This is a genomic window from Citrobacter cronae (genome assembly GCF_016893685.1).
GTDB lineage: Bacteria > Pseudomonadota > Gammaproteobacteria > Enterobacterales > Enterobacteriaceae > Citrobacter > Citrobacter werkmanii.
Window position 1 is genome coordinate 1,535,785 of the sequence record NZ_CP069763.1, and the last position, 56,782, is coordinate 1,592,566.

The 56,782-nt window shown below is 53.8% G+C and carries 42 protein-coding genes, 4 tRNA genes, 4 rRNA genes and 1 pseudogene; 33 read left to right on the forward strand and 18 right to left on the reverse strand.

Annotated features, from left to right (window positions below):
• Window positions 1-15: 15 nt before the first annotated feature.
• The 3 genes from rrf (JSN25_RS06555) (at window position 16) to birA (ending at window position 2,312) form a co-directional block, all read left to right on the forward strand.
• Window positions 16-131 (forward strand): 5S ribosomal RNA (gene rrf, locus JSN25_RS06555).
• Between the two features lie 193 nt (window positions 132-324).
• The gene (murB, locus tag JSN25_RS06560; RefSeq protein WP_087856916.1) at window positions 325-1,353 is read left to right on the forward strand and encodes a UDP-N-acetylmuramate dehydrogenase; all 1,029 of its coding nucleotides are present in this window, start codon (window positions 325-327) and stop codon (window positions 1,351-1,353) included.
• A complete protein-coding gene (gene birA, locus JSN25_RS06565; protein ID WP_038636096.1) occupies window positions 1,350-2,312 on the forward strand; it encodes a bifunctional biotin--[acetyl-CoA-carboxylase] ligase/biotin operon repressor BirA in 963 nt (320 codons plus the stop codon). The genes murB and birA overlap by 4 nt, the downstream gene beginning before the upstream one ends.
• Window positions 2,313-2,344: 32 nt before the next feature.
• Here the strand turns inward: birA and coaA are convergent, their stop codons facing one another.
• A complete protein-coding gene (coaA, locus tag JSN25_RS06570; RefSeq protein WP_032940924.1) occupies window positions 2,345-3,295 on the reverse strand; it encodes a type I pantothenate kinase in 951 nt (316 codons plus the stop codon).
• A gap of 291 nt (window positions 3,296-3,586) precedes the next feature.
• A pseudogene (locus tag JSN25_RS22015) lies at window positions 3,587-3,667 on the reverse strand (hypothetical protein); the annotation flags it as partial.
• 19 nt (window positions 3,668-3,686) lie between these two features.
• On the opposite strand from JSN25_RS22015, the gene JSN25_RS06575 reads away from it, so the two are divergent.
• From JSN25_RS06575 to rpoC, 13 genes are all read left to right on the forward strand, one after another.
• Window positions 3,687-3,762: transfer RNA gene (locus JSN25_RS06575), tRNA-Thr, on the forward strand.
• An 8-nt stretch (window positions 3,763-3,770) separates the two neighbouring features.
• A tRNA-Tyr gene (locus JSN25_RS06580) sits at window positions 3,771-3,855 on the forward strand.
• A 114-nt stretch (window positions 3,856-3,969) separates the two neighbouring features.
• Window positions 3,970-4,044, forward strand: a tRNA-Gly gene (locus JSN25_RS06585).
• Between the two features lie 5 nt (window positions 4,045-4,049).
• Window positions 4,050-4,125, forward strand: a tRNA-Thr gene (locus JSN25_RS06590).
• Between the two features lie 118 nt (window positions 4,126-4,243).
• Window positions 4,244-5,428: an elongation factor Tu gene (gene tuf / locus JSN25_RS06595; RefSeq protein WP_016157942.1), complete on the forward strand. Its 1,185-nt coding sequence runs from the start codon at window positions 4,244-4,246 to the stop codon at window positions 5,426-5,428.
• 230 nt (window positions 5,429-5,658) lie between these two features.
• Window positions 5,659-6,042 (forward strand): preprotein translocase subunit SecE, encoded by a 384-nt coding sequence (gene secE, locus JSN25_RS06600; RefSeq protein ID WP_003033128.1) that lies wholly within the window; start codon window positions 5,659-5,661, stop codon window positions 6,040-6,042.
• A 1-nt stretch (window position 6,043) separates the two neighbouring features.
• Window positions 6,044-6,589, forward strand: coding sequence for a transcription termination/antitermination protein NusG (nusG, locus tag JSN25_RS06605; RefSeq protein ID WP_003033125.1), 546 nt, complete (start codon window positions 6,044-6,046; stop codon window positions 6,587-6,589).
• A 157-nt stretch (window positions 6,590-6,746) separates the two neighbouring features.
• The gene (gene rplK / locus JSN25_RS06610) at window positions 6,747-7,175 is read left to right on the forward strand and encodes a 50S ribosomal protein L11 (protein ID WP_038636105.1); all 429 of its coding nucleotides are present in this window, start codon (window positions 6,747-6,749) and stop codon (window positions 7,173-7,175) included.
• Between the two features lie 3 nt (window positions 7,176-7,178).
• Window positions 7,179-7,886, forward strand: coding sequence for a 50S ribosomal protein L1 (gene rplA, locus JSN25_RS06615; RefSeq protein WP_006688358.1), 708 nt, complete (start codon window positions 7,179-7,181; stop codon window positions 7,884-7,886).
• A 293-nt stretch (window positions 7,887-8,179) separates the two neighbouring features.
• The gene (gene rplJ / locus JSN25_RS06620; protein ID WP_005132895.1) at window positions 8,180-8,677 is read left to right on the forward strand and encodes a 50S ribosomal protein L10; all 498 of its coding nucleotides are present in this window, start codon (window positions 8,180-8,182) and stop codon (window positions 8,675-8,677) included.
• 66 nt (window positions 8,678-8,743) lie between these two features.
• Window positions 8,744-9,109, forward strand: coding sequence for a 50S ribosomal protein L7/L12 (gene rplL / locus JSN25_RS06625; protein WP_000028882.1), 366 nt, complete (start codon window positions 8,744-8,746; stop codon window positions 9,107-9,109).
• Between the two features lie 320 nt (window positions 9,110-9,429).
• A complete protein-coding gene (rpoB, locus tag JSN25_RS06630) occupies window positions 9,430-13,458 on the forward strand; it encodes a DNA-directed RNA polymerase subunit beta (RefSeq protein WP_003033111.1) in 4,029 nt (1,342 codons plus the stop codon).
• A 76-nt stretch (window positions 13,459-13,534) separates the two neighbouring features.
• The gene (rpoC, locus tag JSN25_RS06635; protein WP_038636118.1) at window positions 13,535-17,758 is read left to right on the forward strand and encodes a DNA-directed RNA polymerase subunit beta'; all 4,224 of its coding nucleotides are present in this window, start codon (window positions 13,535-13,537) and stop codon (window positions 17,756-17,758) included.
• A 118-nt stretch (window positions 17,759-17,876) separates the two neighbouring features.
• Here rpoC and JSN25_RS06640 read toward each other — a convergent pair whose 3' ends face one another.
• From JSN25_RS06640 to JSN25_RS06680, 9 genes are all read right to left on the reverse strand, one after another.
• Window positions 17,877-18,194: a PTS lactose/cellobiose transporter subunit IIA gene (locus JSN25_RS06640; RefSeq protein ID WP_038636121.1), complete on the reverse strand. Its 318-nt coding sequence runs from the start codon at window positions 18,192-18,194 to the stop codon at window positions 17,877-17,879.
• A gap of 4 nt (window positions 18,195-18,198) precedes the next feature.
• Window positions 18,199-18,504: a PTS sugar transporter subunit IIB gene (locus tag JSN25_RS06645; RefSeq protein ID WP_085049794.1), complete on the reverse strand. Its 306-nt coding sequence runs from the start codon at window positions 18,502-18,504 to the stop codon at window positions 18,199-18,201.
• Window positions 18,505-19,319: 815 nt separating this feature from the next.
• Entirely contained in the window at window positions 19,320-20,453 is a 1,134-nt protein-coding gene (gene thiH, locus JSN25_RS06650) for a 2-iminoacetate synthase ThiH (protein WP_204525547.1), read from the reverse strand.
• On the reverse strand, window positions 20,450-21,220 hold the full coding sequence (gene thiG, locus JSN25_RS06655; RefSeq protein ID WP_045344040.1) for a thiazole synthase: 771 nt from the start codon (window positions 21,218-21,220) through the stop codon (window positions 20,450-20,452). The genes thiH and thiG overlap by 4 nt, the downstream gene beginning before the upstream one ends.
• Window position 21,221: 1 nt before the next feature.
• Window positions 21,222-21,422 (reverse strand): sulfur carrier protein ThiS, encoded by a 201-nt coding sequence (thiS, locus tag JSN25_RS06660; protein WP_001166833.1) that lies wholly within the window; start codon window positions 21,420-21,422, stop codon window positions 21,222-21,224.
• Window positions 21,403-22,161 (reverse strand): HesA/MoeB/ThiF family protein, encoded by a 759-nt coding sequence (locus JSN25_RS06665; RefSeq protein WP_064546548.1) that lies wholly within the window; start codon window positions 22,159-22,161, stop codon window positions 21,403-21,405. The genes thiS and JSN25_RS06665 overlap by 20 nt, the downstream gene beginning before the upstream one ends.
• Window positions 22,154-22,789 carry a thiamine phosphate synthase gene (gene thiE / locus JSN25_RS06670; protein ID WP_085049791.1) on the reverse strand — a complete coding sequence of 212 codons (636 nt, stop codon included), beginning with the start codon at window positions 22,787-22,789 and terminating at the stop codon, window positions 22,154-22,156. The genes JSN25_RS06665 and thiE overlap by 8 nt, the downstream gene beginning before the upstream one ends.
• Entirely contained in the window at window positions 22,789-24,687 is a 1,899-nt protein-coding gene (gene thiC, locus JSN25_RS06675; protein ID WP_038636137.1) for a phosphomethylpyrimidine synthase ThiC, read from the reverse strand. Before thiC ends, thiE begins: the two co-directional genes overlap by 1 nt.
• A 357-nt stretch (window positions 24,688-25,044) precedes the next feature.
• The gene (locus tag JSN25_RS06680) at window positions 25,045-25,524 is read right to left on the reverse strand and encodes an Rsd/AlgQ family anti-sigma factor (protein ID WP_032940921.1); all 480 of its coding nucleotides are present in this window, start codon (window positions 25,522-25,524) and stop codon (window positions 25,045-25,047) included.
• A 99-nt stretch (window positions 25,525-25,623) separates the two neighbouring features.
• Here JSN25_RS06680 and nudC point away from each other — a divergent pair, with 99 nt between their 5' ends.
• The 6 genes from nudC (at window position 25,624) to JSN25_RS06710 (ending at window position 29,990) form a co-directional block, all read left to right on the forward strand.
• Window positions 25,624-26,397, forward strand: coding sequence for an NAD(+) diphosphatase (gene nudC / locus JSN25_RS06685; protein ID WP_038636141.1), 774 nt, complete (start codon window positions 25,624-25,626; stop codon window positions 26,395-26,397).
• A gap of 51 nt (window positions 26,398-26,448) precedes the next feature.
• Window positions 26,449-27,513 carry a uroporphyrinogen decarboxylase gene (hemE, locus tag JSN25_RS06690; protein ID WP_042314226.1) on the forward strand — a complete coding sequence of 355 codons (1,065 nt, stop codon included), beginning with the start codon at window positions 26,449-26,451 and terminating at the stop codon, window positions 27,511-27,513.
• A gap of 9 nt (window positions 27,514-27,522) precedes the next feature.
• Window positions 27,523-28,203, forward strand: coding sequence for a deoxyribonuclease V (gene nfi, locus JSN25_RS06695; protein ID WP_087856987.1), 681 nt, complete (start codon window positions 27,523-27,525; stop codon window positions 28,201-28,203).
• Between the two features lie 33 nt (window positions 28,204-28,236).
• Window positions 28,237-28,827 carry a YjaG family protein gene (locus tag JSN25_RS06700; protein ID WP_042314221.1) on the forward strand — a complete coding sequence of 197 codons (591 nt, stop codon included), beginning with the start codon at window positions 28,237-28,239 and terminating at the stop codon, window positions 28,825-28,827.
• Window positions 28,828-29,013: 186 nt separating this feature from the next.
• Window positions 29,014-29,286, forward strand: a complete 273-nt coding sequence (gene hupA, locus JSN25_RS06705) for a nucleoid-associated protein HU-alpha (protein WP_001044509.1) — start codon at window positions 29,014-29,016, stop codon at window positions 29,284-29,286.
• Window positions 29,287-29,297: 11 nt separating this feature from the next.
• Window positions 29,298-29,990 carry a DUF1481 domain-containing protein gene (locus JSN25_RS06710; RefSeq protein WP_204525714.1) on the forward strand — a complete coding sequence of 231 codons (693 nt, stop codon included), beginning with the start codon at window positions 29,298-29,300 and terminating at the stop codon, window positions 29,988-29,990.
• 74 nt (window positions 29,991-30,064) lie between these two features.
• Here JSN25_RS06710 and zraP read toward each other — a convergent pair whose 3' ends face one another.
• The gene (zraP, locus tag JSN25_RS06715) at window positions 30,065-30,502 is read right to left on the reverse strand and encodes a zinc resistance sensor/chaperone ZraP (protein WP_087856988.1); all 438 of its coding nucleotides are present in this window, start codon (window positions 30,500-30,502) and stop codon (window positions 30,065-30,067) included.
• Between the two features lie 254 nt (window positions 30,503-30,756).
• Here zraP and zraS point away from each other — a divergent pair, with 254 nt between their 5' ends.
• Together zraS and zraR are read left to right on the forward strand one after the other, a co-directional pair.
• Complete coding sequence (gene zraS, locus JSN25_RS06720; RefSeq protein WP_204525548.1) at window positions 30,757-32,142, forward strand: two-component system sensor histidine kinase ZraS; 1,386 nt, start codon at window positions 30,757-30,759, stop codon at window positions 32,140-32,142.
• Window positions 32,143-32,147: 5 nt separating this feature from the next.
• Entirely contained in the window at window positions 32,148-33,473 is a 1,326-nt protein-coding gene (zraR, locus tag JSN25_RS06725; protein ID WP_204525549.1) for a sigma-54-dependent response regulator transcription factor ZraR, read from the forward strand.
• On the opposite strand, the gene purD is transcribed toward zraR, so the two are convergent.
• Together purD and purH are read right to left on the reverse strand one after the other, a co-directional pair.
• The gene (gene purD, locus JSN25_RS06730; RefSeq protein ID WP_204525550.1) at window positions 33,470-34,759 is read right to left on the reverse strand and encodes a phosphoribosylamine--glycine ligase; all 1,290 of its coding nucleotides are present in this window, start codon (window positions 34,757-34,759) and stop codon (window positions 33,470-33,472) included. The genes zraR and purD overlap by 4 nt on opposite strands.
• Window positions 34,760-34,774: 15 nt before the next feature.
• Window positions 34,775-36,364 (reverse strand): bifunctional phosphoribosylaminoimidazolecarboxamide formyltransferase/IMP cyclohydrolase, encoded by a 1,590-nt coding sequence (gene purH / locus JSN25_RS06735; RefSeq protein WP_204525551.1) that lies wholly within the window; start codon window positions 36,362-36,364, stop codon window positions 34,775-34,777.
• Between the two features lie 619 nt (window positions 36,365-36,983).
• Here purH and JSN25_RS06740 point away from each other — a divergent pair.
• From JSN25_RS06740 to rrf (JSN25_RS06750), 3 genes are all read left to right on the forward strand, one after another.
• Window positions 36,984-38,523 (forward strand): 16S ribosomal RNA (locus JSN25_RS06740).
• A 225-nt stretch (window positions 38,524-38,748) separates the two neighbouring features.
• Window positions 38,749-41,652 (forward strand): 23S ribosomal RNA (locus JSN25_RS06745).
• Window positions 41,653-41,743: 91 nt separating this feature from the next.
• Window positions 41,744-41,859, forward strand: a 5S ribosomal RNA gene (gene rrf, locus JSN25_RS06750).
• Together the 16S, 23S and 5S rRNA genes form the textbook arrangement of a ribosomal RNA operon.
• Before the next feature lie 137 nt (window positions 41,860-41,996).
• Here rrf (JSN25_RS06750) and JSN25_RS06755 read toward each other — a convergent pair.
• Window positions 41,997-42,434, reverse strand: coding sequence for an acetyltransferase (locus JSN25_RS06755; RefSeq protein WP_038636168.1), 438 nt, complete (start codon window positions 42,432-42,434; stop codon window positions 41,997-41,999).
• A gap of 157 nt (window positions 42,435-42,591) precedes the next feature.
• Here JSN25_RS06755 and metA point away from each other — a divergent pair, with 157 nt between their 5' ends.
• From metA to aceK, 4 genes are all read left to right on the forward strand, one after another.
• Complete coding sequence (metA, locus tag JSN25_RS06760) at window positions 42,592-43,521, forward strand: homoserine O-acetyltransferase MetA (protein ID WP_042313076.1); 930 nt, start codon at window positions 42,592-42,594, stop codon at window positions 43,519-43,521.
• 268 nt (window positions 43,522-43,789) lie between these two features.
• On the forward strand, window positions 43,790-45,391 hold the full coding sequence (gene aceB, locus JSN25_RS06765) for a malate synthase A (protein WP_042313075.1): 1,602 nt from the start codon (window positions 43,790-43,792) through the stop codon (window positions 45,389-45,391).
• Window positions 45,392-45,422: 31 nt separating this feature from the next.
• Window positions 45,423-46,727, forward strand: coding sequence for an isocitrate lyase (gene aceA / locus JSN25_RS06770; RefSeq protein WP_038636179.1), 1,305 nt, complete (start codon window positions 45,423-45,425; stop codon window positions 46,725-46,727).
• Window positions 46,728-46,829: 102 nt separating this feature from the next.
• Window positions 46,830-48,611 carry a bifunctional isocitrate dehydrogenase kinase/phosphatase gene (gene aceK / locus JSN25_RS06775; protein ID WP_085049567.1) on the forward strand — a complete coding sequence of 594 codons (1,782 nt, stop codon included), beginning with the start codon at window positions 46,830-46,832 and terminating at the stop codon, window positions 48,609-48,611.
• Window positions 48,612-48,655: 44 nt separating this feature from the next.
• Here the strand turns inward: aceK and iclR are convergent, their stop codons facing one another.
• Complete coding sequence (iclR, locus tag JSN25_RS06780) at window positions 48,656-49,480, reverse strand: glyoxylate bypass operon transcriptional repressor IclR (RefSeq protein ID WP_038636184.1); 825 nt, start codon at window positions 49,478-49,480, stop codon at window positions 48,656-48,658.
• Window positions 49,481-49,675: 195 nt separating this feature from the next.
• On the opposite strand from iclR, the gene metH reads away from it, so the two are divergent.
• Both metH and JSN25_RS06790 read left to right on the forward strand, forming a co-directional pair.
• Window positions 49,676-53,359, forward strand: a complete 3,684-nt coding sequence (gene metH, locus JSN25_RS06785) for a methionine synthase (protein WP_204525552.1) — start codon at window positions 49,676-49,678, stop codon at window positions 53,357-53,359.
• Window positions 53,360-53,572: 213 nt separating this feature from the next.
• Window positions 53,573-55,201, forward strand: coding sequence for a Na/Pi cotransporter family protein (locus JSN25_RS06790; protein WP_038636190.1), 1,629 nt, complete (start codon window positions 53,573-53,575; stop codon window positions 55,199-55,201).
• A gap of 127 nt (window positions 55,202-55,328) precedes the next feature.
• Here JSN25_RS06790 and pepE read toward each other — a convergent pair whose 3' ends face one another.
• Together pepE and JSN25_RS06800 are read right to left on the reverse strand one after the other, a co-directional pair.
• A complete protein-coding gene (gene pepE / locus JSN25_RS06795) occupies window positions 55,329-56,018 on the reverse strand; it encodes a dipeptidase PepE (protein WP_085049569.1) in 690 nt (229 codons plus the stop codon).
• A 109-nt stretch (window positions 56,019-56,127) separates the two neighbouring features.
• Window positions 56,128-56,406 (reverse strand): addiction module antidote protein, encoded by a 279-nt coding sequence (locus JSN25_RS06800; RefSeq protein WP_085049570.1) that lies wholly within the window; start codon window positions 56,404-56,406, stop codon window positions 56,128-56,130.
• Window positions 56,407-56,782: the final 376 nt, after the last annotated feature.

Below are 56,782 nucleotides of genomic sequence, written 5' to 3' on the forward strand. Positions count from 1 at the left end.
AATAAACAGAATTTGCCTGGCGGCTGTAGCGCGGTGGTCCCACCTGACCCCATGCCGAACTCAGAAGTGAAACGCCGTAGCGCCGATGGTAGTGTGGGGTCTCCCCATGCGAGAGTAGGGAACTGCCAGGCATCAAACAAGTGAAGAAGCCCGTCCTGCCGGATGGGCTTTTTTGCGTCTGTACGAAATGAAACCTGCCGGATGCGGCATCCCGCCTTATCCGGCCTGCCAAAGCGCATCAGGCAACCCCCTTGCCTCCATAAGACAAGCCATCCTGCGGCATATGCGGTAAACTAAGCGCGATTTTGCATCAGGAAAGCGTCTATGAATCACTCCCTTAAAGCCTGGAACACCTTCGGTATCGATCAACAAGCTAATGAGCTTGTCTGCGCCGAAAATGAGCAACAACTGCTGAATGCCTGGCAATCAGCGAATGCATCACATCATCCAGTACTGATCCTGGGCGAGGGGAGTAACGTCCTGTTTCTCGATACCTTCCATGGAACGGTGATCGTCAATCGAATCAAGGGCATTGAGATCACAGAACAACCTGAGGCGTGGCACCTGCACGTCGGTGCCGGTGAGAACTGGCATCATCTGGTACAGCACACGCTGCAAGAAGGTATGCCTGGACTGGAAAATCTGGCACTCATTCCAGGATGTGTCGGTTCATCGCCCATTCAGAATATTGGTGCTTATGGTGTGGAGCTGCAGCGTGTCTGTGAATATGTGGACTGCGTTGAACTGTCAACCGGCAAACATCTGCGCGTCAGCGCCGCGGAATGCCGTTTTGGTTACCGTGACAGCATCTTCAAGCATGAATATCAGGATCGTTTCGCAATTGTTGCCGTTGGTTTGCGCTTGCCTAAACAGTGGCAGCCCGTTCTCACTTACGGTGACTTGACGCGTCTGGATCCTACAACCGTGACGCCTCAGCAGGTTTTTGATTCTGTCTGTCATATGCGCACAACAAAGCTGCCTGACCCGAAAGTTAACGGTAATGCCGGTAGCTTCTTTAAAAACCCGGTTGTTACAGCGCACGTTGCGCAGGAACTGTTGGCCAAATTCCCGACTGCGCCTCATTACCCGCAGGTAGATGGTTCAGTAAAACTGGCTGCCGGCTGGCTTATCGATCAATGCCAGCTAAAAGGCATGCGTATTGGTGGTGCTGCGGTACATCAGCAGCAAGCACTGGTACTGATCAATGCAGACCGTGCGACCAGTCAGGATGTGGTACAACTAGCGCATCATGTACGCCAAAAAGTCGGTGAGAAATTCAATGTCTGGCTCGAACCCGAGGTCAGATTTATTGGCCCACAGGGTGAAGTGAATGCTGTGGAGATCATCGCATGAAAGATAATACCGTCCCCCTGACGCTTATTTCCTTGTTAGCCGACGGCGAATTTCATTCTGGTGAGCAGCTTGGTGAACAGCTGGGAATGAGCCGTGCGGCAATCAATAAGCATGTTCAGACGCTACGCGACTGGGGCGTTGATGTCTTTACTGTTCCCGGTAAAGGATACAGCTTACCTGAGCCTATCCAGTTATTAGACTCATCACTGATTCATTCTCAGTTGGATGGAGGGAATATCACGGTTCTGCCGGTTATCGACTCAACCAACCAGTACCTGATGGACCGTATTGGTCAACTGGAGTCAGGGGATGCCTGCGTCGCTGAGTATCAGCAGGCCGGTCGTGGTCGTCGCGGACGTAAGTGGTTCTCACCGTTTGGCGCCAATCTGTATCTCTCAATGTTCTGGCGACTGGAGCAAGGACCGGCAGCCGCAATTGGTCTGAGTCTGGTGATTGGTATTGTCATGGCGGAGGTTTTACGCGATTTGGGGGCGGATAAAGTCCGCGTGAAATGGCCGAACGATCTCTATCTGCTCGATCGTAAACTGGCCGGAATTCTGGTTGAACTCACCGGTAAGACGGGCGATGCCGCGCAAATTGTTATCGGTGCGGGTATTAATATGTCCATGCGCCGGGTAGAAGAGAATGTCGTTAATCAGGGCTGGATTAATCTCCAGGAAGCGGGAATTAACATTGACCGCAATACCCTTGCTGCCCGACTAATCCGCGAGCTGCGCGCTGCGTTGGTATTGTTTGAGCATGAGGGCTTAGCGCCGTATTTGTCCCGCTGGAAGACGCTGGACAACTTTATCGACCGCCCGGTAAAACTCATTATTGGCGATAAAGAAATATTTGGGATATCTCGTGGAATAGATGCACAAGGTGCATTATTGCTCGAACAAAATGGCGTGATAAAACCCTGGATGGGCGGAGAAATATCGCTCAGAAGCGCTGAATAATAACAAGGGGAGCTGCGGCTCCCCTTGTTAATTTATTTGCGTAGTCTGACCTCTTCAACAGCATGATTGGCGCTTTTGGTCATGATTAAGCTGGCACGCTCACGCGTTGGTAAAATATTTTGCTTTAAATTCAGCCAGTTAATCTCTTTCCATAACGAAGTGGCCGTGTTGATTGCCTCGTCTTCCGACAATTTCGCATAATTATGGAAATAAGAGTCTGGGTTGGTAAATGCCCCTTCGCGGAATTTCAGGAAGCGGTTGATATACCACGTCTGGAGTAATTCCTCTGGTGCATCAACATAAATAGAAAAGTCGACAAAATCAGAAACAAATACATGATGTGGATCGTGAGGATAATCCATCCCGCTCTGTAATACATTAAGCCCTTCAAGTATTAATATGTCGGGTTGGGCAACAGTTTTGTCGCCATCAGGGATCACATCATAGATAAGATGGGAGTATACCGGTGCCGTGACGTTGGGGACGCCTGACTTCAAATCGGAAACGAATTTAACCAGGCGGTGCATATCATAGGACTGAGGGAAGCCTTTCTTCTTCATGAGTCCACGATCTTTCAACACCTGATTGGGATGAAGAAAACCGTCGGTCGTAATCAATTCAACCTTACGATGCTCAGGCCAGCGACTCAACAGTGCCTGTAAAACACGTGCTGTGGTGCTTTTGCCAACGGCGACGCTGCCAGCAATGCTGATAATATAAGGAATACGCTCGCCGTTAGTGCCTAAAAATTGCTCCAGCACCGCCTGACGTCGCAGGTTCGAACTGATGTAAAAATTTAGCAAACGCGATAGAGGCAAATAAATTTCGGCAACTTCTTCCAGCGACAAGTCTTCGTTAATGCCTTTCAGACGAGCAATCTCTTCCTCGGTCAGGGTCATTGGCACGGAATCACGAAGCGCAGCCCACTGGTTGCGATCAAACTGTAGGTAAGGCGACGTTAACGCTTGCTCTTTTATACTCATACGCATGGTCTGGCTGTCATTGCTATATCAGGTCTGCGGTAAAAAAACGAAATCATCCCCGGCACGCAATGGCACGCACATTTCAGTTAATTTGGACAATGGGCAGGAGGGTAACACCAGATGAGGGGGAATAATAAGAAAAAATCATCCCCTGAAAAGCAATGTGACGGCAATTCCAGATGTATAAAGAGGTACTTTCTCTCTATGGATAAGTGCATGGCGGCGAAAAACTTGCCTTTGGAAGGGCGCGCGCCGTTGGAAATTTGTCCAATCATACGAAGAAATAGATTATTTATCGGACGTATAGTGCAAAATGTGAGCGATAGAACATTTTATGCAATTTTTTAGTTGCATGAGTGCGCAGGTCTCCATAAAATGCGCGCTACTTGATGCCGACTTAGCTCAGTAGGTAGAGCAACTGACTTGTAATCAGTAGGTCACCAGTTCGATTCCGGTAGTCGGCACCATCAAGTCCGGTGGGGTTCCCGAGCGGCCAAAGGGAGCAGACTGTAAATCTGCCGTCACAGACTTCGAAGGTTCGAATCCTTCCCCCACCACCACTTTCTGGCAGCGTTATCGCCGCCTGAGTTGGTTAAAAAATTAATCAGCTCGAACATAAAAGAGAGAAATCTCTTTTTTGTTACAGAAAGAACTGGGTAGCCGAGTTTCAGGATGCGGSCATCGTATAATGGCTATTACCTCAGCCTTCCAAGCTGATGATGCGGGTTCGATTCCCGCTGSCCGCTCCAGACGTGCTGATATGGCTCAGTTGGTAGAGCGCACCCTTGGTAAGGGTGAGGTCCCCAGTTCGACTCTGGGTATCAGCACCACTTCACTTCTCCTTCCCGTTTCTCTCTGTTTACTTTTAAAAGCATTCAACAGCTCAGGTATATTGCCTGGTTGATGTGGTGATATCACCGATTTATCCGTGTCTTAGAGGGACAATCGATGTCTAAAGAAAAATTTGAACGTACTAAACCGCACGTTAACGTCGGTACTATCGGCCACGTTGACCATGGTAAAACAACGCTGACCGCTGCAATCACTACCGTACTGGCTAAAACCTACGGCGGTGCTGCTCGTGCATTCGACCAGATCGATAACGCGCCGGAAGAAAAAGCTCGTGGTATCACCATCAACACTTCTCACGTTGAATATGACACCCCGACTCGCCACTACGCACACGTAGACTGCCCGGGCCACGCCGACTATGTTAAAAACATGATCACCGGTGCTGCGCAGATGGACGGCGCGATCCTGGTTGTTGCTGCGACTGACGGCCCGATGCCGCAGACTCGTGAGCACATCCTGCTGGGTCGTCAGGTAGGCGTTCCGTACATCATCGTGTTCCTGAACAAATGCGACATGGTTGATGACGAAGAGCTGCTGGAACTGGTAGAAATGGAAGTTCGTGAACTTCTGTCTCAGTACGATTTCCCGGGCGACGACACGCCGATCGTTCGTGGTTCTGCTCTGAAAGCGCTGGAAGGCGAAGCAGAGTGGGAAGCGAAAATCATCGAACTGGCTGGCTTCCTGGACTCTTACATCCCGGAACCAGAGCGTGCGATTGACAAGCCGTTCCTGCTGCCGATCGAAGACGTATTCTCCATCTCCGGTCGTGGTACCGTTGTTACCGGTCGTGTAGAGCGCGGTATCATCAAAGTTGGCGAAGAAGTTGAAATCGTTGGTATCAAAGACACCGCTAAGTCTACCTGTACTGGCGTTGAAATGTTCCGCAAACTGCTGGACGAAGGCCGTGCTGGTGAGAACGTTGGTGTTCTGCTGCGTGGTATCAAACGTGAAGAAATTGAACGTGGTCAGGTACTGGCTAAGCCGGGCTCTATCAAGCCNCACACCAAGTTCGAATCTGAAGTGTACATCCTGTCCAAAGACGAAGGCGGCCGTCATACTCCGTTCTTCAAAGGCTACCGTCCGCAGTTCTACTTCCGTACTACTGACGTGACTGGCACCATCGAACTGCCGGAAGGCGTAGAGATGGTAATGCCGGGCGACAACATCAAAATGGTTGTTACCCTGATCCACCCGATCGCGATGGACGACGGTCTGCGTTTCGCAATCCGTGAAGGCGGCCGTACTGTTGGTGCGGGCGTTGTTGCCAAAGTAATGAGCTAATTGCCGAATAACATTTGACGCAATGCGCAATAAAAGGGCATCATTTGATGCCCTTTTTGCACGCTTTCACACCAGAACCTGGCTCATCAGTGATTTTTTTTGTCATAATCATTGCTGAGACAGGCTCTGAAGAGGGCGTTTAGTCCGAAACGCACCAGAGCATTTCGGTTTGGATCGCCTCGCTTACGCGGGGTGAAAATGTTTGTAGAATACTTCTGACAGGTTGGTTTATGAGTGCGAATACCGAAGCTCAAGGAAGCGGGCGCGGCCTGGAAGCGATGAAGTGGGTTGTTGTCGCTGTATTGCTGCTTGTAGCTATCGTTGGCAATTACCTTTATCGTGACATGATGCTGCCGCTGCGTGCGCTGGCCGTAGTGATTCTGATTGCCGCAGCGGGTGGTGTCGCGCTGTTGACAACAAAAGGTAAAGCGACCGTTGCTTTTGCCCGTGAAGCGAGAACCGAAGTCCGTAAGGTCATTTGGCCAACTCGCCAGGAAACATTGCACACCACATTAATTGTGGCTGCGGTTACCGCAGTAATGTCACTGATCCTGTGGGGACTGGATGGTATTCTGGTTCGCCTGGTATCCTTTATCACTGGCCTGAGGTTCTAAGATGTCTGAAGCCCCTAAAAAGCGCTGGTACGTCGTTCAGGCGTTTTCCGGTTTTGAAGGCCGCGTTGCCACGTCGCTGCGCGAATATATCAAGTTACAAAATATGGAAGAGCTGTTTGGCGAAGTCATGGTGCCGACAGAAGAAGTGGTCGAGATCCGTGGTGGCCAGCGTCGCAAGAGCGAACGTAAATTCTTCCCGGGCTATGTACTGGTCCAGATGGTCATGAATGATGCGAGCTGGCACCTGGTGCGCAGCGTTCCGCGTGTGATGGGCTTTATCGGCGGTACTTCTGACCGTCCGGCGCCAATCAGCGACAAAGAAGTTGATGCGATCATGAACCGTCTGCAGCAGGTTGGTGATAAGCCGCGTCCGAAAACGATGTTTGAGCCGGGCGAAATGGTCCGCGTTAGCGATGGTCCGTTTGCTGACTTTAACGGCGTAGTTGAAGAAGTGGACTACGAGAAGTCTCGTCTGAAAGTTTCTGTATCTATCTTCGGTCGTGCGACCCCGGTTGAACTGGACTTCGCCCAGGTTGAGAAAGCCTAACACGTCGATCAAAAAAGCGGCGATTTAATCGTTGCACAAGGCGCGAGATTGGAATACAATTTCGCGCCTTTTGTTTTTATGGACTCTGTCCGTAAAACGAATTTAAAAACACGGGGAGCCTCTTTGAGGCGCTATAACCCAACTAGAGGAATTTAGAATGGCTAAGAAAGTCCAAGCCTATGTCAAGCTGCAGGTTGCAGCTGGTATGGCTAACCCGAGTCCGCCGGTAGGTCCAGCACTGGGTCAACAAGGCGTGAACATCATGGAATTCTGCAAAGCGTTCAACGCAAAAACTGATTCCATTGAAAAAGGTCTGCCGATCCCGGTTGTTATCACCGTTTACGCTGACCGTTCTTTCACTTTCGTTACCAAAACGCCTCCGGCAGCAGTACTGCTGAAGAAAGCGGCTGGTATCAAGTCTGGTTCCGGCAAGCCGAACAAAGACAAAGTGGGTAAAATTTCCCGCGCTCAGCTGCAGGAAATCGCGCAGACCAAAGCTGCCGACATGACTGGTTCCGACATTGAAGCGATGACTCGCTCCATTGAAGGTACTGCACGTTCCATGGGCCTGGTAGTGGAGGACTAAGAAATGGCTAAACTGACCAAGCGTATGCGCGTGATCCGTGACAAAGTTGATGCAACTAAACAGTACGACATCAACGAAGCTATTGCTCTGCTGAAAGAGCTGGCCACTGCTAAATTCGTAGAAAGCGTGGACGTTGCCGTTAACCTCGGCATCGACGCTCGTAAATCTGACCAGAACGTACGTGGTGCAACTGTACTGCCGCACGGTACTGGCCGTTCTGTTCGCGTAGCCGTATTTACCCAGGGCGCAAACGCTGAAGCTGCTAAAGCTGCAGGCGCTGAACTGGTAGGTATGGAAGATCTGGCTGACCAGATCAAGAAAGGCGAAATGAACTTTGACGTTGTTATTGCTTCTCCGGATGCAATGCGCGTTGTTGGCCAGTTGGGTCAGGTTCTGGGTCCGCGCGGCCTGATGCCAAACCCGAAAGTTGGTACCGTAACTCCGAACGTTGCTGAAGCGGTTAAGAACGCTAAAGCTGGCCAGGTTCGTTACCGTAACGACAAAAACGGCATCATCCACACCACCATCGGTAAAGTGGATTTTGACGCTGACAAACTGAAAGAAAACCTGGAAGCTCTGCTGGTTGCGCTGAAAAAAGCAAAACCGACTCAGGCAAAAGGCGTGTACATCAAGAAAGTTAGCATCTCCACCACCATGGGTGCTGGTGTTGCCGTTGATCAGGCTGGTCTGAGCGCGTCTGCGAACGTCTAAGATTAGCTTTACGTGGGCGGCGAATTTGTCTACAATCTTCGCCCACGATTCTATTAGCTTCGGCCGATAGACAACAGATTTGTTCGTTGGAGCCTGGCCTATCCAGGCCTCCGTCGAAGACCGCAGGTGTTTCGCAAGAAACTTAATGCCCTGCGTAGACGGTGACAGAACGCTAAGATTATTTCTGATACTCTGGCTTGTTTCTGCTCACCGTATTTAGACGCTCTCTCCGTTGGGGGGAGTGAAGTGAGTTCCGGAACATGAGTTCCGGCAAACATCCAGGAGCAAAGCTAATGGCTTTAAATCTTCAAGACAAACAAGCGATTGTTGCTGAAGTCAGCGAAGTAGCCAAAGGCGCGCTGTCTGCAGTAGTTGCGGATTCCCGTGGCGTAACTGTAGATAAAATGACTGAACTGCGTAAAGCAGGTCGTGAAGCTGGCGTATACATGCGTGTTGTTCGTAACACCCTGCTGCGCCGCGTCGTTGAAGGTACTCAGTTCGAGTGCCTGAAAGACACGTTTGTTGGTCCGACCCTGATTGCATACTCTATGGAACACCCGGGCGCCGCTGCTCGTCTGTTCAAAGAGTTCGCGAAAGCGAATGCAAAATTTGAGGTCAAAGCCGCAGCCTTTGAAGGTGAGTTGATTACGGCATCGAATATCGACCGCCTGGCAACTCTGCCGACCTACGAAGAAGCAATTGCACGCCTGATGGCAACCATGAAAGAAGCTTCGGCTGGCAAACTGGTTCGTACTCTGGCTGCTGTACGCGATGCGAAAGAAGCTGCTTAATTGCAGTTACCTTTCTCAAGCATCTGCTTACGTATAAACTTATTCTGATTTTCAGGAACAATTTAAATGTCTATCACTAAAGATCAAATCATTGAAGCAGTATCCGCTATGTCCGTAATGGACGTTGTAGAACTGATTTCTGCAATGGAAGAAAAATTCGGTGTTTCCGCTGCTGCTGCTGTAGCTGTAGCTGCTGGCCCGGCTGAAGCTGCTGAAGAAAAAACTGAATTCGACGTAATTCTGAAAGCTGCTGGCGCTAACAAAGTTGCTGTTATCAAAGCAGTACGTGGCGCAACTGGCCTGGGTCTGAAAGAAGCTAAAGACCTGGTAGAATCTGCACCGGCTGCGCTGAAAGAAGGCGTGAGCAAAGACGACGCAGAAGCACTGAAAAAATCTCTGGAAGAAGCTGGCGCTGAAGTTGAAGTTAAATAAGCCAACTTTTCTGGTTGCAGCCTAAGAAATTAGGCTGATGGCTGGTGACTTTTTAGTCACCAGCCTTTTTGCGCTGTAAGGCGCCAGTAGCGTTTCACACTGTTTGACTACTGCTGTGCCTTTCAATGCTTGTTTCTATCGACGTCTTAATATACTGCGACAGAGCGTCAGTTCTGTGTAAATCGCAATGAAATGGTTTAAGCGTGATAGCAACAGGCATTGCGGAAAGTATTCGATTTTCCGGTCAACAAAATAGTGTTGCACAAACTGTCCGCTCAATGGACAGATGGGTCGACTTGTCAGCGAGCTGAGGAACCCTAATGGTTTACTCCTATACCGAGAAAAAACGTATTCGTAAGGATTTTGGTAAACGTCCGCAAGTGTTGGACATACCTTATCTCCTTTCTATCCAGCTTGACTCGTTTCAGAAGTTCATCGAGCAAGATCCTGAAGGGCAGTATGGTCTGGAAGCAGCTTTCCGTTCCGTTTTCCCGATTCAGAGCTACAGCGGTAATTCCGAGCTGCAATACGTCAGCTACCGTCTTGGCGAACCGGTGTTTGACGTTCAGGAATGTCAGATCCGTGGCGTGACCTATTCCGCACCGCTGCGCGTAAAACTGCGTCTGGTGATCTACGAGCGCGAAGCGCCGGAAGGCACCGTAAAAGACATTAAAGAACAAGAAGTCTACATGGGCGAAATTCCGCTCATGACCGACAACGGTACCTTTGTTATCAACGGTACTGAGCGTGTTATCGTTTCTCAGCTGCACCGTAGTCCTGGCGTCTTCTTTGACTCCGACAAAGGTAAAACCCACTCTTCGGGTAAAGTGCTGTATAACGCGCGTATTATTCCTTACCGTGGTTCCTGGCTGGACTTCGAATTCGATCCGAAGGACAACCTGTTCGTACGTATTGACCGTCGCCGTAAACTGCCTGCGACCATCATTCTGCGTGCGCTGAACTACACCACTGAGCAGATCCTTGACCTGTTCTTTGAAAAAGTTGTTTTCGAAATTCGTGACAACAAGCTGCAGATGGAACTGGTGCCGGAACGCCTGCGTGGTGAAACCGCCTCCTTTGACATCGAAGCTAACGGCAAAGTCTACGTCGAAAAAGGCCGTCGCATCACTGCGCGCCATATTCGCCAGCTGGAAAAAGACGATATCAAGCATATCGAAGTTCCGGTTGAATACATTGCTGGTAAGGTTGCGGCTAAAGACTACGTTGACGAATCTACTGGCGAGCTGATCTGCGCAGCTAACATGGAGCTGAGCCTGGATCTGCTGGCTAAGCTGAGCCAGTCTGGTCACAAGCGTATCGAAACGCTGTTCACTAACGATCTGGACCACGGTCCGTACATTTCTGAAACTGTACGCGTCGACCCAACCAACGATCGTCTGAGCGCGCTGGTAGAAATCTACCGCATGATGCGCCCTGGTGAGCCGCCGACTCGTGAAGCTGCGGAAAGTCTGTTCGAGAACCTGTTCTTCTCCGAAGACCGCTATGACCTGTCTGCGGTTGGTCGTATGAAGTTCAACCGTTCTCTGCTGCGCGACGAAATCGAAGGTTCCGGTATCCTGAGCAAAGACGACATCATTGAAGTGATGAAGAAGCTCATCGATATCCGTAACGGTAAAGGCGAAGTCGATGATATCGACCACCTTGGCAACCGTCGTATCCGTTCCGTAGGCGAAATGGCGGAAAACCAATTCCGCGTTGGCCTGGTGCGTGTTGAGCGTGCGGTGAAAGAGCGTCTGTCTCTGGGCGATCTGGATACCCTGATGCCTCAGGATATGATCAACGCCAAGCCGATTTCTGCAGCAGTGAAAGAGTTCTTTGGTTCCAGCCAGCTGTCTCAGTTTATGGACCAGAACAACCCGCTGTCTGAGATTACGCACAAACGTCGTATCTCCGCACTCGGCCCAGGCGGTTTGACCCGTGAACGCGCAGGCTTCGAAGTTCGAGACGTACACCCGACTCACTACGGTCGCGTATGTCCAATCGAAACGCCTGAAGGTCCGAACATCGGTCTGATCAACTCCCTATCCGTGTATGCACAGACTAACGAATACGGCTTCCTTGAGACTCCGTACCGTAAAGTGACCGACGGTGTTGTAACCGATGAAATTCACTACCTGTCTGCTATCGAAGAAGGTAACTACGTTATCGCTCAGGCGAACTCCAACCTGGATGACGAAGGCCACTTTGTAGAAGATCTGGTTACTTGCCGTAGCAAAGGCGAATCCAGCTTGTTCAGCCGCGACCAGGTTGACTACATGGACGTATCCACCCAGCAGGTGGTATCCGTCGGTGCGTCCCTGATCCCGTTCCTGGAACACGATGACGCCAACCGTGCATTGATGGGTGCGAACATGCAACGTCAGGCGGTTCCGACTCTGCGTGCTGATAAGCCGCTGGTTGGTACCGGTATGGAACGTGCTGTTGCCGTTGACTCCGGTGTTACTGCAGTTGCTAAACGTGGCGGTACTGTTCAGTACGTGGATGCTTCCCGTATCGTTATCAAAGTTAACGAAGACGAGATGTACCCGGGCGAAGCAGGTATCGACATTTATAACCTGACTAAATACACCCGTTCTAACCAGAACACCTGTATCAACCAGATGCCTTGCGTATCTCTGGGCGAGCCGGTTGAACGTGGTGATGTGCTGGCAGACGGTCCGTCCACCGACCTTGGTGAACTGGCGCTGGGTCAGAACATGCGCGTGGCATTCATGCCATGGAATGGTTACAACTTCGAAGACTCCATCCTCGTATCCGAGCGTGTTGTCCAGGAAGACCGTTTCACCACCATCCACATTCAGGAACTGGCATGTGTGTCCCGTGACACCAAGCTGGGGCCGGAAGAGATCACCGCTGACATCCCGAACGTGGGTGAAGCTGCGCTCTCTAAACTGGATGAATCCGGTATCGTTTATATCGGTGCGGAAGTGACCGGTGGCGATATTCTGGTTGGTAAGGTAACGCCGAAAGGTGAAACCCAGCTGACGCCGGAAGAGAAACTGCTGCGTGCGATCTTCGGTGAGAAAGCGTCTGACGTTAAAGACTCTTCTCTGCGCGTGCCAAACGGTGTTTCCGGTACGATTATCGACGTTCAGGTCTTTACTCGCGATGGCGTAGAAAAAGACAAACGTGCGCTGGAAATCGAAGAGATGCAGCTGAAGCAGGCTAAGAAAGACCTGTCTGAAGAACTGCAGATCCTCGAAGCTGGTCTGTTCAGCCGTATCTACGCTGTGCTGGTTTCCGGTGGTGTTGAAGCTGAGAAGCTCGACAAACTGCCGCGTGACCGCTGGTTAGAACTCGGCCTGACCGACGAAGAGAAACAGAATCAGCTGGAACAACTGGCTGAGCAGTACGACGAACTGAAACACGAATTCGAGAAAAAACTCGAAGCGAAACGCCGTAAAATCACTCAGGGCGACGATCTGGCACCGGGCGTGCTGAAGATTGTTAAGGTTTATCTGGCGGTTAAACGTCGGATCCAGCCTGGTGATAAGATGGCAGGTCGTCACGGTAACAAGGGTGTAATCTCTAAGATCAACCCGATCGAAGATATGCCACACGATGCTAACGGTACGCCGGTAGATATCGTACTGAACCCGCTGGGCGTACCATCGCGTATGAACATCGGTCAGATCCTTGAAACCCACCTGGGTATGGCTGCGAAAGGTATCGGCGATAAGATCAACGCCATGCTGAAACAGCAACAGGAAGTCGCCAAACTGCGCGAGTTCATCCAGCGTGCTTACGATCTGGGCTCAGATGTTCGTCAGAAAGTTGACCTGAATACCTTCAGCGATGAAGAAGTTCTGCGTCTGGCTGAAAACCTGAAAAAAGGTATGCCGATCGCAACGCCGGTCTTCGACGGTGCGAAAGAGTCTGAAATCAAGGAACTGTTACAGCTGGGTGGCCTGCCGACTTCCGGTCAGATTACCCTGTTCGACGGTCGTACCGGTGAGCAGTTCGAGCGCCAGGTTACCGTTGGCTACATGTACATGCTGAAACTGAACCACCTGGTTGATGACAAGATGCACGCGCGTTCTACCGGTTCTTACAGCCTGGTTACTCAGCAGCCGCTGGGTGGTAAGGCTCAGTTCGGTGGTCAGCGCTTCGGGGAGATGGAAGTGTGGGCGCTGGAAGCATATGGCGCGGCATACACCCTGCAGGAAATGCTCACCGTTAAGTCTGATGACGTGAACGGTCGTACTAAGATGTATAAAAACATCGTGGACGGCAACCATCAGATGGAACCAGGCATGCCGGAATCCTTCAACGTACTGTTGAAAGAGATTCGTTCGCTGGGTATCAACATCGAGCTGGAAGACGAGTAACTCTCGATCAAACAGGTCACTGGTGCTGGCTTAACAGCCAGCGCCAGATTGTGCTAACTCCGACGGGAGCAAATCCGTGAAAGATTTATTAAAGTTTCTGAAAGCGCAGACTAAAACCGAAGAGTTTGATGCGATCAAAATTGCTCTGGCCTCGCCAGACATGATCCGTTCATGGTCTTTCGGTGAAGTTAAGAAGCCGGAAACCATCAACTACCGTACGTTCAAACCTGAGCGTGACGGCCTTTTCTGCGCCCGCATCTTTGGGCCGGTAAAAGACTACGAGTGCCTGTGCGGTAAGTACAAGCGCCTGAAACATCGTGGTGTGATCTGTGAGAAGTGCGGCGTTGAAGTGACCCAGACCAAAGTACGCCGTGAGCGTATGGGCCACATCGAGCTGGCGTCTCCGACCGCGCATATCTGGTTCCTGAAATCGCTGCCGTCCCGTATCGGTCTGCTGCTCGATATGCCGCTGCGCGATATCGAACGCGTACTGTACTTCGAATCTTATGTCGTTATCGAAGGCGGTATGACCAACCTGGAACGTCAACAGATCCTGACTGAAGAGCAGTATCTGGACGCGCTGGAAGAGTTCGGTGACGAATTCGACGCGAAGATGGGTGCGGAAGCTATCCAGGCCCTGCTGAAGAGCATGGATCTGGAGCAAGAGTGTGAAACTCTGCGCGAAGAGCTGAACGAAACCAACTCCGAAACCAAGCGTAAGAAGCTGACCAAGCGTATCAAACTGCTGGAAGCCTTCGTACAGTCTGGCAACAAGCCAGAGTGGATGATCCTGACCGTTCTGCCGGTTCTGCCGCCAGATCTGCGTCCGCTGGTTCCGCTTGATGGCGGTCGTTTCGCAACGTCAGATCTGAACGATCTGTATCGTCGTGTGATCAACCGTAACAACCGTCTGAAGCGTCTGTTGGATCTGGCTGCGCCGGACATCATCGTACGCAACGAAAAACGTATGCTGCAGGAAGCGGTTGACGCCCTGCTGGATAACGGTCGTCGCGGTCGTGCGATCACCGGTTCTAACAAGCGTCCTCTGAAATCTTTGGCCGATATGATCAAAGGTAAACAGGGTCGTTTCCGTCAGAACCTGCTCGGTAAGCGTGTTGACTACTCCGGTCGTTCTGTAATCACCGTAGGTCCATACCTGCGTCTGCATCAGTGCGGTCTGCCGAAGAAAATGGCACTGGAACTGTTCAAACCGTTCATCTACGGCAAGCTGGAACTGCGTGGCCTCGCCACCACCATCAAAGCCGCTAAGAAAATGGTTGAGCGTGAAGAAGCTGTCGTTTGGGATATCCTGGACGAAGTTATCCGCGAACACCCGGTACTGTTGAACCGTGCACCAACCCTGCACCGTCTGGGTATCCAGGCATTTGAGCCGGTACTGATCGAAGGTAAAGCTATCCAGCTGCACCCGCTGGTTTGTGCGGCATATAACGCCGACTTCGATGGTGACCAGATGGCTGTTCACGTACCGCTGACGCTGGAAGCCCAGCTCGAAGCGCGTGCGCTGATGATGTCTACCAACAACATCCTGTCCCCGGCGAACGGCGAACCTATCATCGTTCCGTCTCAGGACGTTGTATTGGGTCTGTACTACATGACCCGTGACTGTGTTAACGCCAAAGGCGAAGGCATGGTGCTGACTGGCCCGAAAGAAGCTGAGCGTATCTATCGCGCTGGCCTGGCCTCTCTGCATGCGCGCGTTAAAGTGCGTATCACTGAATATGAAAAAGATGAAAACGGCGAATTCGTTGCGCACACCAGTCTGAAAGACACGACCATTGGTCGCGCCATTCTGTGGATGATCGTACCGAAAGGTCTGCCTTTCTCCATCGTCAACCAGGCGCTGGGTAAGAAAGCCATTTCCAAAATGCTGAACACCTGTTACCGCATTCTGGGCCTGAAGCCGACCGTTATCTTCGCTGACCAGACAATGTACACCGGCTTTGCTTATGCAGCGCGTTCAGGTGCATCTGTTGGTATTGATGACATGGTCATCCCGGAGAAGAAACACGAGATCATCTCTGAAGCGGAAGCTGAAGTTGCTGAGATCCAGGAGCAGTTCCAGTCTGGTCTGGTAACCGCAGGCGAACGCTATAACAAAGTTATCGATATCTGGGCTGCGGCGAACGATCGTGTATCCAAAGCGATGATGGATAACCTGCAGACTGAAACCGTTATTAACCGTGACGGCGTAGAAGAGCAGCAGGTTTCCTTTAACAGCATTTACATGATGGCCGACTCCGGTGCGCGTGGTTCAGCAGCACAGATTCGTCAGCTGGCTGGTATGCGTGGTCTGATGGCGAAGCCAGATGGCTCCATCATCGAAACGCCAATCACCGCGAACTTCCGTGAAGGTCTGAACGTACTCCAGTACTTCATCTCTACTCACGGTGCGCGTAAAGGTCTGGCGGATACCGCACTGAAAACAGCGAACTCCGGTTATCTGACGCGTCGTCTGGTTGACGTTGCGCAGGACCTGGTTGTTACTGAGGACGATTGCGGCACGCTGGAAGGCATCACCATGACCCCGGTTATCGAGGGTGGTGACGTTAAAGAGCCGCTGCGCGATCGCGTTCTGGGTCGTGTGACTGCTGAAGACGTTCTGAAGCCGGGTACCGCGGATATTCTGGTTCCACGTAACACGCTGCTGCACGAACAGTGGTGTGACCTGCTGGAAGAGAACTCCGTTGACTCCGTGAAAGTCCGTTCCGTTGTATCCTGTGACACCGACTTTGGTGTATGTGCGCACTGCTATGGTCGTGACCTGGCGCGTGGCCACATCATCAACAAAGGTGAAGCAATCGGCGTTATCGCGGCACAGTCCATCGGTGAACCGGGTACACAGCTGACGATGCGTACGTTCCACATCGGTGGTGCGGCATCTCGTGCGGCTGCTGAATCCAGCATCCAGGTGAAAAACAAAGGTAGCATCCGTCTGAGCAATGCGAAGTCGGTTGTTAACTCCAGCGGTAAACTGGTTATCACCTCACGTAACACCGAACTGAAACTGATCGACGAATTCGGTCGTACCAAAGAAAGCTATAAAGTGCCTTACGGCTCCGTTATGGCGAAAGGTGATGGCGAACAGGTTGCTGGCGGCGAAACCGTAGCGAACTGGGATCCGCACACCATGCCGGTTATCACCGAAGTGAGTGGTTTCGTCCGCTTCACTGACATGATCGACGGCCAGACCATTACTCGTCAGACCGACGAGCTGACCGGTCTGTCTTCTCTGGTCGTTCTGGATTCTGCAGAGCGTACGTCGGGTGGTAAAGACCTGCGTCCGGCACTGAAAATTGTTGATGCTCAGGGCAACGACGTTCTGATCCCAGGCACCGATATGCCTGCTCAGTACTTCCTGCCAGGTAAAGCGATTGTTCAGCTGGAAGATGGCGTACAGATCAGCTCTGGTGACACCCTGGCCCGTGTTCCGCAGGAATCCGGCGGTACCAAGGACATCACCGGTGGTCTGCCGCGCGTTGCGGACCTGTTCGAAGCACGTCGTCCGAAAGAGCCGGCAATCCTGGCTGAAATCAGCGGCATCATTTCCTTCGGTAAAGAAACCAAAGGGAAACGTCGCCTGGTTATCACCCCGGTAGACGGTAGCGAACCTTACGAAGAGATGATTCCGAAATGGCGTCAGCTCAACGTGTTCGAAGGTGAACGTGTAGAACGTGGTGACGTGGTTTCCGACGGTCCGGAAGCGCCGCACGACATCCTGCGTCTGCGTGGTGTGCATGCTGTAACTCGTTACATCGTTAACGAAGTTCAGGACGTATACCGTCTGCAGGGTGTTAAGATTAACGATAAACACATCGAAGTTATCGTTCGTCAGATGCTGCGTAAAGCCACCATCGAAAGCGCTGGTAGCTCCGACTTCCTGGAAGGCGAGCAGGTTGAATACTCCCGCGTCAAGATCGCTAACCGCGAGCTGGAAGCGAACGGCAAAGTGGGCGCAACCTTCTCTCGCGATCTGCTGGGTATCACCAAAGCGTCTCTGGCAACTGAGTCGTTCATCTCCGCGGCATCGTTCCAGGAGACCACTCGCGTGCTGACCGAAGCAGCCGTTGCGGGCAAACGCGACGAACTGCGCGGTCTGAAAGAGAACGTCATCGTGGGTCGTCTGATCCCGGCCGGTACCGGTTACGCGTACCACCAGGATCGTATGCGCCGTCGCGCAGCGGGCGAACTGCCAGCTGCTCCGCAGGTGACTGCTGAAGATGCGTCTGCCAGCCTGGCAGAACTGCTGAACGCAGGCCTGGGCGGTTCTGACAACGATTAATCGTTGCTGACCATAATAAAAAACCCGCTTCGGCGGGTTTTTTTATGTTTATGTTATGCCTGATGGCGCTGCTCTTATACGGTCTGTGAGGTTACGAAGCCGCCATCCGGCAGTGTTATTAATTTACCGGCGGCAACCGCCGATAAAGCTCAATCATGTCGCCCGCCAAATCCTGAATCACCATCGCGTTCATCAGGTGATCCTGCGAATGGACTGTGATGAGATTAACCGGTAGCTTGCCGGTACCTTCGTCAATGCCGATTAGCTGGGTCTGGATTTTATGTGCCTGTTTGACGTACTCGCGTGATTCCACCATTGCTTGTTCTGCACCAGTAAAGTCACCTTTACGCGCCAGTTGTAGCGCTGTCAGGGCCTGACTGCGGGCGGCTCCGGCGTTGACCAATAATTCCATGATGATCGTTTCTAACTCTTCCATGTCATCACTCCAGTAGTTTCAGCGCTTTTTCCAGTACGGCATCACCTTTCATCATGCCGTAATCCATCATATCGATAACGGCGACTTTTTTGCCTAGCGGGTCGGCGAGCGCCTGCAGCTTGGCCTGCTCATATTTAACCTGTGGACCAAGCAACACGATATCTGCAGTGACGATATTCTCTTCAAACTCAGCTACCGGGACAGCTTTGATCGTGACGTCGACACCTTTTTTCTGGGCGGCATCTTTCATCCTTTGTACCAGCATGCTGGTGGACATTCCGGCGGCACAGCATAAAACGATGTTTTTCATAAGCAGTCTCGCTCAACATGTGTGGGTTGATAATTATCGCGAGCCAGCTGTAGCAACAACTGCTTTGCAACGATTGTGTGCAAGGCATCACAAAGAAAACCACTTTTTCTGAAACCGGTTACAAAAAGAAGCAAAACTCAACGATCTGCACCGAGGTTGGCGGCACTTTGGCTCGCTTATCACATGCGGGAATATATAATTACTGGCAATAAAAACATGTTATAAAAAACAGTATTGACAGCGTTTTTTAAACCCGTATGTTAATGCTTAACAGCAGGGGAAATAGTCGTTTGCTGTTAACGTAGTAAGTGTTAGTAAAGCTTTATTGAGGGTTGCGATAAAGGCCACGAAGTATTTTTTGTTTGGGGTAGTCGATGCTGAAAACGCTATTTTTTCACTTCGACAATGCTTTCAGGCCACGTAGTTGATTTATCTAATCGCAAAAAGTTAGTAAAACGCGACGATGTAACGCCATGATTTAATAGTAAGTGTTTGTGATTTCTGTTTTTATGGTTATCGCAAGGGAAATAAGGCAACGCATCAAAGAGTATATGTCGCGAGGGGAAGTGTACTTGTTTAGGTCACCAGCCTTGAGTTTTATTATCAAGCCGGTGGAATGTGTTTAACGGTAAATAGAGGAAAGTTTTAGTTAGTATCAAAATCCAATATTATCTGTAGTAAACCTGTACATTTTAAAGTAGTACCATCAGCAGTACTAAATCGTTAAGTTTATTAATGTTAAATCTGAAGTTTGTAGTAACTTAAAGCCCTGACTGCACTAGTCGGGGCTTTTGTTTAATGCGATCGCTCCGGGCTTACGGCATCTGCGTAGCGCGCCCCAGATAGCTGTCCCAGTCTTTCCACACGGGCTGTAATCCCCGCGCCATGAGTGCTTCAGCAACGGCTTCAGGGCGACGGTCGTCGTGCGGGGAAAACTGCTCCAGCTCTGGATGGTTATCGGCATAACCGCCAGGCTGGGTTTTTGAGAAGGCGCTGACGTTATTGATCGCCAGTGGGATCACATGGTCACGAAACCAGGGTGATTCGCGGGTGGAGAGCGACAGCTCAATTTCTGGCGTCAGTAAACGAAACGCGCAAATGCTCTGGAGCAACTGTCGCTCGTCCATGATCGATGCGGGTTCAACGCCCCCGGTGCATGGGCGCAGACGAGGAAAGGAGATGGAGTAGCGGCTCTGCCAGTAATGCTGCTGCATCCACAGCAGATGTTCGGCGACCATATAACAATCCACCCGCCAGCTGTCAGACAAACCAATCAACGCGCCAAGACCGATTTTATCGATTCCAGCGCGGCCCAGCCTGTCCGGTGTTTCCAGCCGCCAGAAGAAATCCTGCTTTTTCCCCTTTAAATGATGATGGGCATAAGTCGCTTCATGATAGCTCTCCTGATACACCATCACCCCGTCCAGCCCCAGCCTCTTCAGCTCGGCATACTCCTCGGTTGCCAGCGGCTGCACTTCCATCTGTAACGAGGCGAACTGACGGCGAATGGCCGGGAGATGGCGGCGAAAGTAGTCCATGCCCACTTTGCTCTGATGTTCACCGGTGACCAGCAGCAGGTGTTCAAAACCCAACTCGCGGATGGCGGCGCACTCGCGGGCGATTTCTGCCTCGTCCAGCGTCTTACGTTTGATGCGGTTGCTCATAGAAAAACCGCAGTAGGTACAGTCATTGGCGCAGAGGTTTGAGAGATAAAGCGGCACGTAAAAACTGACGGTGTTGCCGAAGCGCTGGCGAGTCAGCCTTTGCGCCCGTTGCGCCAGTGGTTCAAGGTAATCGGCGGCGGCGGGGGAGAGCAGTGCCATCAGGTTGTCACGACTTAGCTGTGGAGCGTTAAGCGCGCGTTCCACGTCAGCGGCGGTTTTACCGTTGATGCGCAGGCGAATGTCGTCCCACTCCAGTTGCCGCCAGCGGTCGGTGAAGGTTTTCATGCTAACGCCTCCAGAAAGCCGGTGAGCGGGCTGGTGGCGCTGGCCTGCGAACTTTTGCTTCCTGGCACAGCCTGCCGTGCCAGTAATCCGGCTTCCACCGCCAGACGAAAGGCGGTTGCCATCATCACCGGATCGTCCGCCACGGCAATCGCCGTGTTGACCAGCACCGCATCAGCGCCCATTTCCAGCGCCTGCGCCGCGTGGCTGGGCACGCCGATCCCGGCGTCGACCACCACCGGCACAGTGGCCTGCTGGATAATGATCTCCAGCATGGCTTTGGTTTCCAGCCCCTGGTTAGAGCCGATAGGCGCGCCGAGCGGCATCACCGCCGCGCAGCCGACCTCTTCCAGCCGCTTGCACAAAACCGGATCCGCGCCGCAGTAGGGCAGCACGACAAACCCCTGCTTCACCAGCGCCTCGGCGGCTTTTAGCGTTTCGATTGGATCCGGCAGCAGCCAACGGGCGTCCGGGTGGATTTCTAATTTCAGCCAGTGGGTGCCCAGCGCTTCACGCGCCAGTTGGGCGGCGAAGATCGCCTCTTCGGCGGTTTTCGCCCCGGAGGTATTGGGTAGCAGTGTGACGCCCGCTTCAATTAGCGGCGCCAGAATCGCATCGTTGTGCTGGCGCAGGTCCACGCGCTTCATCGCCAGCGTCACCAACTGGCTGCCGGAAGCGCGAATCGCCTCGACCATCAGCTGCGAAGAGGCAAACTTCCCGGTACCGGTGAACAGATGTGAATCAAACGTTTTGTCGGCAATACGTAACATCTCAACCCCCTGCAATAACCTGAAAAAGCAGGATCTGGTCGCCTTCCTGCACGATTTGCTGTTCCCACTGCTCGCGCGGCAGGATCTGCTGATTGAGCGCCAACGCTGCGCCCGGTTTGAGCTGGTTGAGCTGGATAAGCAGCCCGCTGACGGTTTGCCCTGCGGCGCACTGCATCGGCTCATCATTGAATTGAATTTGCATGCTGCCCTCCGCATACCGGACAGCCGCTGGCGCGACGCAGCGCGAGGCTGCGCCACTGGCTGGTTTTGCCGTCAAACAGACGTAGCTCCCCGCCCGGCGTCTCAATACCGCTAAGTAATTTAATCGCCTCCAGCGCCTGCAAGGTACCCATCACGCCAACCACCGGGCCGAGCACGCCAGCGGTGCGGCAGTTGCGTTCCGGCTCTACATCATCCGGCCACAGGCAGCGGTAACACCCTTGTTCCCACGGCGGCGTGAGCACCATCAACTGACCGCCAAAGCCGACAGCGCTGGCGGTGATGAGTGGGATATTGAGCGCTACGCATGCGGCGTTGATTTCCTGGCGCGTGGCCATGTTATCGGTACAGTCGAGCACTACATCGGCCCGCGCGACCGTATGCCGGAGCGCATCGCCTTTAAGTCGCTGCTGGAGTGATACCAATTCGATATCCGGGTTGAGCCGTGTCAGGCGCTGCCGGGCAACCTGAGATTTTGAACGTGCGATATCATCGGTGGTAAATAGAATCTGGCGCTGCAAATTGCTCAGATGAATGTCGTCGTCGTCTACCAGCGTCAGTTTGCCGATGCCAGCTCCCGCCAGATACAGCGCGGCAGGTGAACCTAACCCGCCTAAACCCACGATCAGCACATGACTCGCGAGCAGCTTTTGCTGGCCTTCAATGGCGATATCGCCGAGCAGGATTTGCCGGCTGTAGCGCATAAAATCGCGGTCATTCATCGCCAACTCCCGCAATATCCAGTAACTGCGCGGTAGCGGCGCGCCAGTCGGCGGCCTGAGTAATAGCGCTGACCACGGCAATACTGCCGACGCCAGTCGCCAGCACCGACGGGGCGCGTTCAAGGCTGATGCCGCCGATCGCGACGGTCGGGTAATCCGCCAGTCGTTCAATATGACTGGCCAACTGCGCCAGCCCCTGCGGGGCGGAAGGCATCTGCTTGGTTTGCGTCGGGAAGACGTGGCCGAGCGCGATATAAGAAGGCTTAGCGGCGAGTGCGACGTTAATCTCCATATCATCGTGAGTGGATACACCCAGGCGTAAGCCCGCCGCCTGAATGGCCTGCAGGTCGGTGGTTTCGAGGTCTTCCTGGCCCAGATGCACGCCGTAGGCGTTGTGCTTAATCGCCAGCCGCCAGTAGTCGTTAATAAACAGGCGGGCATCATAACGACGCCCCAGTGCGATGGCGGCGATAACGTCGGCTTCCACCTCTTCATCGCGTTTCTCTTTGATACGCAACTGAATGGTGCGCACGCCCGCCTCCAGCAGACGTTCAATCCATTCAACGCTGTCTACCACCGGGTAAAGCCCGAGGCGGAACGGTACGGTTGGGAAATCAGGCTGATACATCAGGCTTCCTCCCGTTTGAGATAAATTTCGCCGCCTTTGGCGCGGAAGTTTTCCGACATATCCGCCATCCCCACTTCAATGGTTTGCGCGGCGGCGTAATCACGCACTTCCTGGCTGATTTTCATCGAGCAGAATTTCGGCCCGCACATGGAACAGAAGTGGGCGACCTTGCCGGATTCTTGTGGCAGGGTTTCATCGTGATAAGCGCGGGCGGTGAACGGGTCGAGCGCGAGGTTAAACTGATCTTCCCAGCGGAATTCAAAGCGCGCTTTCGACATGGCGTTATCGCGGATCTGCGCGCCCGGATGTCCTTTGGCTAAATCCGCGGCGTGGGCGGCGATTTTGTAGGTGATCAGCCCCTGCTTCACATCTTCTTTGTTCGGCAGGCCGAGGTGCTCTTTCGGCGTCACGTAACACAGCATCGCACAGCCGAACCAGCCGATCATTGCGGCGCCTATGCCGGAGGTGAAGTGGTCATAGCCCGGCGCGATATCGGTCGTCAATGGCCCTAAGGTGTAGAACGGCGCTTCGTGGCAGCTCTCCAGCTCTTCGGTCATGTTGCGCTGAATCATATGCATCGGCACGTGGCCCGGGCCTTCAATCATCACCTGCACGTCGTATTCCCAGGCGATTTTGGTCAGCTCGCCCAGCGTATGCAGCTCGGAGAACTGCGCTTCGTCGTTGGCGTCCTGGATGGAGCCGGGACGCAGGCCGTCGCCCAGCGACAGGGAAACGTCGTAGGCGGCGCAGATTTCGCAAATCTCGCGGAAATGTTCGAACAGGAAGTTCTCTTTGTGATGGGAGAGACACCATTTCGCCATAATTGAACCGCCGCGCGAGACAATACCGGTCAGGCGTTTGGCGGTCATTGGCACGTAGCGCAGCAGTACGCCCGCATGAATGGTGAAGTAGTCGACGCCTTGTTCGGCCTGCTCCAGCAGCGTGTCGCGGAACGCTTCCCAGGTGAGATCTTCGGCGATCCCGTTGACCTTCTCCAGCGCCTGATAGATCGGCACGGTGCCGATCGGTACCGGGCTGTTACGCAGGATCCACTCGCGGGTTTCATGAATATAGCGGCCGGTGGAGAGGTCCATTACCGTGTCCGCGCCCCAGCGGGTCGACCAGACCAGTTTTTCCACCTCTTCTTCGATGGAGGAGGTGACCGCCGAGTTACCGATGTTGGCATTCACTTTGACCAGGAAGTTGCGGCCAATGATCATCGGCTCCGATTCCGGGTGGTTGATGTTGGCGGGGATAATCGCGCGGCCCGCAGCCACTTCATCACGCACGAATTCCGGGGTGATGTTTTCCGGCAGGCGTGCGCCGAAGCTCATCCCCGGATGCTGGTGGCGCAGCACTTCACTGCGAATGCGCTCGCGGCCCATATTTTCACGGATGGCGATGAACTCCATTTCGGGAGTGACGATCCCCTGGCGGGCGTAATGCAACTGGGTGACGCGCTTGCCTGCTTTGGCGCGTTTCGGCGTCAGCAGGCCGGTAAAACGCAGATCGTCCAGACCATCGTCGGCCAGACGTTCTTTGGTGTAAGCCGAGCTACGGTCGTCTAATTCTTCGCTATCATTGCGTGCGTCAATCCACGGCTGGCGCAGTTTCGCCAGACCCTGCTGGACGTTAATCGCCACCTCAGGATCGCCATACGGGCCGGAGGTGTCATACACCGGTACGGCTTCGTTCGCCTCAAACTGCGGGTTATCTTTACTGCCGCCAATCAGCGTTGGGCTGAGCTGAATTTCGCGCATCGGGATGCGGATATCCGGCTGCGAACCGGTGATATAGATGCGTCTGGACTCAGGAAAGGCGGTACCTTCCAGAGTATCGATAAAGTGTTGGGCCTGGGCGCGCTGTTCGCGGCGTGATGGTTTAGTAGTGGCAGACATAGCTCATTCCAAAAAAGTAAGGACGTGGCTTGTCAGACGACGGATGAAGCAAGAGAGACGATCGCCCAAGGCGATACGGCTGTAGATTGACTCTTGTTCCCTTCGCAGGTTTTAACCTGATCAGGTTCCGCGGATCCCGAATTAACGGTCTCAGCCTTTTCCACGTCATCCTTCGCGCTGCCTCTTTGTTGGCTTCGCCCGCTCACTCCAGTCACTTACTTAGGTAAGCTCCTGGAGATTCACTGACTTGCCGCCTTGACGCATCACGAATGCTTTTGTGGAAAATAAGCACTCCGACAAGAAGTAACCTCTATCTTAGAGGTAATGAATGTAAACTACGCGTTAATGCGGAAAATCTCAAGCCGGGCGTTTGAATTCGCTAAGCGTTTTAAAGGCCAGCATGATGAGCTGATCTTCCAGCCGGAAACGAGCCTCCAGCGCTTCGCCAATATCGGAAAGCGCCTGCTGGAGCTGGTGAACGTTATCCTCATCGATGGCGTTTTCCAGCGTTGAGTCATAGTAATCCATTATCAGTTGGGTATTGGCATCCAGCTGCGGCCAGATTTTGCTGGCGTTTAAAAGCGGACTCTCACCTTCCATTTTATGGATAATGCGTTCATAAATACTGAAGTGACCGGCAGACAGATAGTCGACCAGACGCTGGCAAAAATTATCGAGCGCTTTCTCATTGAGGCGCATAAACGACTCTTTGCCCGGTTTCAGGCCAACCAGATCGTAGTAAGCCACGAGCAGGTGCTTACGAATATTCAGCCAACGGTCGACCAGTTTATGATGCCCATGGACACGCTCTTTCAGGTGTTCTAACTGGTTTAACATACGTTGACCCTCGTATCGATAAGTTTAAAATCTGCTCATGTCAATCTTGTAAAAATAATGTTAATAACATGCCTGTGAAGCAAAGGTAGCGCAAGAGATATGGATCGAATAATTGAAAAATGGGATCGCGGCTGGTGGATTGTGAGCCACGAACAAAAATTATGGTTGCCTGCTGGGGAATTACCCTATGGCGAGGCGATAAATTTCGATCTTGCGGGCCAGCGCGCACTTCAGATAGGTGAGTGGGAAGGCGATCCGGTCTGGTTGGTGCAGCAGCCGCGTCGCCACGACATGGGTTCGGTGCGCCAGGTTATCGACCAGGATGTAGGCCTGTTTCAGTTGGCGGGGCGCGGCGTACAGCTGGCCGAGTTCTACCGCTCGCATAAATTCTGCGGCTACTGCGGGCACACGATGCACCCGAGCAAAACCGAATGGGCGATGCTGTGTAGCCATTGCCGCGAACGCTATTATCCGCAAATCGCTCCCTGCATTATCGTCGCCATTCGCCGCGATGATTCGATCCTCCTTGCCCAGCATGTTCGCCATCGTAACGGTGTGCATACCGTGCTGGCCGGTTTTGTCGAAGTAGGCGAAACCCTGGAGCAGGCCGTGGCGCGCGAAGTCATGGAGGAAAGCGGGATCAAGGTGAAAAATCTGCGCTACGTGACCTCGCAGCCGTGGCCGTTCCCGCAATCGCTGATGACGGCGTTTATGGCAGAGTACGACAGCGGCGACATCGTCATTGACCCGAAAGAGCTACTCAATGCCAACTGGTATCGCTACGACGATTTACCACTCTTACCCCCGCCTGGCACCGTCGCGCGTCGTTTGATCGAAGATACGGTGGCAATGTGTCGGGCCGAGTACGAGTAAAGAACGAGTGGTGATACACTGTGGGACTGACGCAATAAGGAACTGCAAAAAATGACCGAACTGAAGAACGATCGTTATCTGCGTGCGCTGCTGCGCCAGCCCGTTGATGTCACCCCGGTATGGATGATGCGCCAGGCGGGCCGCTATCTACCGGAATATAAAGCCACGCGCGCCGAGGCGGGCGATTTTATGGCGCTGTGCAAAAACGCCGAGCTGGCCTGCGAAGTGACGCTGCAGCCGCTGCGTCGCTACAAGCTCGATGCGGCGATCCTCTTCTCGGATATTTTGACTATTCCGGATGCAATGGGGCTTGGGCTGTACTTTGAGGCCGGGGAAGGCCCGCGCTTCACCTCACCGATTACCAGCAAGGCCGACGTTGAAAAACTGCCGATTCCGGACCCGGAAGGCGAGCTGGGCTACGTGATGAACGCGGTGCGCACCATCCGCCGTGAGCTGAAGGGCGAGGTGCCGCTGATAGGTTTCTCCGGCAGCCCGTGGACGCTGGCGACCTACATGGTGGAAGGCGGCAGCAGTAAAGCCTTCACCGTGATTAAAAAGATGATGTATGCCGACCCTAAAGCGCTGCATCTGCTGCTCGATAAGCTGGCGCAGAGCGTCACGCTGTACCTGAACGCGCAGATTAAAGCGGGCGCGCAATCGGTAATGATTTTTGACACTTGGGGTGGCGTGCTGACCGGGCGCGACTATCAGCAGTTCTCGTTGTACTACATGCATAAAATCGTTGATGGTCTGCTGCGTGAAAACGAAGGCCGTCGCGTACCGGTGACGCTGTTTACCAAAGGCGGCGGTCAGTGGCTGGAAGCGATGGCGGAAACCGGCTGTGATGCGTTAGGTCTCGACTGGACGACAGATATCGCCGATGCGCGTCGTCGCGTTGGCCATAAAGTGGCGCTGCAGGGCAATATGGATCCATCCATGCTGTATGCGCCGCCGGCACGGATCGAAGACGAGGTAGCGACTATACTTGCAGGTTTCGGCCAGGGTGAAGGCCACGTCTTCAACCTCGGTCACGGCATCCATCAGGATGTACCGCCGGAACATGCAGGGGTGTTTGTGGAGGCGGTGCATCGGCTGTCCGAACAATACCACCGCTAAGGAGTCATTATGGATCTCGCGTCGCTACGCGCTCAGCAACTTGAACTGGCCTCTTCAGTGATCCGCGAGGATCGCCTCGACAAGGATCCTCCGGATCTGATCGGGGGAGCGGATGTCGGGTTTGAGCAGGGTGGCGAAGTGACGCGGGCCGCGATGGTTCTGCTGAAGTATCCCTCTCTGGAACTGGTTGAATACACGGTGGCGCGGGTCGCCACCACCATGCCGTATATTCCCGGCTTTCTCTCCTTTCGTGAAACCCCCGCGCTGATGGCCGCCTGGCAACAGCTGTCGCAAAAACCGGATCTGCTGTTCGTCGACGGGCATGGTATTTCCCACCCACGTCGCCTGGGGGTCGCCAGCCATTTTGGTCTGCTGGTAGATGTCCCGACCATTGGCGTGGCGAAAAAACGTCTGTGCGGCAAGTTTGAGCCGCTCTCTGCCGAACCCGGTGCGCTCGCGCCGCTGCTGGATAAAGGCGAACAGCTGGCATGGGTCTGGCGCAGCAAAGCGCGCTGTAATCCGTTGTTTATCTCTACGGGTCACCGCGTGGGTATGGACAACGCGCTGGCGTGGGTGCAGTGCTGTATGAACGGTTATCGTTTGCCGGAACCGACCCGCTGGGCGGATGCGGTGGCATCAGAACGTCCGTCTTTTACGCGGCTTGCAGCAAAAACGCCCCATATCGGGTAAACTGCGGCTAATTTCTGTATTTGAGAACTCATCATGTTACAAAACCCGATTCACCTGCGTCTGGAGAAGCTGGAAAGCTGGCAGCACGTCACGTTTATGGCCTGCCTCTGTGAGCGCATGTACCCAAACTACGCCATGTTCTGCAAGCAAACTGAATTTGGCGATGGGCAGATTTATCGCCGAATTTTAGATTTAATTTGGGAAACGCTGACGGTAAAAGACGCGAAAATCAATTTCGACAGCCAGTTGGAAAAGTTTGAAGAGGCCATTCCTTCTGCGGATGATTACGATCTGTACGGCGTTTATCCGGCGATTGATGCCTGCGTGGCATTAAGCGAACTGATGCATTCTCGTCTTAGCGGTGAAACGCTGGAGCATGCGATTGAGGTCAGCAAGGCATCGATTACGACGGTTGCGATGCTGGAAATGACCCAGGCTGGTCGCGAAATGACCGATGAAGAGCTGAAAGAGAACCCTGCCGTTGAGCAAGAATGGGATATTCAGTGGGAAATTTTCCGACTTTTAGCCGACTGTGAAGAACGCGATATTGAGCTGATAAAAGGGCTTCGTGCAGACCTGCGCGAGGCTGGTGAGAGCAATATTGGTATAAATTTTCAGCAATGACACCATAAAACGTGATTTAACGCCTGATTTGTCGTGCCTGAAGGCTTCCCATCCGCCCCCGGTCTGGTCTACATTTGGGGGGCGAAAAAAAGTGGCTATCGGTGCGTGTATGCAGGAGAGTGCTTTTCTGGCATTTCCGTCGCACTCGATGCTTAGCAAGCGATAAACACATTGTAAGGATAACTTATGAACAAGACTCAACTGATTGATGTAATTGCAGACAAAGCAGAACTGTCTAAAACACAGGCTAAAGCTGCTCTGGAATCCACTCTGGCTGCTATTACTGAGTCTCTGAAAGAAGGCGATGCTGTACAACTGGTTGGTTTCGGTACCTTCAAAGTGAACCACCGTGCTGAGCGCACTGGCCGCAACCCGCAGACCGGTAAAGAAATCAAAATCGCCGCAGCTAACGTACCGGCATTTGTTTCTGGTAAAGCACTGAAAGACGCGGTTAAGTAATTCGCGTGGCAGTGAACAGTTTTATCGAAGGGGCGGTTTCGCCCCTTTTGTCCATCTGGCGTCATTCGCTTTGGCTTTCAGGTGTTCTGTTACTGTCAGCCTGTGGTAGCCATTCTGAGCTTCCTCCCTTCACGGCCAGCGGCTATGTTGGCGATCAGGGGGCGGTACGCATCTGGCGTAAAGATTCCAGCGACGATGTTCACTTGCTCTCGGTATTTAGTCCGTGGCGTAAAGGCGATACCACCACCAGTGAATACCGCTGGCAGGGTGATTCGCTCTCTCTGATAGAACTCAACGTATACAGTAAACCGTCGGAACATGTTCGGATACGCTTCGATGACCGGGGCGAACTGAGTTTCATGCAGCGTGAAGTCGACGGGCAAAAACAACAGCTTTCCAGCGATCAAATCGCGCTTTACCGCTATCGCGCCGATCAAATCCGCCAGACCAGCGATGCGCTGCGTCAGGGACGGGTGATATTGCGTCAGGGACGCTGGCATGCGAATAACACGGTGACGACCTGTGAAGGTGAAACGCTAAAGCCCGATCTGGAATCGTGGGCGATAAACCATATTGAGCGCCGCCAGCGCCATGCATCCGTAGAGGTGAGCGTGGCATGGCTGGAAGCGCCCGAAGGATCGCAACTACTGCTGGTCGCCAATGAAGATTTTTGTCACTGGCAGCCGAAAGAGAAAACATTTTAACGCCGGATGGCGACGCACATGCGTCTTATCCATCCGTAGTCCGATTAGCGTAGCGCGATCAGGCATTAAGTCCTTTACCAGTGTCCCATTCCCATATGACCGCCACCGCGATAGTTACCGCCGCATCCGCCGTAGCCCATTCCGGCACCACGTGGCACACCTGCCTGCGCCAGCGCGACATCACGCTTAACGCGCTGCTCATCCAGAGACTGATTCAGAGCCTCCATTTCTTTTGCCACGGCATTAATTTTTGCCGTGTCTGGCGAACTGGCTGTTAACAAGGCGTTGTACTCATAACGTTTGGAGACCAACTGTTGGCGTAACGCGCTGGTCTGGGAGTAGTAATCATCATAAATTTTCTGCGCGGTAGCCTGCTGCTCGGTGGTCATTGGTATGCCGCCCCGTTGCTGCATACCATCCCCATATCCCCAATGATGTTGCGCCAGCGCGGGGGTGGAGCCCAGAGCGATAAGAGAGAGTGCAATCAGCGCCAGTTTGTTGTTCCGTTTCATTGTTCGTTCTCCTGTTGGTTAGCTTATATTCCCTTTTGCATCTTCTGTGCCAAAGCGGCAATCCAGGCTTTGCGGAGGTTGTTCTCGCCGTCTCGGTAGGAAAGCGAGTAAAAATGACTCGCCAGAATTCGCCTGTGGGTCATTTTTACCCGCTACTTTGTGTCTGAGGGCAGGGTTCTCAGGAAGAAAAAATGGCATGATTTCTGCTGTATACCGGCAACGAAGAAAGGAAACGGTGGGTAAAGGGAGAACGTATGCGTCTTTATAAGGACACGGTGGCAAAGTGGTTGAGCAGACTCTTGCTGGCGGCAATCCTGATGTTGGTCGGCTGGTTTTCGATTATGACCATACGGGACTATGGTCGGGAAAGTGATGCCGCCAGACAAACGCTCCTGGAAAAAGGCAGTGTGTTGATTCGCGCCCTGGAGTCCGGCACCCGTGTGGGCATGGGGATGCGCATGCATCATGCCCAGCAGCAGACGCTGCTGGAGGAAATGGCCGTACAACCGGGTGTATTATGGTTTGCCGTCGTCGATGAGCATGGCGTCATTATTACTCACAGCAATTCGGCGATGGTGGGTAAATCACTTTATTCGCCCGATGTCCTGCAGCAGCTACACCCCGGGGAACAAGAACGCTGGCGGAAAATTGAGATTCCAATGGGTGAGGGGGAAACAACGCCGGCTCTGGAAATTTATCGCCAGTTCCAGCCGATGTATGGGCCCGGACGCCATGGCATGGCGCGTTGCGCCAGCAATGACGGGCAGCTTATCACCCCAACGCAGACCATTTTTATCGCTTTCGATGCCAGCGACCTGGCCGCGACTCAGGCCAGAGAGTGGCGAAATACGCTGATTGTTTTGTCTGCGCTGGCGGCAGTGCTGCTGGCAACCGTGCTGACGTACTTCTGGTATCAGCGCTATCAGCGCTCGTATAAAGAACTACAGGATGCGATGAAGCGCAAAGAAAAACTGATGGCGCTCGGGCATCTGGCGGCAGGCGTTGCACATGAGATTCGTAACCCACTTTCATCCATCAAAGGTTTAGCAAAATATTTTGCCGAACGAACACCGGCAGGCGGTGAGTCTCACGAGCTGGCGCAGGTGATGGCGAAAGAGGCGGACCGTTTAAATCGGGTGGTGAGCGAACTGCTGGAACTGGTGAAACCCGCGCATCTGACGCTACAACACGTGGATCTCAACCAGGTCATCACTCATTCACTCCACCTGGTGAGTCAGGATGCGGCAAGCCGGGACATCCAGCTACGATTTGCGGCCAATGCCACGCTGCCTGCCATTGAGGCCGATCCCGATCGGCTCACCCAGGTTCTGCTGAATCTTTATCTGAACGCCATTCATGCAATAGTCCGTCAGGGCACGATTACGGTTGAAGCGAGTGTAAGCAGCGGCGATCGCGTTAAAATCGTGGTGACCGATAGCGGGAAGGGGATTGCGCCGGAACAGCTGGAGGCCATTTTTACGCCTTACTACACGACCAAAGCTGATGGTACTGGTCTGGGACTGGCGGTAGTGCAGAACATTATCGAACAGCACGGCGGCACTATCCAGGTGGCAAGTATTGAGGGCAAAGGTACGGTCTTTACTCTCTGGCTCCCGACGAAAGCGAAACGACAGGATTAACAAGGATGACGCGCGGAAAAATCGATATTCTGGTAGTGGATGACGATATCAGCCACTGCACTATTTTACAGGCGCTGCTGCGTGGCTGGGGTTATGACGTCGCACTGGCTTATAGCGGGCGAGCGGCGCTGGAACAGGTGCGTGAACGCGTATTTGATCTGGTGCTGTGTGATGTTCGCATGGCGGAGATGGACGGTATCGCAACGCTAAAAGAGATTAAAGCCCTGAATCCAGCCATTCCGGTACTGATTATGACGGCTTTCTCCAGCGTGGAGACCGCCGTAGAGGCGCTGAAAACCGGGGCGCTGGACTACTTAATCAAACCGCTGGATTTTGACCGTTTGCAGGAAACACTGGAAAAAGCGCTGGCGCATACGCGGGATACGAGCGCTGAAGTGTTGTCAGCGTCGGCTGCGCAGTTTGGCATGATTGGCAGAAGTCCGGCGATGCAGCAGTTGCTCAATGAAATTGCGATGGTAGCGCCCTCGGACGCCACGGTGCTTATCCACGGAGATTCCGGGACAGGGAAAGAGCTGGTTGCCCGCGCGCTACACGCCAGCAGCGCGCGCAGTGATAAGCCGCTGGTGACGCTGAACTGCGCGGCGCTGAATGAGTCGCTGCTGGAGTCCGAACTTTTTGGCCACGAGAAAGGGGCGTTTACCGGGGCGGATAAACGGCGGGAAGGGCGCTTTGTGGAAGCGGACGGCGGCACGTTATTTCTTGATGAAATTGGCGATATCTCACCGCTGATGCAGGTGCGTCTGCTGCGGGCTATCCAGGAGCGAGAGGTGCAACGGGTTGGCAGTAACCAGACAATTGATGTTGATGTCCGGCTGATCGCCGCCACGCACCGCAATCTGGCCGAGGAGGTCAGTGCCGGACGTTTTCGCCAGGATCTCTACTACCGTCTGAACGTGGTCACCATAGAAATGCCCGCATTATGTCAACGTCGGGAAGATATCCCGCTGCTGGCCGAACATTTTCTCCAGCGTTTTGCCGCGCGTAACCGCAAAGCGGTGAAAGGCTTTACGCCGCAGGCGATGGATCTGCTTATCCATTACGACTGGCCGGGGAATATCCGCGAGCTGGAGAACGCGGTGGAGCGGGCGGTGGTGCTGCTGACGGGCGAGTATATTACCGAGCGCGAGCTGCCGCTGGCTATTGCCGCGACGCTAATAAAAACGGAATACAGTGGCGAGATCCAGCCGCTGGTGGAAGTGGAGAAAGAGGTCATTCTGGCGGCGCTGGAAAAAACGGGCGGCAACAAAACGGAAGCCGCCCGTCAGTTAGGCATTACGCGTAAAACGCTGCTGGCGAAAATTTCGCGTTAGCGCTGTTCGCGTTCGATGGCGCGCCAGCCGATGTCGTTACGGCTGAAGCTACCGTCCCAGCGGATGTCGGTCATCAGGGCGTAAGCGCGTTTCTGCGCTTCGGCGACGGTGTGGCCCAGCGCGGTGGCGCACAGTACACGGCCGCCGCTGGTCAACACGCGGTCGTCATCGCCGAGTTTGGTGCCCGCGTGGAAAACCTTACCGTCAGCCACTTCTTCCAGCGGCAGACCGTGGATCTCGTCGCCGGTGCTGTAGCTGCCCGGATAACCGCCCGCGGCGATCACCACGCCTAATGAAGCGCGTTCGTCCCACTCGGAGGTTTTCTCATCCAGCTTGCCGTCGCAGGCGGCCAGGCACAGATCCACCAGATCCGACTTCATGCGCAGCATGATCGGCTGGGTTTCCGGATCGCCAAAGCGACAGTTGAATTCGATTACCTTCGGGTTGCCCTGCTTGTCGATCATCAGGCCCGCATACAGGAAGCCGGTGTAGGTATTCCCTTCCGCCGCCATGCCTTTCACGGTTGGCCAGATGATGCGTTCCATGGTGCGCTGGTGCACTTCATCAGTGACTACCGGCGCCGGGGAGTAAGCCCCCATCCCGCCGGTGTTCGGGCCGGTATCGCCGTTGCCCACGCGTTTGTGGTCCTGGCTGGTGGCCATCGGCAGCACGTGTTCGCCGTCGACCATCACGATAAAGCTCGCTTCTTCACCGTCTAGGAACTCTTCAATCACGATGCGGTGGCCTGCATCGCCAAAGGCGTTACCCGCCAGCATGTCCTGCACGGCGGCTTCCGCTTCTTCAAGCGTCATCGCGACGATAACGCCTTTACCGGCGGCCAGACCGTCGGCTTTGATGACGATCGGTGCGCCTTTCTCGCGCAGGTAAGCCAGCGCTGGCTCAACCTCGGTAAAGTTCTGATACTCCGCCGTCGGAATCTGATGACGGGCGAGGAAATCTTTGGTGAAGGCTTTGGAGCCTTCCAACTGTGCGGCGCCTTCGGTTGGGCCAAAGATCTTCAGACCTGCGGCGCGAAACGCATCGACCACGCCAATCACCAGCGGCGCTTCCGGGCCAACGATGGTCAGGTCAATCTTCTCGTTCTGGGCAAAGCTCAGTAGCGCCGGGATATCGGTTACGCCGATAGCCACGTTTTGCAGCGCGGGTTCCAGCGCGGTGCCCGCGTTGCCCGGTGCGACAAAAACGGTATCAACCAGCGGCGACTGCGCCGCTTTCCACGCCAGCGCGTGCTCGCGCCCGCCGTTGCCAATCACTAATACTTTCATCGTCTGCTCCGTGGATTAATGGCGGAAGTGGCGCATGTCGGTAAAGATCATCGCGATACCGTGTTCATCGGCAGCGGCAATGACTTCATCATCACGGATAGAACCGCCAGGCTGGATCACACAGCTCACGCCCACGGCGGCAGCGGCATCAATACCGTCACGGAACGGGAAGAAGGCGTCGGAGGCCATCGCGGAGCCTTTCACTTCCAGACCTTCGTCAGCCGCTTTAATCCCGGCGATTTTCGCGGAGTAGACACGGCTCATCTGGCCTGCGCCTATGCCGATGGTCATGTTCTCTTTGGCATACACAATAGCGTTGGACTTCACAAACTTGGCTACCTTCCAGCAGAACAGCGCGTCACGCAGCTCTTGCTCGGTCGGCTGGCGTTTAGACACCACGCGCAGTTCGCCTTCGCCTACCATACCCAGGTCGCGGTCCTGAACCAGCAGGCCGCCGTTAACGCGTTTGAAGTCCAGACCCGGCACACGCTGTGCCCACTGGCCGCAGGTCAGGACGCGAACGTTCTGTTTAGCGGCAGTGATCTTCAGCGCTTCTTCGGTCGCGGACGGGGCGATGATCACTTCCACGAACTGGCGGGAGATAATCGCCTGCGCGGTTTCGGCATCCAGCTCGCGGTTGAAGGCGATGATGCCGCCGAACGCGGAGGTTGGGTCGGTTTTGTACGCACGGTCGTAAGCGTCGAGAATAGTGGAGCTCACCGCCACGCCACACGGGTTGGCATGCTTGACGATCACGCAGGCTGGCTCGTTGAACTCTTTCACGCATTCCAGCGCCGCATCGGTATCAGCGATATTGTTATAAGAGAGCGCTTTGCCCTGCACCTGCTGTGCGGTGGCAACGGACGCTTCTTTCACATTCTCTTCTATATAGAAGGCTGCCTGCTGGTGGCTGTTCTCGCCGTAGCGCATATCCTGTTTCTTAATGAAGTTCAGGTTCAGCGTACGCGGGAAGCGACCGGCGGCTTCTTTGCTTTCACTGTGGTAGGCCGGAACCATGCTGCCGAAGTAGTTGGCAATCATGCTGTCGTAGGCGGCGGTGTGTTCGAAGGCTTTAATCGCCAGATCGAAACGGGTGTCGAGGGTCAGAGAACCTTCATTAGCATCCATCTCTTTAATAATGGCGTCGTAGTCACTGCTCTTCACCACGATGGCGACGTCTTTATGGTTCTTCGCGGCGGAGCGCACCATGGTCGGGCCGCCGATATCAATGTTCTCTACCGCATCTTCCAGCGAGCAGCCTTCACGGGCTACGGTTTCGGCGAAGGGGTACAGGTTAACGACCACCATATCGATAGGGGCGATGTGATGCTGTTCCATGATCGCATCGTCCTGGCCGCGACGGCCGAGGATGCCGCCGTGTACTTTTGGATGCAGGGTCTTCACGCGTCCATCCATCATTTCCGGGAAACCGGTGTAATCGGAAACTTCGGTCACTGCCAGGCCTTTTTCTGCTAACAGGCGGGCGGTGCCCCCCGTAGACAGCAGCTCCACACCGCGTGCGGAAAGTGCCTGAGCGAATTCGATGATACCGGCCTTGTCAGAAACACTGAGCAGAGCGCGGCGGACTGGACGACGTTGTTGCATGGTAAATCCCCTGGATTTGACTATTACAGAGAGCGTTAGGTGAATTCTTGGCTAAAAACTCAGCTAACGCCCCTCACGGGGCATCCTTGTTGTGCGGTGGCATTGTAACGAAAACGTTTGCGCAACGCTCGCGAATTTTTCTCTTTCCTTTAATTCGACTATTTCAGCTGTATAGATGAGGGATGAATCGAAGTGATGATCGCAATAGAATCTTATTTCTGTGGATAACTCTGTGTGTAAATGGGTATAAGGTAGGGTTCTGCTGTGGAATGCAGCAGTCAGTCATTTTTCTGTCATTTAGGGGTTGCGGGCTGAAGGAAACTCCCTATAATGCGCCTCCATCGACACGGCGGATGTGAATCACTTCACACAAACAGCCCGGTCGGTTGAAGAGAAAAACCTGAAAATGAGGGTTGACTCTGAAAGAGGAAAGCGTAATATACGCCACCTCGCGACAGAGCGCTAAAGCGCGTCGCAACTGCTCTTTAACAATTTATCAGACAATCTGTGTGGGCACTCGAGGATACGGATTCTTAACGTCGCAAGACGAAAAATGAATACCAAGTCTCTGAGTGAACACGTAATTCATTACGAAGTTTAATTCACGAGCATCAAACTTAAATTGAAGAGTTTGATCATGGCTCAGATTGAACGCTGGCGGCAGGCCTAACACATGCAAGTCGAACGGTAGCACAGAGAGCTTGCTCTCGGGTGACGAGTGGCGGACGGGTGAGTAATGTCTGGGAAACTGCCCGATGGAGGGGGATAACTACTGGAAACGGTAGCTAATACCGCATAATGTCGCAAGACCAAAGAGGGGGACCTTCGGGCCTCTTGCCATCGGATGTGCCCAGATGGGATTAGCTAGTAGGTGGGGTAACGGCTCACCTAGGCGACGATCCCTAGCTGGTCTGAGAGGATGACCAGCCACACTGGAACTGAGACACGGTCCAGACTCCTACGGGAGGCAGCAGTGGGGAATATTGCACAATGGGCGCAAGCCTGATGCAGCCATGCCGCGTGTATGAAGAAGGCCTTCGGGTTGTAAAGTACTTTCAGCGAGGAGGAAGGCATTAAGGTTAATAACCTTAGTGATTGACGTTACTCGCAGAAGAAGCACCGGCTAACTCCGTGCCAGCAGCCGCGGTAATACGGAGGGTGCAAGCGTTAATCGGAATTACTGGGCGTAAAGCGCACGCAGGCGGTCTGTCAAGTCGGATGTGAAATCCCCGGGCTCAACCTGGGAACTGCATCCGAAACTGGCAGGCTAGAGTCTTGTAGAGGGGGGTAGAATTCCAGGTGTAGCGGTGAAATGCGTAGAGATCTGGAGGAATACCGGTGGCGAAGGCGGCCCCCTGGACAAAGACTGACGCTCAGGTGCGAAAGCGTGGGGAGCAAACAGGATTAGATACCCTGGTAGTCCACGCCGTAAACGATGTCGACTTGGAGGTTGTGCCCTTGAGGCGTGGCTTCCGGAGCTAACGCGTTAAGTCGACCGCCTGGGGAGTACGGCCGCAAGGTTAAAACTCAAATGAATTGACGGGGGCCCGCACAAGCGGTGGAGCATGTGGTTTAATTCGATGCAACGCGAAGAACCTTACCTACTCTTGACATCCAGAGAACTTAGCAGAGATGCTTTGGTGCCTTCGGGAACTCTGAGACAGGTGCTGCATGGCTGTCGTCAGCTCGTGTTGTGAAATGTTGGGTTAAGTCCCGCAACGAGCGCAACCCTTATCCTTTGTTGCCAGCGGTCCGGCCGGGAACTCAAAGGAGACTGCCAGTGATAAACTGGAGGAAGGTGGGGATGACGTCAAGTCATCATGGCCCTTACGAGTAGGGCTACACACGTGCTACAATGGCATATACAAAGAGAAGCGACCTCGCGAGAGCAAGCGGACCTCATAAAGTATGTCGTAGTCCGGATTGGAGTCTGCAACTCGACTCCATGAAGTCGGAATCGCTAGTAATCGTGGATCAGAATGCCACGGTGAATACGTTCCCGGGCCTTGTACACACCGCCCGTCACACCATGGGAGTGGGTTGCAAAAGAAGTAGGTAGCTTAACCTTCGGGAGGGCGCTTACCACTTTGTGATTCATGACTGGGGTGAAGTCGTAACAAGGTAACCGTAGGGGAACCTGCGGTTGGATCACCTCCTTACCTTAAAGAACCGACCTTTGTAGTGCTCACACAGATTGTCTGATGAATGATGAACTTCTGAATGTACTTTCGAGTGCATTAAGAAGTTTTGCTCTTTAAAAATCTGGATCAAGCTGAAAATTGAAACGACACACTGTGTCTGTTCTCCGTAATAAGAACAGATAAAAGGTGTGTTCGAGTCTCTCAAATTTTCGCAATCAGAAGTGAAACATCTTCGGGTTGTGAGGTTAAGCGACTAAGCGTACACGGTGGATGCCCTGGCAGTCAGAGGCGATGAAGGACGTGCTAATCTGCGATAAGCGCCGGTAAGGTGATATGAACCGTTATAACCGGCGATTTCCGAATGGGGAAACCCAGTGTGATTCGTCACACTATCGTTAACTGAATACATAGGTTAACGAAGCGAACCGGGGGAACTGAAACATCTAAGTACCCCGAGGAAAAGAAATCAACCGAGATTCCCCCAGTAGCGGCGAGCGAACGGGGAGCAGCCCAGAGTCTGAATCAGCATGTGTGTTAGTGGAACGGTCTGGAAAGTCCGACGGTACAGGGTGATAGTCCCGTACACAAAAATGCACAGGTTGTGAACTCGAAGAGTAGGGCGGGACACGTGGTATCCTGTCTGAATATGGGGGGACCATCCTCCAAGGCTAAATACTCCTGACTGACCGATAGTGAACCAGTACCGTGAGGGAAAGGCGAAAAGAACCCCGGCGAGGGGAGTGAAAAAGAACCTGAAACCGTGTACGTACAAGCAGTGGGAGCACCTTCGGGTGTGACTGCGTACCTTTTGTATAATGGGTCAGCGACTTATATTCTGTAGCAAGGTTAACCGTATAGGGGAGCCGAAGGGAAACCGAGTCTTAACTGGGCGTTAAGTTGCAGGGTATAGACCCGAAACCCGGTGATCTAGCCATGGGCAGGTTGAAGGTTGGGTAACACTAACTGGAGGACCGAACCGACTAATGTTGAAAAATTAGCGGATGACTTGTGGCTGGGGGTGAAAGGCCAATCAAACCGGGAGATAGCTGGTTCTCCCCGAAAGCTATTTAGGTAGCGCCTCGTGAATTCATCTTCGGGGTAGAGCACTGTTTCGGCTAGGGGGTCATCCCGACTTACCAACCCGATGCAAACTGCGAATACCGAAGAATGTTATCACGGGAGACACACGGCGGGTGCTAACGTCCGTCGTGAAGAGGGAAACAACCCAGACCGCCAGCTAAGGTCCCAAAGTCATGGTTAAGTGGGAAACGATGTGGGAAGGCACAGACAGCCAGGATGTTGGCTTAGAAGCAGCCATCATTTAAAGAAAGCGTAATAGCTCACTGGTCGAGTCGGCCTGCGCGGAAGATGTAACGGGGCTAAACCATGCACCGAAGCTGCGGCAGCGACACTATGTGTTGTTGGGTAGGGGAGCGTTCTGTAAGCCGTTGAAGGTGGCCTGTGAGGGTTGCTGGAGGTATCAGAAGTGCGAATGCTGACATAAGTAACGATAATGCGGGTGAAAAACCCGCACGCCGGAAGACCAAGGGTTCCTGTCCAACGTTAATCGGGGCAGGGTGAGTCGACCCCTAAGGCGAGGCCGAAAGGCGTAGTCGATGGGAAACAGGTTAATATTCCTGTACTTGGTGTTACTGCGAAGGGGGGACGGAGAAGGCTATGTTGGCCGGGCGACGGTTGTCCCGGTTTAAGCGTGTAGGCGGAGGTTCCAGGTAAATCCGGTACCTTTTAACACTGAGGTGTGATGACGAGGCACTACGGTGCTGAAGTGACAAATGCCCTGCTTCCAGGAAAAGCCTCTAAGCATCAGGTAACATCAAATCGTACCCCAAACCGACACAGGTGGTCAGGTAGAGAATACCAAGGCGCTTGAGAGAACTCGGGTGAAGGAACTAGGCAAAATGGTGCCGTAACTTCGGGAGAAGGCACGCTGATAGGTAGGTGAAGTGATTTACTCATGGAGCTGAAATCAGTCGAAGATACCAGCTGGCTGCAACTGTTTATTAAAAACACAGCACTGTGCAAACACGAAAGTGGACGTATACGGTGTGACGCCTGCCCGGTGCCGGAAGGTTAATTGATGGGGTTATCCGTAAGGAGAAGCTCTTGATCGAAGCCCCGGTAAACGGCGGCCGTAACTATAACGGTCCTAAGGTAGCGAAATTCCTTGTCGGGTAAGTTCCGACCTGCACGAATGGCGTAATGATGGCCAGGCTGTCTCCACCCGAGACTCAGTGAAATTGAACTCGCTGTGAAGATGCAGTGTACCCGCGGCAAGACGGAAAGACCCCGTGAACCTTTACTATAGCTTGACACTGAACACTGGTCCTTGATGTGTAGGATAGGTGGGAGGCTTTGAAGTGTGGACGCCAGTCTGCATGGAGCCATCCTTGAAATACCACCCTTTAATGGCTGGTGTTCTAACGTGGGCCCGTAATCCGGGTTGCGGACAGTGTCTGGTGGGTAGTTTGACTGGGGCGGTCTCCTCCCAAAGAGTAACGGAGGAGCACGAAGGTTAGCTAATCCTGGTCGGACATCAGGAGGTTAGTGCAAAGGCATAAGCTAGCTTGACTGCGAGAGTGACGGCTCGAGCAGGTGCGAAAGCAGGTCTTAGTGATCCGGTGGTTCTGAATGGAAGGGCCATCGCTCAACGGATAAAAGGTACTCCGGGGATAACAGGCTGATACCGCCCAAGAGTTCATATCGACGGCGGTGTTTGGCACCTCGATGTCGGCTCATCACATCCTGGGGCTGAAGTAGGTCCCAAGGGTATGGCTGTTCGCCATTTAAAGTGGTACGCGAGCTGGGTTTAGAACGTCGTGAGACAGTTCGGTCCCTATCTGCCGTGGGCGCTGGAGAATTGAGGGGGGCTGCTCCTAGTACGAGAGGACCGGAGTGGACGCATCACTGGTGTTCGGGTTGTCATGCCAATGGCACTGCCCGGTAGCTAAATGCGGAAGAGATAAGTGCTGAAAGCATCTAAGCACGAAACTTGCCCCGAGATGAGTTCTCCCTGAGACTTTGAGTCTCCTGAAGGAACGTTGAAGACGACGACGTTGATAGGTCGGGTGTGTAAGTGTAGCGATACATTGAGCTAACCGATACTAATGAACCGTGAGGCTTAACCTTACAACGCCGAAGGTGTTTTGGCGAAGAGACAGATTTTCAGCCTGATACAGATAACATCAGAACGCACAAAGCGGTCTGATAACAGAATTTGCCTGGCGGCTGTAGCGCGGTGGTCCCACCTGACCCCATGCCGAACTCAGAAGTGAAACGCCGTAGCGCCGATGGTAGTGTGGGGTCTCCCCATGCGAGAGTAGGGAACTGCCAGGCATTAATTAAAGTGAAGAAGCCCGTCCTGCCGGATGGGCTTTTTTGCGTCTGTGGTGAACACAGCCGTTGTGACCTGGATGTAGGCCTGATAAGCGCAGCGCATCAGGCAATYCCGCACCACGTAAAAACTTGTCCTGCTACCCRCGCACGAGATTGAGCAACGGGTAGGGGCGCCCAAGATCGTCCACCTCTGTACGTCCCGTCACGCTAAATCCCATCTTCTTATAGAATCCAACCGCTTGTTCATTCTGTTCGTTAACGTTAGTTGTTAGCGTGGAACTCATTGATAAAGCATGTTCAATCAGCAGCTTACCAACGCCACTACCACGCACATCCGGATCGACAAACAGGGCATCTATATGCTGATCGGTCAGGAGCATAAAGGCGACTGGCTCATCCTGATTTGTCACTGCAACCCATAGAGGGGCTTCTGGTAAAAAAGAACGTACCAGCTGTTCCAGTTCAACCCGATAATCCGCAGAGAGGAAATGGTGCGTGGCATCCACTGAGCGACACCAAATAGAAACTAACTTGTCTCCTTCGTCCTGACGCGAACGACGGATGGTAAAGGTCATAGCATTCTCCTTTTTTCTTTACTGCACTATTCTACAGCAAGGAACCGTGAAACTTTCTCAACTTGAGGATGTAGGCTCGACATTCTGCTGATTCCTGGGTATCTTCAGCTATCTGGATGTCTAAACGTTTAAACGTGTGTAGTGAGGTTATCAGGTTATGCCAATTCGCGTGCAGGACGAACTACCCGCCGTCAATTTCTTGCGTGAGGAAAACGTCTTTGTCATGACGACATCCCGCGCTTCCGGTCAGGAAATCCGTCCACTGAAGGTACTTATCCTCAACCTGATGCCGAAGAAGATTGAAACGGAAAACCAGTTCCTGCGTTTATTGTCTAACTCACCGCTACAGGTAGATGTTCAGCTATTGCGCATCGATGCCCGCGAGTCACGCAACACCCCAACGGAGCATCTGAATAACTTTTACTGTAATTTCGAGGATATCTGCGATCAGAACTTTGATGGACTGATCGTTACAGGGGCGCCGCTGGGTCTGGTTGAGTTTAATGACGTGGCTTACTGGCCGCAGATAAAACAGGTTCTTGAGTGGGCTAAAGATCACGTTACCTCGACGCTGTTTGTCTGCTGGGCGGTACAGGCTGCATTGAATATCCTTTATGGCATTCCCAAGCAAACTCGCACGGATAAACTCTCCGGCGTCTATGAGCATCATATTCTGCATCCTCATGCGTTGCTGACACGCGGATTTGATGATGCATTTTTGGCCCCTCATTCGCGCTATGCCGACTTCCCTGCCGCACTTATCCGCGACTATACCGATCTCGAGATTTTTGCCGAAACGGAAGAGGGCGATGCCTATCTGTTCGCCAGCAAAGATAAACGCATTGCCTTTGTGACGGGTCATCCGGAGTATGACGCGCACACGCTCGGTAGCGAATATTTTCGTGACGTTGAAGCGGGCTTATCCCCGGAAGTACCCTATAACTACTTCCCGAAAGATGACCCGCAAAACAAACCGCGGGCAACCTGGCGTAGCCATGGCAATCTGTTGTTTACCAACTGGCTCAACTATTACGTCTACCAGATCACGCCATATGATCTGCGTCACATGAATCCAACGCTGGATTAATCTTCTGTAGCAGACGATCCTTAAGCGTTTCAGCATGTTGAATCAGGCACCTTCGGGTGCCTTTTTTATTTCCGAAACGCACCTCACTGTGTAATTAAATTTTATTTATATTGTTATCAATAGGTTAATGGATAATTAATTTAAAAATGGAAATTGTTTTTGATTTTGAAATTTAAATGAGTAGTCTTAGTTGTGCTGAACGAAAACCGCACAACGATCCTTCGTTCGCATTGGGGATGTGTTTGGATCACTGACGAGGAACTACGCAATGAATCAACAGGCAACGACAACCGATGAACTGGTCTTCACCAGGCCGCGTGGCGAACAGGAGCAGCAAATCCTGACCGGAGAAGCGGTGGAGTTTCTGACTGAACTGGTGACAAGATTTACGCCTAAGCGGAATAAGCTTCTGGCTGCGCGGATCCAGCAGCAGCAGGATATTGATAACGGTAAGTTGCCTGATTTTATTTCGGAAACAGCTTCCATTCGTGAGGGCGACTGGAAAATTCGCGGTATTCCTGATGATTTACTGGATCGCCGCGTAGAGATTACCGGACCGGTTGAGCGCAAGATGGTCATCAACGCGCTGAACGCGAACGTCAAAGTCTTTATGGCTGACTTTGAAGATTCGCTGGCCCCTGAGTGGAGCAAAGTTATCGACGGGCAGATCAACCTGCGCGATGCGGTTAATGGCACCATTAGTTACACCAACGAAGCGGGTAAAATTTATCAACTTAAACCCAATCCAGCTTTATTGGTGTGTCGTGTGCGTGGTCTGCATCTGCCGGAAAAACACGTCACCTGGCGTGGCGAATCCATCCCGGGCAGCCTGTTCGATTTTGCACTCTACTTCTTCCACAACTACAAAGCGTTGCTGGCAAAAGGCAGTGGCCCGTATTTCTATCTGCCAAAAACGCAGGCCTGGCAAGAAGCTGCCTGGTGGAGTGAAGTGTTCAGCTATGCAGAGGACCGCTTTAACCTGCCGCGCGGCACCATCAAAGCGACCCTGCTGATTGAAACGTTGCCCGCTGTTTTCCAGATGGATGAGATCCTGCACGCGTTGCGTGACCATATTGTGGGCCTGAACTGTGGCCGCTGGGATTACATTTTCAGCTATATCAAAACCCTGAAGAACCACCCGGACCGCGTGCTGCCGGACCGTCAGGTGGTGACGATGGATAAGCCATTCCTTAGCGCCTACTCGCGTCTGTTGATTAAAACCTGTCATAAACGCGGCGCGTTCGCGATGGGCGGCATGGCTGCGTTCATTCCCAGTAAAGATGCCGAGCGTAACAACCAGGTTCTGACCAAGGTAAAAGCGGATAAAGCGCTGGAAGCGAATAACGGTCATGACGGTACATGGATTGCCCATCCGGGCCTGGCAGATACCGCAATGACGGTATTCAACGACGTGCTCGGAGAAAACAAAAATCAGCTGTTTGTGACGCGTGAAGAAGATGCGCCAATTACCGCCGAACAGCTGCTGGCACCGTGCGACGGTGAGCGTACCGAAGAGGGTATGCGCGCCAATATCCGTGTCGCGGTGCAGTATATCGAGGCGTGGATCTCCGGTAACGGCTGCGTGCCGATTTACGGTCTGATGGAAGATGCGGCCACCGCCGAAATCTCCCGCACCTCCATCTGGCAGTGGATCCACCACCAGAAAACGCTCAGCAACGGCAAGCCGGTGACCAAACCGCTGTTCCGCCAGATGCTGGCCGAAGAGATGCTGGTGATTCAGGACGAACTGGGCGAGCACCGCTACAGCAGCGGGCGTTTTGACGATGCCGCGCGTCTGATGGAGCAAATCACTACCTCTGATGAACTGATCGATTTCTTGACCCTGCCAGGTTACCGCCTGCTGGCTTAACTCACCACATAACAATATGGAGCATCTGCACATGAAAACCCGTAATCAACAAATCGAAGAATTACAGAAAGAGTGGACTCAACCGCGCTGGGAAGGCATCACCCGTCCATATAGCGCGGAGGATGTGGTGAAATTACGTGGCTCGGTCAACCCGGAATGCACGCTGGCGCAGCTTGGTGCGGCGAAAATGTGGCGTCTGCTGCACGGTGAGTCGAAGAAAGGGTATATCAACAGCCTCGGCGCGCTGACCGGCGGCCAGGCGCTGCAACAGGCGAAAGCCGGTATTGAAGCGGTTTACCTTTCTGGCTGGCAGGTGGCGGCAGATGCCAACCTGGCCTCCAGCATGTATCCGGATCAATCGCTGTATCCGGCGAACTCCGTCCCGGCAGTGGTGGATCGGATCAACAACACTTTCCGTCGTGCGGATCAGATCCAATGGTCAAGCGGTATTGAGCCGAACGATCCGCGCTACGTGGATTACTTCTTGCCGATCGTTGCCGATGCGGAAGCGGGCTTTGGCGGGGTTCTGAACGCGTTTGAACTGATGAAATCGATGATTGAGGCTGGTGCAGCAGCCGTTCACTTCGAAGATCAGCTCGCATCAGTGAAAAAATGCGGTCACATGGGCGGTAAGGTGCTGGTGCCGACTCAGGAAGCTATTCAGAAACTGGTGGCGGCCCGTCTGGCTGCCGACGTGATGGGCGTGCCGACGCTGGTGATTGCGCGTACCGATGCTGACGCAGCTGATTTGATTACCTCTGACTGCGACGCCTACGACAGCGAGTTCATTACTGGCGAACGTACCTGCGAAGGCTTCTTCCGTACACATGCTGGTATTGAGCAGGCGATCAGCCGCGGTCTGGCCTACGCGCCATATGCGGATCTGGTGTGGTGTGAAACTTCCACACCAGACCTCGAACTGGCGAAGCGCTTTGCCGATGCCATTCATGCGAAATTCCCAGGTAAACTGCTGGCCTACAACTGTTCGCCGTCGTTTAACTGGCAGAAAAACCTGGATGATAAAACCATTGCCAGCTTCCAGCAGCAGTTGTCGGACATGGGCTATAAATACCAGTTCATTACCCTGGCAGGTATTCACAGCATGTGGTTCAACATGTTCGACCTCGCGCACTCCTATGCGCAGGGTGAAGGCATGCGCCACTATGTTGAGAAGGTGCAGCAGCCAGAATTTGCGGCGGCAAAAGACGGTTACACCTTCGTGTCCCACCAGCAGGAAGTGGGTACCGGCTACTTCGATAAAGTTACCACCATCATTCAGGGCGGCGCCTCTTCCGTTACCGCGTTAACGGGTTCCACCGAAGAATCGCAGTTCTGATCAATGCCCGGTGGCGCTGCGCTTGCCGGGCCTACGAAGGGATGTAGGCCGGAAAAGCGCATGCGCCATCCGGCATGACGTTGTGCCGGATGGGAGATATCGATGACGCGTGGCCTGGAATTACTGATTGCTCAGACAATTTTACAAGGTTTCGACGCCCAGTACGGGCGTTTTCTGGAAGTCACCTCCGGCGCGCAGCAGCGTTTTGAACATGCCGACTGGCATGCGGTTCAGCAGGCGATGAAAAGCCGTATTCACCTTTACGATCATCATGTGGGTCTGGTGGTGGAACAGCTGCGCTGCATTACTGACGGCAAAAGTACCGACGCGGATTTTTTGCTCCGCGTGAAAGATCATTACACCCGGCTCTTGCCGGATTATCCGCGCTTCGAGATTGCGGAGAGCTTCTTTAACTCCGTTTACTGCCGGTTATTTGACCACCGCTCGCTGACTCCCGAGCGGCTGTTTATTTTTAGCTCTCAGCCAGAGCGCCGTTTTCGCACGATCCCCCGCCCGCTGGCGAAAGACTTTTTTCCCGATACCGGCTGGGAGTGGCTGCTCACCCGCGTTCTCAGCGATCTGCCTCTGCGTCTACCGTGGCAGAACAAACATCGTGATATCCACTACATCATTGAACACCTGACCGAAACTCTGGGTGCGGATGTGTTGCCGCGCTGTCATTTACAGGTGGCGAACGAACTGTTTTATCGCAATAAGGCCGCCTGGCTGGTCGGTAAGCTGATTACCCCTTCCGGGACGCTGCCGTTTTTATTGCCAATCCACCGGACTGACGAAGGCGAACTGTTTGTCGATACCTGTCTGACCACGACGGCGGAAGCGAGCATTGTGTTTGGTTTTGCCCGCTCCTACTTTATGGTTTACGCTCCGCTGCCCGCGGCGTTAGTGGAGTGGTTGCGCGAGATCCTGCCCGGTAAAACCACCGCTGAATTGTATATGGCGATTGGTTGTCAGAAACACGCGAAGACCGAAAGCTACCGCGAGTATCTGCTTTATCTCGCTGATTGCGATGAGCAATTTATCGAAGCGCCGGGGATCCGCGGCATGGTGATGCTGGTGTTTACCCTACCGGGCTTCGACCGGGTGTTTAAAATCATCAAAGACAAATTTGCGCCGCAAAAGGAGATGTCCGCCGCGCACGTCCGCGCCTGCTACCAGCTGGTGAAAGAGCACGATCGCGTCGGGCGCATGGCCGATACCCAGGAGTTTGAAAACTTTGTGCTGGATAAACGGCAAATCGACCCGGCGCTGATGGCGCTGCTACTACAGGAAGCGCCGGAAAAAATTACCGATCTCGGCGATCAGATTGTTATTCGCCATCTGTATATCGAACGGCGCATGGTGCCGCTGAATATCTGGCTGGAGCAGGTCGAAGGCCAGCAGCTGCGCGACGCGATAGAAGAGTACGGCAACGCCATTCGTCAGCTGGCCGCCGCCAATATTTTCCCGGGAGATATGCTGTTTAAGAACTTCGGCGTGACCCGCCACGGGCGCGTGGTGTTCTACGACTACGATGAAATTTGCTATATGACGGAGGTGAATTTCCGCCATATCCCACCGCCGCGCTACCCGGAAGATGAGATGAGCGCTGAACCGTGGTACAGCGTGTCGCCGGGGGATGTCTTCCCGGAAGAGTTTCGTCACTGGCTATGTGCCGACCCGCGCATCGGGCCGTTGTTTGAGGAGATGCACGCTGACCTGTTCAGCGCCGACTACTGGCGAGGGCTGCAAACGCGGATCCGGGAAGGTCACGTGGAAGATGTTTACGCTTACCGTCGTCGGCAGCGGTTTAGCGTACGTTATGAAACCGACCGTAGGCCGGATAAGGCCCTTGCGCCGCCATCCGGCAATGTACGCCGTGCCTGATGGCGCTGCGCTTATCAGGTCTACAAATCAGTCCCAACCCTTGCTTATCTAAACCCGCCGTACGCCAGCGTGACTTCTTTCGCTGCTTTGATCGCCATTGCGCCAAACTCGGTCACGCGGTCATCGGTAATACGTGAAATTGGCCCGGAAATGGAGATGGCGGCGAACGGCTCACGGTGTTCATCATAAATGCACGACGCCACGCAGCGCAGGCCCAGCGCGTGTTCTTCATCATCAAAGGAATAGCCGCGCTTACGTGTCTGCGCCAAATCCTCTTTCAGATGGACCGGCGACACCAGCGTGGCATGGGTATACGCGTGTAGCCCTTTGCGGTGCAGCAGACCGGTAACCTGTTCTTCACTCAATTGAGATAAAAATGCCTTGCCCGCACCGGAGGCGTGCATCGGCAGCTTGCCGCCGATAGGCGCAGACATGCGCATCAACTGGGTGCACTGCACCTGGTCGATAATAATGGCCTGATGGTCGCTTTGATCCAGCACGGCCAGGTTTACCGTCTCACCCGAATCTTCCATTAGTTTGCGCAGAATGGGGTGCACAATCGCCAGCAGATTGCGGCTTTGCAAAAAGCTGCTGCCGACGATAAACGCATGCGCACCCACGGCCCAGTGGCCTAATTCGCCCACCTGGCGGACAAAACCTTGCTGCTGCATGGTAGTCAACAGACGGTGGGTTGTTGAGTTCGGCAGACCGGCTTGCTGCGCCAGCTCGGTTAGCGCCACGCTGCCGTTGGATTCCGCAATCCACTCCAGTAGCTTCAGACCCCGGGTCAAAGACTGAACCTGCCCGGTTGCAGGCGTAGTGGCAGCGGCGGGTTTTCTACCGCGTTTCGCGGGGACAGGGGCAACCATGGCGGACTCCTTTTCTGTATCGTGGAAATCATTTTCGTTTTATTCGATTATAATGCAAGAATTCCTGTACTGATCGGATGAGTGAAGCTGAACATGTCTCATGTTGGCCGTTGTTCTCTTTTCCGCCTCTCAGGTTTGTGCCAGTATGGCCTGTTGAGTTTTTTTCGGTCTGGTTGAGCGTTGTCGGGAGCGAGTGTGAGCAGCAAAGTAGAACAATTACGTCAGCAGTTAAATGAACGTATTCTGGTGCTGGACGGCGGGATGGGCACCATGATCCAGGGATATCGTCTGAGCGAAGAGGATTTCCGCGGCGAGCGCTTCGCCGACTGGCCTTGCGACCTGAAGGGCAACAACGACCTGCTGGTTCTCAGCAAGCCGGAAGTGATTGCCGCGATCCATAACGCCTACTTTGAGGCGGGCGCGGATATCATCGAAACCAACACCTTTAACTCCACGACTATCGCCATGGCGGATTACCAGATGGAATCCCTGTCGGCGGAAATCAACTTTGCGGCGGCGAAGCTGGCGCGCGCGGTGGCAGACGAATGGACGGCGCGCACGCCGAACAAACCGCGCTATGTCGCGGGCGTGCTCGGTCCAACCAACCGTACGGCCTCTATCTCGCCCGACGTCAACGACCCGGCATACCGCAACATTACCTTTGACCAGCTGGTGGCCGCCTATCGCGAATCCACCAAAGCGCTGGTGGAAGGCGGCAGCGACCTGATTCTGATTGAAACCGTCTTCGATACCCTCAATGCTAAAGCCGCTATTTTCGCGGTAAAAACCGAGTTCGAAGCGCTGGGCGTCGAGCTGCCGATTATGCTTTCCGGCACCATTACCGATGCATCCGGACGTACGCTTTCCGGCCAGACCACCGAAGCGTTCTATAACTCATTGCGCCACGCCGATGCGCTGACCTTCGGTCTGAACTGCGCCTTAGGCCCGGACGAGCTGCGCCAGTACGTGCAGGAGCTGTCACGCATTGCCGAATGCTACGTCACCGCGCACCCGAACGCCGGGCTGCCGAACGCCTTCGGCGAGTACGACCTCGACGCCGACACCATGGCGACACAGATTCGCGAATGGGCCGAGGCCGGTTTCCTCAATGTGGTTGGCGGTTGTTGCGGCACCACGCCGGAACATATCGCCGCGATGAGCCGGGCGGTAGAAGGTTTACCGCCGCGCAAGTTGCCAGAAATCCCGGTGGCCTGCCGGCTGTCCGGCCTTGAACCGCTGAACATTGGCGACGATAGCCTGTTTGTTAACGTCGGCGAACGTACCAACGTCACCGGTTCAGCGAAATTTAAGCGTCTGATCAAAGAAGAGAAATACAGCGAAGCGCTGGACGTCGCCCGCCAGCAAGTGGAAAGCGGCGCGCAGATTATCGACATCAACATGGATGAGGGGATGCTCGACGCCGAAGCGGCGATGGTGCGCTTCCTCAACCTGATTGCCGGCGAGCCGGACATCGCCCGCGTGCCGATTATGATCGACTCCTCGAAATGGGAAGTCATCGAAAAAGGACTGAAGTGCATTCAGGGTAAAGGCATCGTTAACTCCATCTCGATGAAAGAGGGGGTGGAGATCTTTATCCATCACGCGAAGCTGCTGCGTCGCTACGGTGCTGCGGTGGTGGTGATGGCCTTTGACGAACAGGGCCAGGCGGATACCCGCGAACGTAAAATTGAGATTTGCCGCCGGGCGTACAAAATTCTCACCGAAGAAGTGGGCTTCCCGCCGGAAGACATCATCTTCGACCCAAACATTTTCGCCGTCGCAACCGGGATTGAAGAGCACAACAACTACGCGCAGGACTTTATCGGTGCCTGTGAAGATATTAAACGCGAGCTGCCGCACGCGCTGATTTCCGGCGGCGTCTCTAACGTTTCCTTCTCGTTCCGCGGCAACGACCCGGTACGTGAGGCTATTCACGCGGTATTCCTCTACTACGCGATTCGCAACGGGATGGATATGGGCATTGTCAACGCCGGACAACTGGCTATCTATGACGACCTCCCGACCGAACTGCGCGACGCGGTTGAAGATGTGATCCTCAACCGTCGTGAAGATGGTACCGAGCGTTTGCTGGAACTGGCCGAGAAATATCGCGGCAGTAAAACCGACGACACCGCGAATGCCCAGATGGCGGAGTGGCGTAGTTGGGACGTGAAAAAGCGCCTTGAATACTCGCTGGTGAAAGGCATTACCGAATTTATCGAGCTCGACACAGAAGAAGCGCGCCAGCAGGCCGAACGCCCGATTGAGGTGATCGAAGGGCCGCTGATGGACGGCATGAACGTGGTCGGCGACTTGTTCGGCGAGGGCAAAATGTTCCTGCCGCAGGTGGTGAAATCCGCCCGCGTGATGAAGCAGGCGGTGGCTTACCTCGAACCGTATATCGAAGCCAGTAAAGAGAAAGGCTCCAGCAACGGCAAGATGGTCATCGCCACCGTGAAGGGCGATGTGCACGACATCGGCAAGAACATCGTTGGCGTGGTGCTGCAATGTAACAACTACGAAATCGTCGATCTTGGCGTGATGGTGCCCGCGGAGAAAATCCTCAGAACGGCGCGTGAAGTGAATGCCGATCTGATTGGCCTTTCCGGGCTTATTACCCCGTCGCTGGACGAAATGGTCAACGTGGCGAAAGAGATGGAGCGTCAGGGCTTCACCATCCCACTGCTGATTGGCGGCGCGACCACCTCAAAAGCGCACACCGCGGTGAAAATTGAGCAGAACTACAGCGGCCCGACGGTTTACGTGCAGAACGCCTCGCGTACCGTGGGGGTTGTTGCCGCGCTGCTCTCCGACACCCAGCGCGATGACTTTGTCGCCCGTACGCGTAAAGAGTACGAAACCGTGCGCATCCAGCATGCGCGTAAGAAACCTCGCACGCCGCCGGTAACGTTACAGGCCGCACGTGATAACGATCTGGCCTTCGACTGGGAAAGCTACACGCCGCCGGTCGCGCATCGGTTAGGCGTGCAGGAAGTCGAGGCCAGCATCGAAACGCTGCGCAATTACATCGACTGGACGCCGTTCTTTATGACCTGGTCGCTGGCCGGGAAGTATCCGCGCATCCTCGAAGATGAAGTGGTGGGCGAAGAGGCGAAGCGCCTGTTCAAAGACGCCAACGACATGCTGGATAAACTCAGCGCTGAGAAGACCCTGAACCCGCGCGGCGTGGTGGGGTTGTTCCCGGCTAACCGCGTGGGTGACGACATCGAGATTTACCGTGACGAGACGCGTACGCACGTTATCAGCGTTAGTCATCACCTGCGCCAGCAGACGGAAAAAGTCGGCTTCGCCAACTACTGCCTGTCTGACTTTGTCGCGCCGAAACTGAGCGGCAAAGCGGATTACATCGGTGCTTTCGCGGTGACCGGTGGTCTGGAGGAGGATGCGCTGGCGGACGCCTTCGAAGCGCAGCATGACGACTACAACAAGATTATGGTGAAAGCCATCGCTGACCGTCTGGCGGAAGCATTCGCGGAATATCTGCATGAGCGCGTGCGTAAAGTCTACTGGGGCTATGCGGCGAATGAGAACCTCAGTAACGAAGAGCTGATCCGCGAAAACTACCAGGGCATTCGCCCGGCGCCGGGCTACCCGGCGTGCCCGGAACATACCGAAAAGGCCACCATCTGGGAGCTGCTGGACGTCGAAGCACATACCGGGATGAAGCTCACCGAATCCTTCGCCATGTGGCCTGGCGCCTCGGTTTCCGGCTGGTATTTCAGTCATCCTGACAGTAAGTATTACGCCGTGGCGCAAATTCAGCGCGATCAGGTTGAAGATTATGCCTTCCGTAAAGGCATGAGCGTGGCAGAAGTTGAACGTTGGTTAGCGCCTAATCTGGGCTACGACGCCGATTGATTCACAAAACTGTCATCTTTCTTTACAACAAACAGGGCACTCAATGAGTGCCCTGTCTCTTTCTTACGTTTAAACCCTTATACTGAAAGAACGTTCATCGGCACTGTTTGCCGGATGGCTCATTTTTGTAGGCCTGATAAGCGTAGCGCCGTCAGGCGGTATGTCATTGCGATGAACCTCAGGAACATATAACGATAAGGAGAACCTGATTCCGTGCTAACTCTGTTACACCTGCTTTCTGCTGTCTCTATGCTGGTTTGGGGCACACATATTGTGCGTACCGGCGTGATGCGCGTCTTTGGCGCCCGTTTGCGTACCGTACTCAGCCGTAGCGTTGAAAAGAAGCCGCTCGCCTTTTGTGCGGGTATCGGCGTGACGGCGCTGGTACAAAGCAGCAACGCCACCACCATGCTGGTGACCTCGTTTGTCGCCCAGGACCTCGTGGCGCTTACCCCGGCGCTGGTCATTGTGCTGGGCGCCGACGTGGGGACCGCGCTGATGGCGCGTATCCTGACCTTCGATCTCTCATGGCTATCCCCACTGCTGATTTTCATCGGCGTGATCTTTTTTCTCGGGCGTAAGCAGTCCCGCGTGGGGCAACTGGGGCGGGTTGGCATCGGGCTGGGGTTGATTTTACTGGCGCTGGAGCTGATTGTGCAGGCGGTCACGCCAATAACCCAGGCTAACGGCGTACAGGTTATTTTCGCCTCGCTGACCGGCGATATTATGCTGGATGCGCTGATTGGCGCTATGTTCGCGGTGATCAGTTACTCCAGCCTGGCGGCGGTTTTGCTGACGGCAACCCTGACCGCTGCCAGCATTATCTCGTTTCCTGTCGCGTTGTGCCTGGTGATTGGCGCCAACCTTGGTTCCGGCCTGCTGGCGATGCTCAACAATAGCGCGGCTAACGCTGCTGCTCGTCGCGTGGCGCTTGGCAGCCTGCTGTTTAAGCTGGTGGGGAGTCTGATTATCCTGCCGTTTGTTCATCCGTTGGCGAATCTGATGGATGAGCTGCCGCTGCCGAAATCTGAGCTGGTCATTTATTTCCATGTTTTCTACAACCTGGTACGTTGCATAGCGATGGTGCCGTTCGCCGAACCGATGGCGCGTTTTTGCAAACGTATTATCCGTGATGAGCCGGAACTGGACGCCCACCTGAAGCCTAAGCATCTGGACATCAGCGCACTGGATACCCCAACCCTGGCCCTGGCCAATGCCGCCCGTGAAGCCCTGCGTATTGGCGATGCGATGGAGCAGATGATGGACGGGCTAAAGAAGGTGATGCACGGTGAACCGCGTGAAGAGAAAGAGTTGCGCAGGATGGCAGACGATATCAACGTGCTGTACACGGCGATTAAGCTCTATTTGGCGCGGATGCCAAAGGATGAACTGGCAGAAGAGGAATCACGCCGTTGGGCGGAGATTATCGAAATGTCGCTCAACCTTGAACAGGCGTCGGATATTGTTGAGCGTATGGGCAGCGAGATTGCCGACAAGTCGCTGGCAGCGCGTCGGGCCTTCTCTGTAGAAGGGCTGAAAGAACTTGATGCACTGTACGATCAACTGCTCAGTAATCTGCAACTGGCGATGTCGGTATTCTTCTCTGGCGACGTGACCAGCGCCCGTCGTCTGCGCCGCAGCAAGCACCGTTTCCGCATCCTTAACCGTCGTTATTCACATGCGCACGTGGATCGTCTGCATCAGCAGAACGTGCAGAGCATTGAGACCAGTTCCCTGCACCTGGCGTTGCTGGGCGATATGCAGCGTCTGAACTCACTGTTTTGCTCTGTGGCTTACAGCGTGCTGGAACAGCCGGATGAAGACGACGAGCGTGAGTACTAACAAGGACAGGTGACATGTTGCCCGGTGGCGCTGATGCTTACCGGGCCTGCGGATAACCGTCAATGTTGTCGTCTACCTTGATGCCGGATAAGGCGAAGCCGCCATCCGGCATCAGACAACAAATCAACTAAAAGCAGTGACCTGCCTCAACGGCAACCGCCTCTTCACCCGCTTTAAAGATATACGTGGTGTTCGGGCCGCCAAGCACGGATTGACCGTTGCTCACTTTGATCCAGTTCCCTTCTGGCAGACCAATCACCGTCAGTTCCGGCGCCACAACCAACAGCTCGCGAATACGCTGTTCACGCGTTTCGCCTTTATGGCCTTCCGGTAGCGCGTTGGTGAAGTGCGGGTTAATCTGCAGCGGGAAAAGACCCAGCGCATCAAAGCCTTTTGGATCGACAATCGGCATGTCGTTGGTGGTGCGGATGGTCTGGCAGGCAAGGTTGGAACCTGCGCTCCAGCCGATGTACAGCGCGCCGCGTTTGACGACATCGACAATCGGCGCCAGCAGTCCACGCTCGCGGCTCTCTTTCAGCAACTGGAAGGTGTTACCCCCGCCGACAATCACCAGTTCGGCGTTTTCAATGGCTGCAATCGGATCGGTAACGGTATGAATGCCAGTAACGTTAACGCCCATTGGCGCAAAGATGGCTGCCGTTTTCGCCGTGTACTCATCCCAGGTTTGCGTCACGCCGGCAAATGGAATAAACACCGCCGTGCGGCGACCGTTCAGTTGCTCTGCGATCAGCGGCAGCGCATGTTCCATCCAGCCTTTGCCCGGCAGCGTCGAGTTACTCAATAAAAGCAGTTCCATCATTTCTCCATGTAATCAGAAAATTACAAACCGCGGTCATGCTACCACTATCGATCTAACGCCTTCCTGATATGGCTCACGATGTTGAAAGAGGAGACAGATGCTGAGACTATTTTTTAAGCGTCAATTCAATACCGAGCGCCTTCATCACTGCAAGCGTAGTTTTCAGCGTTGGGTTACCTTTCTCACTAAAAGAGCGATAAAGTTGTTCGCGGGATAATCCCGTTTCTGCCGCGATGTTCGCCATTCCCTTAGCGCGAGCCACCACGCCCAATGCTTTTGCAATGTACGCTGCATCGCCTGTTTCGAGGGCATCGGCCATAAAAACGGCAATTTCTTCATCATCGACCAGCGCAGTTGCGGGATCGTACTGCGTAAGTTTATTCATGGTGGAAGATCTCTTGATAATCCAGTGAACGGGCGAGCATTCTCCAACAGGTTTGACATCACCAGCTAAACCATGAGCCAAACGAAAAAGGCGTGTAGCAATGAGCGTTTTAGCTCTCCTGTCCCGTAAGTTTTGCTCCCAACGCTGGAAAACCATTGTCTGAAGAATTTCCATGAGTACGTTCCATGTATTTTATAAACTACATTCTGAATTGACAAGTTGAGACTAGAGAATAAAAAATGGGGAGTATGGGGAAATGTTGGGTGGAGGAAACAGGAAAGCGCCTCGCAATAATACGTAGTTTTTCAGGACGCTGCGGTTGATACGAGAAACGATAACAGGGGATAGGGGCGGCTTTGTGCCAAAAGCGGAAGTT

What these genes read in the sequence shown, in the direction of transcription:
- rpoB (WP_003033111.1), top strand. Translation starts at nt 9,430, where the DNA reads ATGGTTTACTCCTATACCGAGAAAAAACGTATTCGTAAGGATTTTGGT.
- hupA (WP_001044509.1), top strand. Translation starts at nt 29,014, where the DNA reads ATGAACAAGACTCAACTGATTGATGTAATTGCAGACAAAGCAGAACTG.
- JSN25_RS06800 (WP_085049570.1), bottom strand. Translation starts at nt 56,406, where the DNA reads ATGAATAAACTTACGCAGTACGATCCCGCAACTGCGCTGGTCGATGAT.
- nfi (WP_087856987.1), top strand. Translation starts at nt 27,523, where the DNA reads ATGGATCTCGCGTCGCTACGCGCTCAGCAACTTGAACTGGCCTCTTCA.
- JSN25_RS06645 (WP_085049794.1), bottom strand. Translation starts at nt 18,504, where the DNA reads ATGAAAAACATCGTTTTATGCTGTGCCGCCGGAATGTCCACCAGCATG.
- thiC (WP_038636137.1), bottom strand. Translation starts at nt 24,687, where the DNA reads ATGTCTGCCACTACTAAACCATCACGCCGCGAACAGCGCGCCCAGGCC.
- pepE (WP_085049569.1), bottom strand. Translation starts at nt 56,018, where the DNA reads ATGGAACTGCTTTTATTGAGTAACTCGACGCTGCCGGGCAAAGGCTGG.
- rplA (WP_006688358.1), top strand. Translation starts at nt 7,179, where the DNA reads ATGGCTAAACTGACCAAGCGTATGCGCGTGATCCGTGACAAAGTTGAT.
- thiG (WP_045344040.1), bottom strand. Translation starts at nt 21,220, where the DNA reads ATGTTACGTATTGCCGACAAAACGTTTGATTCACATCTGTTCACCGGT.
- aceK (WP_085049567.1), top strand. Translation starts at nt 46,830, where the DNA reads ATGACGCGTGGCCTGGAATTACTGATTGCTCAGACAATTTTACAAGGT.
- rplL (WP_000028882.1), top strand. Translation starts at nt 8,744, where the DNA reads ATGTCTATCACTAAAGATCAAATCATTGAAGCAGTATCCGCTATGTCC.
- birA (WP_038636096.1), top strand. Translation starts at nt 1,350, where the DNA reads ATGAAAGATAATACCGTCCCCCTGACGCTTATTTCCTTGTTAGCCGAC.
- JSN25_RS06700 (WP_042314221.1), top strand. Translation starts at nt 28,237, where the DNA reads ATGTTACAAAACCCGATTCACCTGCGTCTGGAGAAGCTGGAAAGCTGG.
- JSN25_RS06665 (WP_064546548.1), bottom strand. Translation starts at nt 22,161, where the DNA reads ATGAATGACCGCGATTTTATGCGCTACAGCCGGCAAATCCTGCTCGGC.
- zraP (WP_087856988.1), bottom strand. Translation starts at nt 30,502, where the DNA reads ATGAAACGGAACAACAAACTGGCGCTGATTGCACTCTCTCTTATCGCT.
- purH (WP_204525551.1), bottom strand. Translation starts at nt 36,364, where the DNA reads ATGCAACAACGTCGTCCAGTCCGCCGCGCTCTGCTCAGTGTTTCTGAC.
- aceB (WP_042313075.1), top strand. Translation starts at nt 43,790, where the DNA reads ATGAATCAACAGGCAACGACAACCGATGAACTGGTCTTCACCAGGCCG.
- thiS (WP_001166833.1), bottom strand. Translation starts at nt 21,422, where the DNA reads ATGCAAATTCAATTCAATGATGAGCCGATGCAGTGCGCCGCAGGGCAA.
- rplJ (WP_005132895.1), top strand. Translation starts at nt 8,180, where the DNA reads ATGGCTTTAAATCTTCAAGACAAACAAGCGATTGTTGCTGAAGTCAGC.
- aceA (WP_038636179.1), top strand. Translation starts at nt 45,423, where the DNA reads ATGAAAACCCGTAATCAACAAATCGAAGAATTACAGAAAGAGTGGACT.
- nusG (WP_003033125.1), top strand. Translation starts at nt 6,044, where the DNA reads ATGTCTGAAGCCCCTAAAAAGCGCTGGTACGTCGTTCAGGCGTTTTCC.
- zraR (WP_204525549.1), top strand. Translation starts at nt 32,148, where the DNA reads ATGACGCGCGGAAAAATCGATATTCTGGTAGTGGATGACGATATCAGC.
- JSN25_RS06680 (WP_032940921.1), bottom strand. Translation starts at nt 25,524, where the DNA reads ATGTTAAACCAGTTAGAACACCTGAAAGAGCGTGTCCATGGGCATCAT.
- rplK (WP_038636105.1), top strand. Translation starts at nt 6,747, where the DNA reads ATGGCTAAGAAAGTCCAAGCCTATGTCAAGCTGCAGGTTGCAGCTGGT.
- JSN25_RS06640 (WP_038636121.1), bottom strand. Translation starts at nt 18,194, where the DNA reads ATGGAAGAGTTAGAAACGATCATCATGGAATTATTGGTCAACGCCGGA.
- thiH (WP_204525547.1), bottom strand. Translation starts at nt 20,453, where the DNA reads ATGAAAACCTTCACCGACCGCTGGCGGCAACTGGAGTGGGACGACATT.
- zraS (WP_204525548.1), top strand. Translation starts at nt 30,757, where the DNA reads ATGCGTCTTTATAAGGACACGGTGGCAAAGTGGTTGAGCAGACTCTTG.
- secE (WP_003033128.1), top strand. Translation starts at nt 5,659, where the DNA reads ATGAGTGCGAATACCGAAGCTCAAGGAAGCGGGCGCGGCCTGGAAGCG.
- iclR (WP_038636184.1), bottom strand. Translation starts at nt 49,480, where the DNA reads ATGGTTGCCCCTGTCCCCGCGAAACGCGGTAGAAAACCCGCCGCTGCC.
- purD (WP_204525550.1), bottom strand. Translation starts at nt 34,759, where the DNA reads ATGAAAGTATTAGTGATTGGCAACGGCGGGCGCGAGCACGCGCTGGCG.
- nudC (WP_038636141.1), top strand. Translation starts at nt 25,624, where the DNA reads ATGGATCGAATAATTGAAAAATGGGATCGCGGCTGGTGGATTGTGAGC.
- murB (WP_087856916.1), top strand. Translation starts at nt 325, where the DNA reads ATGAATCACTCCCTTAAAGCCTGGAACACCTTCGGTATCGATCAACAA.
- thiE (WP_085049791.1), bottom strand. Translation starts at nt 22,789, where the DNA reads ATGTATCAGCCTGATTTCCCAACCGTACCGTTCCGCCTCGGGCTTTAC.
- metA (WP_042313076.1), top strand. Translation starts at nt 42,592, where the DNA reads ATGCCAATTCGCGTGCAGGACGAACTACCCGCCGTCAATTTCTTGCGT.
- coaA (WP_032940924.1), bottom strand. Translation starts at nt 3,295, where the DNA reads ATGAGTATAAAAGAGCAAGCGTTAACGTCGCCTTACCTACAGTTTGAT.
- hemE (WP_042314226.1), top strand. Translation starts at nt 26,449, where the DNA reads ATGACCGAACTGAAGAACGATCGTTATCTGCGTGCGCTGCTGCGCCAG.